Below are 55,518 nucleotides of genomic sequence, written 5' to 3' on the forward strand. Positions count from 1 at the left end.
CGCTGGTTGCTCATGGCACCTCCTAATGGGCCTCATTTTAAGGCTTGGAGGTGTCTACGAAACTAGGGGCGATTCAGCCTGAACCAGAGTTCGTACACGAAGAGGCTGCTCATCCCTCTGGTCCAGTGATGGGTAATGCCTTGCAGCCCAGCCTTGCAAGTGCCTCCCAGGTATAAATGTGTGTTGCTGAAGTGCTCGGGTAAGGGTATTCGTGCGGCCCAGGCGCACGAATACCTATGCAGCGAGCGCCTGTTGCTGGAGTCCCGTATTAACTGGCGCTGAGTGAGTCCAGCTTGAATGGGGTGCTAGGGTTCGAGTGTTCGAATCACTCCGTCCCGACCCTATTGATTTCACTGATATTCAGGGCCGGAACCATATCCGACCAGATCACATCGGCGTGGTCTGTCTGGTGGTTCTTGGTCATGTATCGCCACTCGTGGCAACACGGCTAACCACAAATATTGAGTGACCGAATCAATCGATGACCAACCAGGGGGCTGGTACTTGAAGTAGACGGCCACTGCACTGTGTTCTGCAGGAGCCCCTTAGAGCTGCTTCAGGGTTTCCTGGGTGATGGCTTCGAGTCCGGATTCGGTGATGGTTTTCCAGTCAGTATCTGTGGCCACTTTCACGTTCTCACTGACCAGCGTTTTTACGGTCTGTACAGGTGTACCAGGGGCTTTTATCTGCAACAGCGACTTGTTGCGTAGCACCTTATCGAGTACCCCCTCAGCCGAATACCATGACCAGAATTCGATGATGTTCACTTTTACTTCACTGACATCACGGGCATCGGGGCTACTTACCACCTCGTATCCGGCCTGCCGGTAGGCAGTGGCTACGGCATTACCCACCAGCTCTGAAACTGTGCGCCCTTCAGGCAGCAGCACGTCGCCGATCGCCATATTGAAGTTATTGCGCTTACGCGCGATGGCCCGCTCGGTAATCGACTTATCGTCGATCTCGTCGTACTTCAGTGAAGGTATGTCGGAGCTGGAAGGTTTGATTTGAAAAACTCGATCATCAACGGCGCTGATATAAACCTTTTTGCCATTGCTGGGGGCCGGTGTCTGAGTATCACCCGGCCGTAAAACATCCACTTCTGCCCTGTTGGTGGCGCAACCGGCTAACAGTACCAATGCCGCAACGGCCAAAATTTTTCGAACCATCATCCTTACTCCCTTTTATATTTGGCCTTCATAGGCTTGTCCAAAAGCTGGCGAAAAAGAGTGTAGAAGACAATATGCAGCTCAACCGCCTGGTTGACTTGCGCGGTTGAGAGAGCAAGCAGCACGAAAGCAATCGGCTCTGGCCCTAGTCTTTTGCTCGTAATCCCTGAACCCGCATTTCGCGGTTTTTTTGTCTTGAGGAAATGATGATCAGCAAGACCGTCGCGGTCATCTGCTGCAGTCCATTGAAGATTTTTTGACCACGCCTCGGAGCTGACCCGACTTAAAGTCGTGAACGTGCTGCGCGGGCGTATCAACTCCGGGCACCTTTCAGATGCCCTTATCTCTTCTCGAGTTGGGCCGCAATGTCTGTGGCCAGTTCGATAAAGGCACGTGCGGCTGAAGTCTGGTAGGCCCCTTTGCGCTGCATCAATACGGCGGTACGGTGCAGTCGCTGAGGGCTTAGTTCAATGGCAAACAGCCCCTGATGTGCAAGCGCGACGGTGGCCGGTAACAGGGTCGACAGTGTGGTCCTGCGCACCACTTCGATGACTGCACCGATAACATTGGCCTCCATTTTCACCCGCGGGGTAATGTTGTGCTGGCGACAGTAGCGGTCGATCTGCTCGCGAGTGGCAAACTCTTCGCTGAGCAGGATCAGTGATTCGGCACTCAGAGCGTCCAGGTCAATAGCACTCTGTCCAGCCAACGGGTGTCTTTCCCCAACCACCAGCGCGAGGGCTTCTATCAGAAGCGGCTGGGTCTCTATGTCCTGAGAGTGCCCGTCCTCGAAAGCGATACCCACGTCCAGCTCATCGGCCAGCAGAAGCTCCTCCATCTGTTCTTGAGCGATCTCACGCAGGTTCAAGGTGATATTCGGATATCGGCTGTGGAAAGCTTCGACCAGTGGTCCGACCAGATATGTGGTGAACGTCGGTGTCAATGCAACCCTGAGTGCCCCGCGACTCAAATCGCCCACGTCATGGATTGCACGTTTTCCTTCCTCCAGTTCCTGCGAAGCCCGGCGTGCATAGCGTAAATACACTTCGCCGGCGTCAGTCAGCCGCGTCGTACGTCCCGATCGGTCAAATAACTGGGCAGAAAGACTTTCCTCAAGTTGCCTGACTTGCTGTGACAGCGCGGGCTGCGAAACATGCAGCGCAGCAGCTGCTTTCGTGAAGCTGTGGTGTTGCGCCACAGCGAGAAAGTATTTGATGTGACGTGCCAGCATGCTTAGAGCCATAAGATTATCTGATGTGCGCCATCATAAATGAGACTTTTACCTTATGTCACGAGCTCCGTAATCTCTGCTCCAACGCATCGCGACCAAGAGGAGTCACCATGAAAGACATCATCGATGGTTTTCTAAAGTTTCAACTTAACGCTTTTCCGGAACGCGCCGGCCTGTTCAAGAATCTGGCTAATCAGCAAAGCCCACGGGCGCTGTTTATCTCCTGCTCTGACAGCCGATTGGTTCCGGAACTGGTTACGCAGCGAGAGCCCGGCGACCTGTTTGTCATTCGCAACGCCGGCAACATCGTGCCGCCCTACGGCCCTGAGCCTGGCGGTGTATCGGCCTCGGTCGAGTATGCCGTTGCTGCCTTGCAAGTCTCCGACATCGTTATCTGCGGGCACTCTGATTGCGGCGCAATGACTGCCATTGCCACCTGCAAGTGCCTGGATCACATGCCCGCAGTGGCAGGCTGGTTACGCTACGCCGACTCTGCTCGAGTGGTGAATGAAGCGCGCAAACATAAGGACCCACACAGCAGTGTTGAGGCGATGGTTCGAGAAAACGTGATCGCCCAGTTGGCCAATATCCGGACGCATCCATCGGTACGCCTGGCCCTCGAAGAGGGACGCGTAGCACTGCATGGCTGGGTCTATGACATCGAGAGCGGGCGTATGGATGCTTTCGACAGTAGCACCGGCAAGTTTGCGCCCCTTGTGGACAACCCGGGCGCACGTGCCGCTCCCTATCAACAGAAGCAATCTGCTTGAACTCGTTTATTACCCCAGGAGATAACACCATGATCCAGTCCCAAATCAATCCAGGTTCGCGTCTGGCCCTGACCGAAGTCATCCTGCTGGCTAAAGCCCGGAAAGACTTGTCATTTGCCCAGATCACCGATGGCACAGGGCTCAGCGAGGCGTTCGTCACTGCCGCGCTGCTCGGCCAGCATCCCTTGCCCAAAGCAGCGGCCACAGTAGTGGGTGAAAAGCTCGGCCTCGATGTTGATGGCGTGGCGCTGCTGCAAACCATCCCGATGCGCGGCAGCATCGACAACGGTATACCGACCGACCCCACTATCTACCGCTTTTACGAGATGCTGCAGGTCTACGGCACCACGCTTAAGGCGTTGGTCCATGAGAAGTTCGGTGACGGCATTATCAGTGCTATCAACTTCAAACTGGATATTAAAAAAGTCGAAGATCCAGAGGGTGGGTCGCGCGCAGTCATTACCCTGGATGGTAAATACCTGCCCACCAAGCCTTTCTGACAGTTGAGTGTCTCGGCGTCGTAATACGACGCCGAGTCATGAAGCGCTACATTGACCCTGTAAGTATTGAAGGGTATTTGCGTCACGCGATACCCCCAGGTGTTTGAACATGAAAATTTTATTGTTGGCAGGGTTCAGTAGCTTGTGCACTGTGGCTTTGGCTGGGCAGCCTCTAGCAGATAACGACATTCAGGTAGAGCAGTACAGTTATTCACAAGACCTTGATATCGCAAAAGTCATTTCGATGGGTGAAGTGCCAAATGTTTGTGAAGTGGTGCCTGCGCGTATGATGTATGAAGACTCCAAGGGGCATAGGCATATTCTCGAATACCGCGTAATGGGGAATGGTTGTTCTAACGGTTAGTGTGTGCTTCCCATCCATACCGCAAATATTTAATACGTCTTTTAATTTTTTCCTGCTGATTCTGGACACTGTTGCGTTCCTTTGCAGCTCTGTCGTGCGTGCTCATGGGCAATGTGCTGGCAGTCATGAAGCAGGCGCAGGATGACCTCCAGAGGTCGATGCTCGAGAAACGGAAGTTGTCTGAATTGAGGAGTGAGGTTTATGGATCTGATATTTCGCAATGTACGCATTGCCGATGGAAAGCCTTTAACCGACGTCGCCGTACACAATGGGAAAGTTGCCATTATTTCCCCGGGAATTACAGTGCGGGCACGGCAGGAAGTCCAGGGAAATGGAAATGTATTGATGCCGGCTTTTGTCGAGGGGCATCTGCATCTGGAAAAAGCCAATGTCATGCACCGTAAGGTCAATCGCACCGGAACCCTCAAGGAGGCGATTGCCGTTACAGCTGAGCTTAAACCGATGTTGACCCGGGAGGATATTCTCGAGCGTTCAACGCAGGTATTACGCTCACTTGTGCAGGCCGGTACTACCCATGTACGCGCACATGCCGAATTTGACCCCTCACAAGGTTTCACAGGGTTTGATGTTGTCCTGGAGCTACGCAAGAAGTTTCGCGACATGATCGACATTCAGGTAGTTGCCTTCCCACAGGAAGGCATTTTCAAACTACCGGGAATGAAGCACATGATGGTTGCGGCGATGGAAAAAGGTGCCGATGTCGTCGGCGGTATTCCCTATAACGATCGTTCACCCTTCGAACATATTGATTATGTTTTCAGCCTGGCTAAACAGTTTGGAAAAGATATAGATTTCCATCAGGATTTTGCCGATACGGCAGAGAACATGACCATTGAATACCTCGCGCGCAAGACCATCAAGGAAGGGTATGAAGGCCGCGTCTGCGTAGGTCATCTTACGAGCCTTGGAGCCGTAGCACCGGAACAGCGAGTGGGTATTATCAGCCTGATCCGTGATGCTGGAATCAGCGTAATGTGCCTGCCAGCCACCGACTTGCATCTCGGTGCTCGAGGCGACAGCCATAACGTCCGCCGCTCACTCACGCCCGTTCGTGCGTTGCGAGACGGTGGTGTAAATGTCTGTTTGGCCACGAACAATATACGCAACGCTTTTACCCCGTATGGGACAGGCGATCTGCTGAATATTGCGCAATTGGCAATGCCTGCATGCCACCTGGGTGGGGCCGATGATCAGGCCACAGTATTGGGAATGCTCACAACTAATCCCGCAAAAGCCCTGGGGCTGGATAACTATGGGCTGGAAGCCGGCAAAAATGCAGACCTGGTGCTGGTGGATACCCAGTCGGTCGCCGGGGTTATCCTCGACTTGCCGGCTCGTCTTATGGTGTTGAAGCGCGGGAAAATAGTGGCGACATCAAATTACAACCGTTCGATAGCCTTCTGATCGTCCCCGCCTGCCGGATCAGTAACGGATACCCGTGTGACACTCAGTCAATCTGTCGTCTTTTGATGATCGACGACAATCGCGTGTGGACGGGTGTAACGGCTGCGGATTTATCGCCTAGAGATTCAGGCCTCGTGCCACTATTTCAAGCGGGAAGGTCGGCAATATGTCGTCGCTTGCTCTGTTTCAGCTGGGCGAGAAGTCGTGGATGCATGCATTGCCCGCCAATGGCAAAGGCATGGCTTTTATGCGGTCATGCCTGAATCCCGATCTTGCCTGCTGAAGCTTGCATCGCGCGCTTCTCTGTCAAGGGGGCAAAATAGGGCGGCGTACCGGTTGCCTGGAAATAAAGAAAGTAGTGCCCGGTGTCGGCCAATACAATTCGGTGCAGCTCTGATAGGCGCATGCCGTTTCTAATCCAAATGCTCTCTTTCAGGATTTCGTAAGTCCGGACCCCGTGTTGTTGCATTGTGCTTTCGAAGGTTAGGTAGAGTTCTTCTCTGATACGCCGGTCGTTTTGAACACCCGCTCGCAACATAAAAAAGCTAAGCACACCCACAACTACAACCACAACCAACAAAAAAGTCCAGCTGGCGATTGCTCCCATGCTTTGCGCTCCCTGCGAGCTCACGTGGTATGAGCATCAGTGTAGACAGGGTTTGGCACTTGGCTTAGCTGCGTGTCAGGCTGCGTTATGCAGCCTCAGGTTCGGAGCAGGCAAGATTTACGCCTGCTCTGCCTCGTATCGCATCACAACGTGTCGTTGCACACCAAGGCCGCAGATCGACAGCACCACTTCATCCCCCGGTTCCAGCCATTTCGGATGTGGCTTCATTCCCATCGACACGCCAGGCGGGGTGCCGGTGATGATCACATCCCCAACATCGAGGGTCATGTAGTGACTGCAGTAGGAAATGATCTCTGCAACGCTGAAGATCATGGTCTGGGTGTTTCCTTCCTGTCGCCGTTGGCCGTTGACTTCCAGCCACATTGGCAGGCTCTGCGGATCCGGGACCTCATCACGGGTCACGAGCCAGGGACCCAGCGGCCCAAAGGAGTCGGAGCTCTTGCCTTTGTCCCATTGCGAACTCTGAAACTGGAATCCACGATCGGAAACATCATTGGCCACGCAGTAGCCCGCCACATGTTCAAGTGCCTGGGCAACCGGAACGTAACGGGCGCGCTTTCCGATGACGACCCCCAGCTCAACTTCCCAGTCCAATTGCCTTGAGTGGGGAGGTTGTACGATGGGGTCATCGGCCCCGCTGATGCAACTGACCGGTTTGAAGAACACCAACGGTTCGGACGGGATCGCAAGACCGGCCTCTTCGGCGTGGTCCAGGTAGTTCAAACCAATTGCGATGAACTTGCTGATATCGCTTATCGGTGGCAGGTAGCGAACCGGGGTCGAAATAAGCGGAAGCCGGTGTTCGTCAAGCTCACAAAGCCGGGCAAGTTCCGTATCGGACAAGCACGCGCGCGAGACGTCATCCACATGGGCTGATATGTCCCGCAGCTGTCCCGATGAATCGACCATGCCCGGATACACGCCATCATGCTTAACATAGCGAAAGAGCTTCATTGTTGTCTCCAGTTGCAGTATCAGAATATGCGCAGGAACCGAGCGCGCCAGGCACCAGGCTGGTTGCGGGATACAAACCCGCAGCCACTGTCAGTCATGCTTCATTGCACGCAAAGTGCGGGGGAGGGGCATCTCGGTTTGCATGCCACAAGGACCCAGTCGGTTCGCGGGATCAATCACGCTTTTCGGTGAACAATCGCACTACGCTTGTCATGTTCCGGTCGCCCATTCCGCGCGCTGCTGCGCGCTGGAAAACGTTATGTGCTGCGGCAATTGTGGGGGCGTTCTCTGCTGATCCTGCTTCCTCGAGCGTGTAGCCGATGTCCTTTTCAATCAACGCCACGGGGAACTGCGGGGCGAAGTTCTCCGTCATCATGCTCCCTGAAAGATAGGCCGCAACCGGTGGCCAGACGGAGGTGCCTGCCATGGCTGCCAGCACTCGCGATGCATCGGCTCCGTTTCGCTCCAATAACCCGATGACCTCTGCCAGGCCCGTCACCTGTATTCCCAGCATGGCGTTGGTGGCAAGTTTCGCCAAAGCGCCATGACCCAGGCCGCCGACGTGATGGACTGAAGAGCCCATGACGCGTAGCAGAGGCAGGCAGCGCTCCAGGACTTCTTCCTCTCCGCCTGCCAGATAGGCCAGCTGCCTCGCATCGGCCTGAGCACGGGATCCCGATACCGGCGCTTCCAGCAGCGCCACCCGGGCATGCTGCATGTGGGTGCCGAGCTCCTGGATCCAGCCCGAAGTGAGTGTCGAACTCTCGATGGCGATTGCTCCCGCTGCCATACCAGAGAGGGCGCCGATCTCGCGATCCAGCCAGACATGGCGAGACGCATCATTGTCACGCAACATTGCAATGACGAACTCCGCACCTGCGCTGGCTTCTCTTGGCGTGCGCGCGTGGAAGGCCCCTTGCTTGACAAGCGCTTCTGCTGCATCGGGGGTTCGATTCCAGACAGTGACTGTGTGACCTGCAGCAAGCAATTGTGAGGCCATGCGCGACCCCATGGCGCCGAGGCCCATGACTGTGATTCTGCTCATATGCTTTGTTCCATTTCAACGTGTAAGGGGGAGGGGCTGACAGGACTCGGTGGTTGTCAGAGGTTGCGCGACTATGAAGATTGGCGACTCACCAGGATCACCGCCAAGCCTGCAATGGCGAAGCAGGCGGACAGGTACGCAATGGGTTGCGGTCCGGCAAGATTGATCAGCAGTCCGCCCAGCAGCGAGCCCAGGCCGATGGCTGCATTGAATACAGATACATTGATGGAGGTGGCTGCGTCGGCTCCGCCTGGAATCCTGGAGGCCTCCTTGAACACCAGGGTCTGCAGCAGCACCGGAAGTGCGCCATATGCAGCGCCCCACGCAGCAAGCACAGCGAAAATGGCAGCATGACTGACCGCTGCCGCGTTCATGCATGACAAGCTTGCGGCAAGGAGTGCTGTCACCAGACCCAGGCTGGTTCTTGGTGCCCTGGACGCGAACGGGCCCACGGCGAAGTTGGTAATTACACCTGCCGCGCCATAGACCAACAGAAGCATGCTGACCTGTGCAGGGCTCTGGCCGGCAATCTGCTCAAGGTACGGAGACACGTAGGTGTAAGCCAGAAAGTTGCCGGTGACGACAAGGGCGGTGATCCCGAAAACCACAAGCAAGGGGCCACTTTTGAGCACGGCTGACATCGCCCCTCGCTTGGCAGCCTTCGAGATGCGTACCGCCGGAACTGACCATGCGATCAGCGTGAAGACGACCAGGCTGAGTATCGAGAGCGCAGCAAACACGGAGCGCCATCCATACATTTCACCGAGCATTGTGCCAGCCGGAATCCCCAGCACCGTCGCCAGCGAGACACCGCCAAAGACAATCGATGTAGCTCGTACTGCGTTTCGTGCAGAGACCATGTGCACTGCGGTGACCACCGCTGTCGACCAGAACACGCCGATTGCACCTGCGACCAGAATGCGTCCAAGGAAAACGACGAAGTAGTTTGGCGCCAGGAAGGTGATCAGATTGCCGATACAGCAGACCGCCAGCAGACCGGCCATCAGTGTCTTGCGGTTGAGCGATCCAAGCAGGCCAGTCAGAGGCGCTGCGGTCAGAGCGACCATAAATGCAAAAATTGTAACCAGATAACCTGCGGCGCCGAGCGAGACATTCAGGCCAGCGGCCATCGCTGGCAGCACCCCTACGGGCATGAGCTCGGTGCTGACAAAGGAGAAGCAACCGAGGCTCAGGGCAAGAACAGCCGCTACCGCCTGTGCCCTGGATACAGTTACCCCATGAGGGTGTGGCGTTACGGGCGCGTGGGCACTTGCCGACGTAGTATCGGCCTGATGCCTTATGACTTTCGATTGCATGGGCGTATCTCTGTGAAATTCAAAATAAAGGTCGCAAAGGTAAGGTTTTTCAAGGCCAAGCCGTGCGTGCACCCGGTGTACTGTGGTGACCGGCATGCCGACTGATGGGCCATGCGAACTTATCGTGGGGGAAACTCAATGCCTGAGAGTTGCGCACAAGCGGCCAGGTATCGCTCTTGAAGCGCGGGGTCAAACGCAGCGCTGTGAACCTGTGCCGACCGCTGGTGATAGAAGTAGTCGCCGGTTACGCGCGCTGCAGTGCCTGCAGCGAGCCACGCCTGGGTGCGGGGCGCGAGGTCAAGGTCATCCGTAGCCTCAGGGCCGCCCATCTTCGTGGCAACCCAACCTGGTTCGACGCAGTTGGACAGCACATCTGGCCAGTGACGCGCGGCGGCAAAAGCAAGCAGGACCGCGTGAAGCTTGGAGTCCGAGTAGGCCTGCATCCCGGACCAGCGTCGCGATTCCCAGGTCAGGTCGCTGAGAGAGGGATTACCCTTCAAGTGAAGCCTGGAGCTCATGTAAACCAGGCGCTTGGGTCGCTTGACCATGGCGGTCAGAATGTAGGGCGCCAGAGAGTTCACGGCAAAGACATGGGGCAGGCCATCCACTGTGGCGATGCGCTCGCGCTCCTGGAAGCCGACAGCGGCATTGTGAATGATGGCATCGAAGGGGCCCAGTTCATTGATGCTGGCAGCAAGCGCCTTGGTTTCTGCGATGCTGGAAAGGTCCCCGACGAGTGCCGTCTGCGCGCCGGGAACTTGAGCGATGGCATGGGCCGCCCGGGCGTGATTTCGGGCATGCAGCACGACCTGATGACCGTTGGCCACGAGCAGGCGTGCCGCCATTTGACCCAGGCCGTCGGAGGATCCGGTAACGAGGATGCGCGTCATTGTCATTGCTCCGGTGAATGCCACGTCGGGGGTGGCCTCAATGGGGTGTAGGGTCGGCATGGGGTAGCCGACTCAGCGTTGGAGCAATGTTGGGATTTCGGGCCTTAGAATGCGATAGCATGGAACGCATAATATTCATGCGCGGGAGTCATCAATGAGGGCATTAAGTTCCCGGTTGCTGGAAGGCGTCGACGTTATGGCGGCTGTCGTTGATGCGCGCAGCTTTGGCGGGGCTGCTGAGGTACTGGATATGTCTCAATCTGGCGTGAGCAGGGCAATAGCCCGCCTGGAGACAAGATTGGGCATCCGGGTGTTCGAACGCACGACGCGATCAGTGAGGCTGACCGACGAAGGGCGCAGTTTCTACGAAGAGGTGATGCCTCTGATCGATGCGCTTGCCGAGGCGACAGGCAGCGCCGCCAGTGATGCGCAAAAGGTTCGTGGCCGGCTGCGCGTCAACGTGGACCCGCTATTTGCGAGACTGATCCTCGGTCCCCGATTGGGCGCGTTCATGGATAGCCACCCTGAGCTCGAAATGGAGCTGCGCAGCAAGGAAGACCTGGGTGATTTGATCGCGGATGGTTTCGACATTGCGATCCGCTTCGGCCATCCTCAGCCGTCGTCGTTAGTGGCGAGAAAACTCCTCGATACGCGAGTTTTGGCCATGGCATCGCCAGCTTATCTTGAGCGTTTCGGTCATCCCAAGGACCCTATGGAACTCGAGACTTCGGACCATCGCTGCATCCTGTTCAGGGAGCCAGTCACCGGCCGTCCGTTTGCCTGGGAGTTTCATCAGCGCCGCAAGAAGTTCACAGTCAAGCCGCAGGGCATGTTGACCGTCAACGATCCGGGTACGGTCTATAGCACATGCTTGGCCGGGCTCGGTATTGCGCAGTTGTTCGAGTTGGGAATTGAAGAATATACCTCTTCCAGGCAGCTTGTTCAGCTGTTTCCCGATTGGTCGGAGCAGCGTTTTCCGCTCTATGCATACTACCCGTCGCGACATCATGTTCCCGCAAAGACTCGCGCGCTTCTTGATTTCGTCGCAGGCCTGGTTCGCTGATTGAAACGGGTTGGGCCTGCATCAGGAGTAAGCAAGCCGCTGCGTGCTACTTCAGTCTTGCAGACAAAACCCGTTTTTTAAATCACTTACACAAGTAACTACGTCTCCGAAGATCGTATTCAGATGCAAAACTACTGGCTCGATCTTGAGTGAAGAAAGTTGGAGCGATGTTTATTAATTATAGTTTGGATATTTAGGTGTAACTGTCAGGTGGTGTTCAGGTTGTCATGTTTGAGTTACAGTGTTTTCTTCCTTCGAAAAACGTATGTCCCGGTAAGTGCTGGCAATATATATTGAATTCGCCCGACTTGGGTGGGAAGGGGCAGGGGAAGTGCTGCAAGTTACTTTTCAATTGCACCCGGTTGAGGACTGGCGTGTAATTAAATGACGATATCCATGCGCGGGCCGAGGCCGTCGACGAGTAAAGAGATGTCGGCACGTATCTCGCAGCACGCTTTATGAGCGTCGACTACGGCTTTCACTTCACGACAGACAAGGCCTCTTGCTTCCTCTCTTTTTTCACAGACCGTTTCAGCTGTCAGTGTCAGCCGGCCGGAGAACGTGGTTTCAACAGTGGAGAGTTTGTTCCAGTCAGAATTTTCTATATTGGCAATCCCTTTTCTGACTTTGTCAGCTGCTTTGGCTGCAGTGTCAGTATCTCCTGTCGGAGAAATTGAATACGTGAATAGGAAGTAATATTTTGTCACTTTGCTTGTCCTTGTGAGAAGTTCGATTTACAAGTCGTGCGCCGTGCTCGACTTATAAAGACAGTAGCACTTCAGGTGGGGAGGGGAGTACTGTTCTTTAGCTTGGCTGGGTGGAATAGTGTGTGTGATTGTTTATGCTGTTTTATCGCTAACCATGTTCCGTCAATAGAATCGGTTTCCGAGACCGGTATTGAGCCAGGAACAGCCAGGCTGCGCATCAGGGGCGCTTCCGATCCGCAGTGGGTGAAGTTCATCTTGCAGGAGTTACTGCGATAAGTGCCTCACCTGCGAGCGCTCATATTCGATCTGATTTGGGAGCAAGTGTGCTCGTGATGACATCGAAAAAACATTCGATGTTCCCCCGATTTTTCTGGGTATTTTGCGGCTTTGGGTCGGTTTTAAAGCTTGATGAAACGTTTCATCAAGTCTATAAAAAGGCACAATTCCAAGAAAGGCTGTTGCCATGACCCCGCTCAAACTCTTTGTTGCCCTCACTACACTGACCGCAGCCTCCCACGCCATGGCCTGGGATTACGTTCTGCTCGACACCGACCTTGGCGCCCGGAACTGGCAGATCACCAGCCAGCAACTCGGCGTAAAAACCGATAAACCCTTCAGCATCACCTTGCGCACCTTGCACGGTGGCCGGCAGGAGGGCGTCAGCATTGTGGACATCGATAACGGTACGATGAAACTCTCGGTAGTGCCTACTCGCGGAATGAACGTCTTGCAGGCCTCGGTAGGTAATCTGCGCATGGGCTGGGATTCGCCGGTCAAGGAAGTGGTCAACCCGTCCTTTATCGAGCTTAATGGTCGTGGTGGTCTGGGCTGGCTGGAAGGTTTCAATGAGCTGGTCACCCGCTGTGGATACGAATGGGTCGGCCACCCAGGAGTCGACAACGGCGAACTGCTGACCCTGCATGGTCGGGCCGCGAACATTCCTGCAAGTAAAGTCACCCTGCATATCGATGAAAAACCGCCGTATGCCATCACCCTGCGCGGCGAACTGAAAGAGCAGGCGTTCAAAAAGGTCGATTTTTCCGTCGCTACCGAATTGGTCACCGAGCCCGGCAGCGTAGTGTTCTCCCTCAACGACACCCTAACCAACAACGGCGACTATCCAAAGGAATACCAGGCGCTCTATCACAGTAACTTCAGCACCCCGTTCCTGGAGCAGGGCGCTCGTTTCGCCGCACCGGTGAAACAGGTGTCGCCGTTCAACGACAAGGCCAAGGACGATCTGCCCGACTGGCAAACCTACCGTGCACCGACCAAGGACTACGACGAAACGGTTTACAACGTGGTGCCGTATGGCGATGCCAAGGGCGATACGTTGACCGTGTTGCATAACAAGGCCGGCAGCCTGGGCGTTTCAGTCGGCTTCAATACTCAGACACTGCCGGTGTTTTCCCTGTGGAAAAACACCGATACCCAAGGCCAGGGCTATGTTACCGGCTTGGAACCGGGGACAAGTTTTTCCTACAACCGCCGTTATCAGCGGCCACTGAATTTGGTACCAACAATTGGGCCGAAGGAACACAAGCAGTTCCACATTAGCTATAGCTTATTGGCGGATAAGGTGGCTGTTGATAAGGCTTTGAAGCGAGTGAGCGACATTCAGGGTGGGCGGGAAACTGAGGTACGGCAAACGCCATTGGTTGATCTGACCAAGGGATAGCACCGGCTAGAGCACCGTAGGCCGATATGGCGCAGCCTCGACCAAATGTTCGCGCCTTATTCCTCGGTTTGTTCAAGGTTCACCGGTGTGTACGGGATTTACATCTTCCTCGCCGCCGGTTTGCTGCTGTTGGGCGGGGGGCTGATGCTGATGGGGCAACGCGCAGGCAGAGGCCAGCGCGTTGAGGCTGTCCCCTTTTCAGGACGCTAGGCACTCGGCGCAGGTAAGGGGTAGCGAGGCATCAAGCCTGTGGCGTACAGGCATTTACGGGTTCAGGTAAGCACTCAAACGCTCTACCGCAAACCCCTCGAAACCTTTCAGCGCATCGCTGGCCATCAATTGCTCCTTGCCGTTGAACTCAACCACGGGCACGTAAAAGCAGGCATGCTGGCTGATCTGGTCGACAGGGATTTTTTGCTGGCCCACAAAGGGAAAGCCGCAGCCCATGCCCAACAGCTGCAAGCGAACCACCTTGAGTTTCTGGCCTACCACCGAGGCGTCACACATTTCCCAATCAATGTTGCGTTTTTCCAGTACATCGGCCACCGGCTTGTTACCCATTCGGATAAAACTCTCGGCCTCCATCGCGAAGTTGATCGGGTTGTCCGGGTCAGCGCAAACGCTGGTCACACGCGTCACCTCGAACTCGCCGCTACCTTCAAGTTGCGCCGGAAACTTGCTTTTCTGGCCTTCAAACCCGGGGTACGTCGTTGGGAACGGCTTGCTGGGCATGAGCTCTTTGACCGTCATACCCTTGGGCATTTCAGGGGTGGCAGCCATGACCACAGAGGGCAAAACGGCAGAGAGGAGGGCGAGGAGGGCGTTGCGTTTCAGGGCTTTGTTCAACATCTATTCCACCTTGGAAAGTCAGAAGTTACATCCTGTTGCGTAATCTGAGTCGTCCCGGCCTTGAAGGCAACCCCCGCCCAAGCGTCTCTCAGGTTGTTTGCCTGACCTCAGCCCTCTCTGGCTCAGGCACTCTGCGCAGCCGCGACGCGTAAGGCAGCAGGAACGCTACCGTGAGTGCCGCGAGGGAGAGGTTGCCGAGCCAGGCCACGGCACCCATGGGCCCATCCCAGGCTTGAATACAACAGGCCAAGCTGGCCAACAGGGCAATCCAGCCGGTGCAGCGTAATGTTCGCAGGACGACAGGGGCGGGCGTGGGTTGCCTGAGCTGTTTGTAATACCGCTCCAGCCCCAGGCACAAACCCAACATGCCGCCACAGGCCAGCAACATACCCGCGATCAAGGCAAGGTTCATCTCAATGCTGCTCCAGGGTGTTAGAGGATTTACGCGGTACTGCTTGTCTGGCCGGTTGTCCTGCCTGCCAGGCTGCCCAGGCCAGCAATGCGCCTATCACTGCGAGGGTGAGTTCCAGGTAGAGCCCGTCCCCTCGATTGACAACAATCAGATTCAGCAGGGGCAAGTTCAAACACATCAAGGCCGCGAGGCCCAACTGTTCGCGCCAGGCAGCGAGTCTGGGCCTGACGATGGCATGGCCCAGGCTGGCGAGCCACACCAGAAAGAAAACCCGCACTTCCCATTGATCACGCCCGGCCCATTGCAACGGCAGCAACCGGTTGGCCCACAGCAGTGCGATAGATGCCAGCACCAGCCCGGCCACGACCGCTACGTTGATGCGTTCGGCAGCGTGATACAGCATCGCACCGATCACCCCTTCGCTATCGTGACGACGGCGCCGTTTGACGGTAAACAGCACCACACCGGTGGCCAGCATGGCGCAACTGGCCAGGCCGCAGACAAAGTACAACCAGCGCATGGGATAACCGCCGAACTGGGCGAAGTGCAAGCCGGACATAACTTTCTGGGTCAGCAGGCTCGGTCGGCTCTGCTGCGGTTGCCGCAAGACTTTGCCCGTAACGCCGTCGAACACCATGCTGGCGCCCTTGGTCAGCTCGATACGATTACCCAGCAAGGGGCGCGCTTCAATGCGAGTATCACTGCGACCGGGATTTTTAATCGACAGTCCGGAAACCGGCCCCATGCTTCGCTCGGCTTCGGCCAGTAAAGGTCCTATGGCGGTCAGCGGTGCAGGCTGAGAGACGGGGTGAAGAGGCTCGCCACGCCCTGGCCTCTGTCCCTCACGGCGTGCACCCGCAGTGGCGATGTCTTGCTTGCCGGGTGCGTGATTGTGTTCTGCACGCTGTTCAGCAGGCGCCCCGCGTAGCGCTCCACTGGCCGCGACACGATCGCCATCGAACAGTGCGTCCATCGCCGCGGGCATGTAGGTCAGGTAAAAAATCACCAGGCCGGTGTAGGTAATCATCAGATGGAAAGGCAGTACCAGCACACCGGTGGCGTTATGCGCATCCAGCCAGGAACGTTGGCCCTTGGCCGGGCGGAAGGTGAAAAAATCCTTGAAGAATTTTTTGTGAATGACGATGCCGCTGACAAGTGCGACGAGCATGCCCATGGCGGCCAGGCCAACCACCCAGATGCCGATATTGCGCGGCAGGTCGAGGGTGAAATGGAAGCGAAAAAAGAACCCGCCACCCGCTGTCTTGCGGACGTCAAGCGGGGCGCCGCTTTCCGGGTCCAGGTTCACGCCACCGCCACGCCGTTGTTCACCGCTGGAGACGGTCAGCCCTGATGATCGCTCGGTGGGCAGGCCGATGTTCCAGGTGCTGGCGTTCGGTTGTTGCGCGTGCAGATAGTCGAGTGCGCGTTGTGCGGCTTCGCTTGGCGTGAGCGTGTGGGCCGGGATTTCCGGCCGCATCCAGCTATCAATTTCCTTATCAAACACTGCGAGGGTGCCGGTGAGGAAGATTGCAAACAGGATCCAGCCGAAAATCAGCCCGCCCCACGTGTGCAGCCAGGCAAGGGACTGGGTGATGGTTTTGCTTTTCATCCCGGTATCTCCATCCACTGCGGCCAGAAACCGATCGCCGCCAAGGGCACAGCCAGGCTTAGCCCGGCCCATGCGCGGCGGGCACTGCGGCAGGCAAATGCCCAAAGAATCGCCAGGCTGTAGACCGCAAATGACACCAGGCTGGCCGTCACCAGCGCATCGACTTTATTCATCGGCAGCAAGCGCGCAAGTGCCGCAGTGAAGGCGTAAGTGAACAGGTAGCCGCCGCACAGCGCCGCAAGGATACGCGACACTGTCGGGCCGTAATGGGGGGGTGTTTTCATCTGGCATGCTCATCAGTTCCCGGCACGATACCGGAGTATTTTTATCAAGCTGTACGCCAACGCCCAGCCTGGTCAGCGGCTGAGCGTTGGGTGGGTGATCAAGTGCGCCTGTGAGCGCCGGGATCAGAACGAGGTGCTGATCGACGCGTAGAACGCGCGCCCCGGCTCGTTGTAAGTGCTGGCCCCGGCTGTGGTGCCCGAGCCCTCGCGGTACACGCGCTTGTCGAACAGGTTGTTGATGCCGGCACCGAGCGACAGGTTCTTGTTTACCTGGTAGGTCCCGCCAATACCCCAGATATGGTAAGGGTCAAGGGTTTGCAGCTCGTTTGTGGCGATGACGGCAACATCACGTGTCGGGTTGAATACCCGCGGCTCTTGCTTGCCGTAATAGGTCCCGGTCAGGCTCAGGGTAAGTGCCTGCGTAGCCTGCCAGTCGAGCATGGTGTTTACCGTGTACTTGGGCACCACCGACAACGGGTTGCCGTCGCCGTCCTTGTTGGACTGCATATAGGTGAAGTTGGTGTTCCAGCTCAGCGTATTGCCATTCTCACCGAGCAATGGAATGCCGACGTTTCCTTCCCATCCCTTGACCACGGCATCCTTGGCGTTATCCCATTGCAGGATGGCCTCGTTGGCCAGGGTCTTGTCGACCAAATCGTTCGAAGCCACGATTTTGTTGTCGTAATCATTACGGAAGTAGGTGATCCCGGCGGTCCATCCATCCCGGGCAAAGCTGATGCCCAGCTCTTTGTTAATGCTGATCTCGGGCTCGAGGTTTTTATTGCCCAACACATAGCAACCCGTGCTGAGCAGTGTGGGTGCACACCCGTTGCCGTTACTGCGATACAGGTAGTTGGGGTTCAACTGGTACAAATTCGGCGCCTTGAAGGCGCGGGCAATACCGCCCTTCAACGTGATGTCGTCGGTCAACATGTAGGAACTGTTCAGGCTCGGGCTCCAGTTGGCGCCGAATTGATCATGATGGTCCAGGCGCAGCCCGGGCGTCAGGAACCATTTGGGGCTCAACTCGATATTGTCTTCCATGAACAAGGCCATGATCGTCGCGTCCATATAGGACGAGCGTGCACCCAGCGCCGAGTTGGGCAATGTGGTGCCGACGGCCCGGTCGAAGGTGCTCGGGTCGTCCAGTTCCTGGCGATTCCATTCCGCGCCGAGGGTCAAGGTTTGTGGCAGCAGCACTTGCAGGGGAATGTTCAGTTCGCCCTGGAGCAAGTAGCTGTCATAGGTACTGGTACTCTTGTCTGCGTTGGCGCTGATGTCACCATCGACCGCACCGGTCTGGCCTTCTTGCAATCGGTTGTTGCGGGTTTTCTCGTATTGCGCCAACACCCGTGATGTCCCGAACGCCCAGTCACCCCGATGGGTAACGGAAAAATTCTGCCGGTACATGGTGTTGGTTTCACGCCCCAGCCATTGGTTGATCGTGCTGCCGGGCGTCTGCGAGTCTGTTCCCCCGGTGCCGACATCCCCGGTGTAAATATTGCCTTGCCGGCTAAAACCGGTCTCGAAATCGAGGGTCTGCTGATCGTCCAGCGCCCAGCTCAACAACGCGTTGATGTCTTTATTGCGGACCCCTTCGCGGCCGGCAGCCAATGCAGAACCGGAGGCGGTGTCGGTGTGCGCGAGGTTGATATCGGAGTCGTCGGCGTCAGTCTTGTTCAGGTTGCCGTAGACACGAAATGCCAGCGCTTCGGTCAGCGCGCCGGAGAGGCTGAACGTGGTGCGTTTGGTCATGCCTTCGGCATCGTCCTCGGGCAGGTTGGTGTACGCCGAGAGCGAACCGCTGAGTTCCTGTGTCGGGCGCTTGGTGATGATGTTCACCACCCCCCCCATCGAGCCGGAGCCGTAGCGTGCGGCCGCCGGGCCTCGCAGCACCTCGATGCTCTCGACTTCGTCAGCCGGCACCCAGTTGCTGTCGCCACGGGTATCGCGCTCGCCGGAACGGGTGTAACGCACGGCGTTGCGTGAGGTCACGGGCTTGCCGTCGATCAGGATCAGGGTGTTCTCCGGGCCCATGCCGCGCAGGTCGATCTGGCGGTTATTGCCGCGTGTACCGCTGGCGCTGTTGCCGCTCAGGTTGACCCCCGGCATCTTGCGGATGATATCGGACAGGTCATTGACGGGCGGGCGTTTCTTGATGTCTTCGGCCGTGATGATCGATGCCCCGGGGGCTTGCTTGAGCTCTTGCGCGGCAGTGGCCACAACATGGGTATCATCGAGTTGCAAGACATTGTCTGACGCCGGCGCCGCCAGCAGTTCGGTTTCGGCCAGCGCAGCGCCGGGCGAGCAGGCCATCAAGGCGAGGACTAGATGATTGAGCTTGAATCGCGGGTACATCGACAACACTCCTGTTAGTGGATGAGCCCAATGGAGTGTCTGAGCATCCTGTCAGCAGGGGGCTCGGTTAAGCCTGAATCTCCATGGGCGGCGCTAATAGAAGTGATTCGCAAACGTGAGTAAATCTTATTTACATTTTATACATTTGCAATTTCAGATTTATGCGCAATCCACTGTCAGTGTTTTCTGCCCAGATTTCGCCGCCCTGCAATTGCACGACGCTGCGGGCAATCGACAAACCGAGGCCGAAGCCACTGCCGCCGGGGCGTGCGGCGTTGAGTCGGGTGAAGGGCTGAAAAATCTGTTCGAGTTTGTCGGGGGCGACGCCTGGTCCCTGGTCTTCGATCCACACGTACCAATAGGCGCCCTTGCTGACACCGGTGAATGTGACTGCCCCGTGTTGCGGTGAATGGCGGATGGCGTTGCGCAAGATGTTTTCCAGCGCCTGCGCCAGGCTGTTCAGGTTACCCATGACGCGACAGTCAGGGGGCAAATCACAGCGCAGACGCTCGATCGGCCAACCGCTCTCGAAGCTGGCGTCGCCACTTAACACCTCCCATAGCTGGTCCAGCTCCACCGGCTCCAGCGTCAGGGCGGGGCGCTCGGTATCCAGCCACACCAGCTCCAGCGTATCGCCGATCAATCGGTCCATGCTCTGTACCTCACGTTCGAGGCGCTGGCGCATGGCATCCATGTCCGGTTCACGTTCACCGGTCACGCGCAGTCGGCTCAACGGCGTACGCAACTCATGGGACAAGTCACGCATCAGCCGACGCTGCAGCGCCAGGGTGTTTTCCAGGCGCTCGGCCATGTGATCGAAGGTTCGCCCCAGGTCGCCCAGCTCGTCGCGCCGCCGAGCCACCTGCGGCCCTGCGCGGGCCGACAGGTTGCCCGAGCTCAATGCTGCCGCCTGGCGGCGCAGGGTCACCACGGGGGCGATCAACACACGGTAGAGCAGGAAGCCGAGCAGCAGCGCCAAGCCCGCCGGCAGTACCCATTGCAGCAGCACCTCCCACACCCGCAAGTGCTCACGCGGGTTGAAACGATGCGGCAGCTCCATGACCAGACGCGCTTTGTCGTCGCTGAAAGGCACATAGAACGTTGGCCAGCCGTTTGGCCGTCCTACGGTCCAGTGAAGCGGACGGACAAAGTCGAGCTTACGACGCTCATGTTCATCCAGAGGCTGCGAAGACAATGATTGCTGGTGCTCATCGACGACGGCGGCCCACACCCGTTCCTGTTTGCGCAAGCTGTGCAGGAACTCGTCAACGCCTTGCGTGCCGCGTTCCCGCCACGCCGTTTCGGCCTGTTGTGCATAAGCGATATGGCTCTGCTTGGCCGGTTCGGAGAGGAGGGCGGTGGCATCCTTGAGACGCTTGCTCAGGTCGGCCTGCAAACTGATCACCAGCATGCACAAAAGCGCGAGCACGCCGACCAGTTGCCACAGCAGCGAGTGCCGGTTCGGCAGCCTCATGACTGCAACGGCGCCAGCACATACCCCATGCCGCGTATGGTCTCGACGCGCCCGGCGCTGTAACCGATGGCCTGCAATTTGCGACGAACCCGACTGACATGCATGTCCAGGCTGCGGTCATGTTGTGAGTGCGCCCGATGCATGACCTGTTGGTACAGAAAGGCTTTGCTCAACACCTCGCCGGGATGCTGCATGAGGATTTCCAGTACCCGGAATTCGGTGTTGGTCAGATCGGCCCAGCGGCCGTTGCGGCAAACATCCATGGCCTGCTGATCAAGTTCCAGTTGCGAATCGCTGCGCACTTTTACCTGGGCCTCGTGCTCGTAGGCCACGCGCCTCAGAATGGCATCGATGCGTACATCCATCTCCTGCATGCTGAATGGCTTGGGCAAGTAATCGTCCGCGCCCTGGCTGAAACCGGTTATCCGGTCCTGCTCGGCACCCAGCGCCGACATCAGGATGACCGGGACACGCTGGCACTGGCGCACTTGGGCGAGCACCTCCAGGCCACTGCTGCCGGGTAACATGATGTCCATCAGGATCAAATCGAAACCCTCGGAGCGCACCAGATGCAGAATTTCGTCTGCGTCGTGACGCAACGTGACCGAAAAGCCCCGCTGGCCCAGATGGCTATCCAGGTCGGCGGCAAGCACCGGATCATCCTCAATAGCCAGAATACGGATGGGCATATGGGAAGCAGAGGCGAATTGCATGGAGGGGCAGACCTGTGAATGAGAATTATTATGCATAATTCATTCTGACAAAAAATGTTGCACATTCCTAACCAAAGCAAGATTTTCGTCATGCAGATTTACGAGCTTTAAGCTTTCGGTCGCTCTGAAGGCGTCAGTACGTATGGACATGCCCGGGCGCTCCAGCATTGAATGCAACGCCGGCAAGCAGGGCAAAGACAGGAAGACAGCAGGGCAGTTCAAGCCAGGTTAGCTCAAACAGGATGATCCTCTTCAACGTATGGGAGCGGCGCTTATTATCGATGCAGGCGGATTTTCTGCCTGGTCAGGTCGCAGCGAAAAGTGCCGCTATCACCGCGAACCGCATACAGGGTTGCTCTGTAAAACGACGATAGCCGTGAACAGTGCAAGTCGCGTAGTTTCCGGTACGCCCACGCCCAGCCGCGTTTGGATACCTTGGCCCTGTCCATGTTTTTACGCCTCCATGATTGGATCCAAAACAATAGCAAATAGCCATTAGCGGGTGATATAAGGACTTGAGTAAAAGTGTGTAAATTTTTCAGGCATCCGTCGGCAAGTCTCATGCGGCTCAAGCCAGCCGGGGCCCCTGTATGTACTTGCGTGTAGCCAGTGGAGCAGGCGCGGAACAGGCTTTTCAGTTATTGAGTCCAACCTGAGCTCCGGGTTATCCCGGGTCTGATCAACAGTTTCCTGCCTGAGCCCCTATTGTGGCCGGAGTAGCCATATCGATGATTTTGGTGGTTGAAGGCATCAGCGCCAGCGGTAAAACCACGTGGTGCACCCGGCATGGAGGGCCGCATGTGATTGCTGAGCACGGCCGTCTTGACGGTGTGCCGGAGCGTGCCAGTGATCCCGTCGCAGCCGCAGTTTTCTGGGCCGAGCGTAACGTCGATCGATGGCAGGCCGCGCTGGCCATGGAAGCCAGGGCTCAATGGGCGGTGTGCGACAGCGACCCGCTCAAGCTTCATTACCTGTGGTGCCTCTGGCAGATCGGTGAGGCCAGCACAAACGACTGGCTAACAGAACTGGACGCCACCCGTGACACTGTCGCACAGGGGCGTATCGGCTTTGCAGACGCTTACATTGTCGGGCGCATAGACCCGCAACTGGCACGGCAGCGAGCCCGTGCAGACTCCACTCGGCGCAGAAGCAATTTCGAGCTGCATGTACGGCTGCAGCAGGCGTTACTGACCTGGTACGCCGCGATCGAGCACGTGCTGCCCGGCAGTGTGCACGTGGGCTTTCCTGCAAAAATGCCCGTTGCGCAACCACGTAATGACAGGTACCCGTTGGCGGCCTTTGACCGGATGATCGCATTGCTGCCCGGTAAGTAATCAGAGCTAACGCAGCAATGCCCAGCACGCCCGCAATGCTGCTCAAGTGTGGGAGCGGGCTTGCTCGCGATGTTCTTGATGGCGCCGCATTTACTCAGCTAATACGCGTCATCGTTGACGACCATCGCGAGCAAGCCCGCTCCCACAAAGGCAGAAATCGTTTAAATGAACAACAATGCCCACCACGCCCGGTCACTTACTCGCGTGCATCAAACGCCGCAGCGTATTTCACTACCCCGACAGGCAGCTCGCCAGTAAAGGACAGGGCCTGGAAGTATTCAGGGGGAACGTCGGGCAACTCAAGGCCGGGGTGGGCTTTAAACCCGAAGCGGCCATAATAGGCAGGGTCGCCCAGCACGACGCAACCCGCTGCGCCCTGTTGCCGCAGCTGTTGCAGTGCGGCCTTCATCAATGCCGAGCCAATGCCCTTGCCCTGACGGTCAGGCCTTACACTGATCGGCCCCAGGCCATACCATCCGGTTACCCTGGACGAAATGCTGACAGGGGAAATGGCGACATGGCCGAGGATTTCGTCATGTTCTGCCGCCACCAGGGAGATGCTCAGTTGCCCGGTGCGCCGCAGTGCATTGACGATGAAATGCTCGGTGTGGCTTGAATACTTTTCGTTCCTGAACGCTGCCTCGGTCAGGCGACTGATGGCTTCGATGTCTTGCGGTCGTTCTTTGCTAATGGTCATGTGCATGTTCAACGTTTCGATGCCCATAAATACCTCGGGTGGAGTCGGCAAGTGGCTGCCAGCGCATTGTGCATGCGTTCGTTGGCCCGTGCTGAGTGTGAGCAGCTTCGCTGCCTTCGGTGGGTTTCTATGAACGGTATGGCTTTAAGTGTTCAGGGGACGTGGACGAGTCGGCGGGGCTGGTGTACCAGCCGATGGAAAAGACCATGCCGACACCGCCCGCGTCTGCGCCGCAGGCAGGTTGATTGCAGCAGCTACCGGCCGGGGTTTGTATGAACTTACGGCGAGTGGCGAAAGCGCCCTGGGCGAGCTTGGCCTTGAGCCGCAAATGGGTAGTCCAGGACCTCGACAGCCGGGCGCTTGCAGTGACGCCCAAGGGGCGTAAAGCACTGGCTGGCCAATTTGGTTTGCAGTCTGAAATCCACGATGATGCACTATCAGCCGCACAGGGCAGGGCTGTTAACGCCATTCATGGGGTGTTCTGACTTTTGTCCGTGGGAGCTTGACTGCGTCCCGGTTTTTTCCTGTCGAGGCTGCGTGGCCTGACAGAGGCCAGTTTTTTCTGAAAGGCAGGGCATTCAATATGACGGGGAGCGGGGCAGGCTGCTGCTCGCCTGAGCTCGTCGCGAATTGTACTCAAGCGCTGGATGGTGCGATCAAGTTCGTCAGCCTTTTCTGCCAGGCGCTGGTGATCAATTTCAGGCTGACCGTCCGCCTTCAGCATGGCGGCGATATCGTCCAGTGAAAACCCCGAACACTGCCCCAGCGCGATCAATGAAAGGCGCTGGAGTACATCCGCACTGAACACACGGCTCAGGCCCCGACGGCCTGTCGAGCGGATCAGCCCTTTTTCTTCGTAGTAGCGCAGGGTTGAGGGCGGCAGGCCGCAGCGCCGTGCCACTTCACCGATCTCCATTTCTTTCATGCTTGACCTCAAGTCGACTTGAACTTGCAGACTGCTCTGACCAGGCCGACAAAACAGGCTTAATGCAGAGGGTACAACATGCAAACAAGTGAGATGGTACTGCGTATTCTGTTGGTTGGCGTGGGGGCCACCTTGATCATGGACGCAGGCGCTTTAATTCGTGCACGGGTCTTTGGTATCCCGTCCCTTGACTATGGGCTCGTCGGTCGTTGGCTGGGCCTCATGCGCCAGGGGCAGTTTCAGCATACCTCGATTGTGGCTGCGCCGCGTGTCAGGCATGAGCGTCTGATCGGCTGGGTTTTTCATTACCTGACGGGCATTGTCTTCGCGTTGCTGCTGGTTGTACTCACGGGTGTGGAGTGGTTGTTCCATCCCACGCTGATGCCTGCATTGGCCGCTGGCTTGATCAGTATGGCGGCACCGTTTTTTATCTTGCAGCCCGCCTTCGGCTTCGGCATCGCTGCATCGAAGACGGCGGCTCCTTACGTGGCAAGGCGCCGAACCCTGATCACCCATGTGACGTTTGGCCTGGGGCTCTATGTCGCCGGGTGGCTGGTACTGCTGCTCTATCCGACGCCGCATGCCTGAGGCGTTGCCCCGACCCGGCAGCGATGCGCCCATGAGGTACACAGCCACCTGAGCTGCCCAATACTGGCGCATCCGCTTTGCACCAAAAACAGACCTGCCCGACCTAAGTAGAAGCATTTGGCCGTGTCTGTTTGACGATCTTTTCTCTGGTTGCGGTTTTTTCTCCCTTCGTTAATTCATGGCATAGCGCTTGCTCTGGGACATCACCGGGCGCAGACATTTCTGTGGTCGGGCGATGCCGCATGCCGGGTTGTTCGTCAGTCATTGCCTGCGTATTTCCCTTCGATGCAAAGGACTGGTCATGCAAGAGAAAGCAATGGTTGTGAGCCGACGCAAAGTACTCAACTGGATCGGCGTGACAGCAGGCGCCGCTGCGATGTATCAGGCGATGAGCTCATTGGGCTTTGCCGCAGAATCAAATTACCAGCGTGACTTCGCCTTGAGCGGCGCACCGAAAGGCACCCGCGTACTGATCCTCGGGGCCGGGCTGGCCGGCATGACCGCCGCCTACGAACTGCGCAAGGCCGGCTACCAGGTCAAGGTGCTGGAGTTCAATGCCAAACCCGGTGGGCGTTGCTGGACGTTGCGTGGCGGTGACCGCTTCACCGAGCTGGGCGGCGCTACCCAGCATTGCGAATTCGACAAGGGCCTGTACCTCAACCCCGGCCCTTGGCGCATCCCGTACCACCACCATGCGGTGCTCGACTACTGCCACAAATTCGGCGTCGCACTGGAGCCCTTTATTCAGGTCAACTACAACGCAATGGTGCATTCCACCAAGGCGTTTAATGGCAAGCCGCAGCGTTATCGTGAAGTGCAGGCGGACTTTCAGGGGCATGTGGCCGAGTTGTTGAGCAAGGCCGTCAATCAGCACGGCCTGGATCAGGCACTGACCCGGGAAGACCGCGAACGCCTGCTGGAAGTGATGCGCAAATGGGGGGCGCTCGATAGCAGCAACGCCTACAAGAAATCCCTCGAAACCAGCATGCGCCGTGGCTTTGCCGTGGACGATGGTGGTGGCCTGATGCCCGAGGCGGTGGCGTCCGAGCCGATCGACTGCAAGGCGCTGCTGGATTCGAATCTGTGGCAAAGCATCGCCAGCGGCCAGGAATATGAATTCCAGAGCAGCATTTTCCAGCCCGTAGGCGGTATGGACATGATTGCCCAGGCCTTCCAGAAGCAGGTCAATGACCTGATCCATTACAACGCCAAGGTCACGCGCATCCAGCAAAACGACAAAGGCGTGACCGTGACCTATCAAAACAGCGACGGTAGCGGCAGGGCACAACAGGAGCAGGCCGACTGGTGCGTGTGCACATTGCCGCTGTCGATCCTCGGGCAACTGCCGGTTGATGTCAGTGCACCGATGATGAGCGCGATCCGCGCCGTGCCCTACGAGTCTTCGATCAAGGTCGGACTGCAATTCAAGCGCCGTTTTTGGGAGCAGGATGAGCATATCTACGGCGGCATCAGCTACACCGATACGCCGATCAGCAAAATCAGCTACCCGAGCACCGACTACGGCAAGCAGGGCAAGGGCGTATTGCTCGGTGCCTATATCTGGGGGCCGAACGCTTATGAATTCACCGCCATGAGCCCGCAAATGCGCGTGCAGAAAGCCGTTGAGTACGGTGCCCAGGTTCACCCCCAATACCCGGCAGAGTTCGAAAACGGCATTGCCGTTGGCTGGCACCGCGTGCCCTGGACCAACGGTTGCTATGGCCTGTGGACCCCTGAAACCCGCCAGCAGCATTACAAGAACCTGTGCCAGATTGACGGTCGCATTGTCCTTGCCGGTGAGCATGCTTCCTATATCCCGGCCTGGATGGAGGGCGCGATCCTGTCCTCCCAGGATGCGATCAAGCGTCTGCATACCCATATTATTGCCAGCGCGAAAGCGGCCTGAGCCAGGAGTTAGCCATGAGAATGACTTTAACCACCGCTACCCTGGCAGGCCTGCTGGTCAGTGCCACTGCCTTTGCTGAAAATGCGCCGATGCTGTCCACCTCCGGCAAGTTCGATCAGGCCAGCGGCGAAGCTCTGTTCAATCAGGTCTGCCAGGGCTGCCATATGGCTGAAGGCCAGGGCTCCCACGGGGCGGGCGCCTACCCGGCGCTGGCTGCCAACCAGAAACTGGGGGCCAAGGTGTACCCGGTGTATATGGTGACATCAGGGCAGGGCGGTATGCCGGGTTTCAAGAAGTACATGGATGACCAGCAGATAGCCTCGGTGGTCAACTATGTACGGACTCATTTTGGCAATCACTATGCTGACTCCGTGACAGTGGAGGATGTTCAGGCGGTCACCCGACGCTGACAAGCAACCATGGACTGCGCGCTTTTTTCATGACCCTCAAGGAATACAAAAATGTCTAAAAAATTGATCCCCGCTTTTGTGTTGACCTCGGTGCTGGCCGGCCTGATGACTACCCAGGTCAACGCCGCAGAAGTGATCCGTCACAAGCTGCCCAACTCGGACTTCCCGATCTCTCTGGCCGTGGAAATTCCACCGGGTGTCACCGTGGTCAACCTCAGTGGCGTGGTGCCGCCTATTGCCGACAGCAAGGCCGATCCCAAGACCCTGGCGGCCTATGGCGACACCGAAGTGCAGACGGTCAACGTGCTGAAAAATATCGAGGCTACCCTCAAAAGCCTGGGCCTGAGCATGGGCGATGTGATCAAGATGCAGGTGTATCTGGTGGGCACGCCGGAAACCGGCAAAATGGATTTCGCCGGATTTATGAAGGGCTATACCCAGTTCTTCGGCACCAAGGCCCAGCCCAAGCTGCCAACCCGCTCGGCGTTCCAGGTAGCCGGCCTGGCCAACCCCAACTACCTGGTAGAGATCGAGGTGACGGCCGCCCGACCTTAACACCGGGCCAAGGGGCAGGCGCGAGCGCGCCTGCCTGTCAGGCTAGAAGCTGACTTCTCCAGTCAGGCGCAGCGTCCTTCCTTCTCCCCAACTCACACGTCGGGTGTTGCCGCCCGAAGCCACAAAGTAGCTGCGATCGGTCAGGTTGCTGGCGTTGAGCTGCAGTGAGGTTTCCTTGCCCAGCAGATGGCTGGTCTTCCAGGATGCAAAAGCATCCACCGTGGTGTAGTCCGGCAGCTCGAAAGAGTTGCTGATATCCCCTGCGCGCTTGCCCACATAGCGGGCCCCGGAGCCCAGGCGCAAGCGGCCGGCGAAAATATCGGCCGGTACTTCATAGGTCAGGTAAGCCCCGCCCACATGACGGGCCACGTTGAACAGGCGGTTGCCCTCGGTTTGCCGGGTGTCCTTTTTGATCCGTGCATCGGTGTAGGCGTAGTTGGCGATGACGCTCCACTGCGCGTTCAGGCGTCCGCTCATGCTCCATTCCAGACCGTTTGACTGCACTTCACCGGCAATGCGCTGGATCATATTGCCGAACGCGTCGAGCTCGCCGGTGTTCTGCTGTACGTTCTTTTTCAGGATGTCGTACACCGCCAACTGGCTGGTCCAGTCGCCGTTGTCATACTTCATGCCGACTTCGTACTGGCGGCCGGTTTCAGACTTGTAGGTGCCTTCGAACGTGGTGCCGGTTTCCATCTCATTGGGTGCGAATGACTGGCTGTAGTTGCCATACAGCGAGAGGTCGTCACGCATCTGATACACCAGCCCCAGGAAGGGCAAAAGCCTGGATTCGCCCTCATCGGTGGTTTGCTTGAAGTCCAGGCCCGCGCCAGAGTCGATCGAGTAATGCTGATAGCGCAGGCCCGGGGCCAGAATCCATTTTTCGCCCAGGTGGATAGTGTCTTTGACGTACAGCGACTGGCCCTTGATATGGCTTTTGCCGTTGGTGTTGGACGGGTTCACCTTACCCACCGGCGGCAGCAGGCCATACTGCGGGTCGGCCGGGTAGAAACCGCCGACATTGCTGCTTTGCAGGAAGTCGCCGTTGGCTTCGCGGCGGGTTTCATAGTCGACACCCGTGACCAGGTCGTGATCGATACCGAGCCAGGTCTTGTTACCAATCCAGTCCAGCGACAGGTAAGCGTTCTCCCGGTTGGCGCCCACGTTACGACGAAACCGCCGGGTCAGCTCGCCTGTTGCCGGGCGATATTCACTGGGGTCGGCCTGGTAGTCGTTGTAATGGTCATACACCCAGCCCGTGGTCAGGCGCACCCTTGAAGTGGGGTCGAGGCGGTACTCGGTGGTGGTGTTGAGCGACTGACGCTGGCCTTGGGCGCGGGTCCATTTTTCGTCCAGGCGTTTGTCGCGGCTGCCCACATGATGGCCGTTGTAGAACAGCGCGCCACGGTCCAGGGTATTGCTGTAGTCGTTGTATTCATAAGCGGCGAGAAACGACAGATCGTCAGACTCGTAGGACAGCGAAGGGGCGACCAGTTTCGACTTGTTCTGACCAAAGTTGCGCCAGTAATCCTCGTCGCGGTTTTGCCCGATCAATCGAAAGGCGAACCCGCTGTCACCCAGCGGCCCGGTGACATCGAACCAGCCATCGCCACCGCCCTGATCGCTCAGGGTGCCGCCCAGTGTGCTGTTCCATTGGTACTGCGGTTTTTTCGTGATCACGTTGATCACTCCGCCGGGTTCCTGCATGCCGTAGAGCAGTGAAGCAGGGCCCTTGAGCATCTCCACGCGCTCGGTGGTGACACGTTGAAAGTTGCGGCCGATGGGCATGCGTACACCATCGCGCAACACGCCGCCATCATCGGAATTACCGAATCCGCGCTTGATAAAACTGTCCTGGGTGCCGCCGAAGTTATTGCTGACCACCACCCCGGGCATGAACTTGATCACGTCTTCGAGGGTTTGCGGTGCTTGATCCTTGAGTTGCTGACGGGTCACTGTATCGACCACTTGCGACTGCTGCAGAAAGGGCGTTTCAGTCTTGTCAGCCGTCGAGCTGTAGCCCGCACGGTAGTCCGTATCGTCTTCGGCAGATTGCACGCCGTCGACCTGAATACTGGGCAGTTGCATGGGCGCGTTTTCACCCGCAAGCACCGTGCAACTGATCACCAGGCCGGTACATACACCCAGTGGCACAAAGCCTGCCCGTTTGAATCCATGCTTCCTTTGCAACATCCGTAACACTCCACACCAATGACGGCAGATAACTGAACGCGCTGCCGAGAACCGGGCAATAAACGGTGCGAAGTTGTTGATACTTCGCTGTTCAGTGCGTGGGTTGAAACGGCTATGACGCGCGTTTCAGACTCGGCAGCGGGGCTGAATCGTATCAGCAGCAGGAATGTTTATCATTTACTTTGGTGTTGCAGGCAGCGCACTACCACCAGTACTTGGGGTAACTGCCGCGGTGGCGTGTGTTATTCAGGCACCAGGCAACCACCACGATCACAATGGAGCCCGCCAGCACCGGGGTCAGCAGAAAAGACAGCGGCGCGCCGGTCATCAGCACCACAATCGGGTTGGCCCCTGCCGGGGCATGCAGGGTACGGGACTGTTGCATGGCAACCAGAGCCAGCCCGACGGCCAATGCGCAGGCCCACCACGAATTGCCCAGGGTATGCAAAATAATCAGTCCGACCAGGGTGGATATGACATGCCCGCCGATGATGCTGCGTGGTTGAGCCAGCGGCGAGTCGGGGACGCCAAAGGCCAATACGCAACTGGCCCCCATTGAAGCCATAAGCCATGGAGTGCCTGACAGGTTGCTCAGCCAGCCAGTAGCACCAATGGCGATGACTGCACCCATAAACGATGTCAGCGTAAAACGCAGGGAGGGTGCGGCTGGCGCACCGGATGTGAGCAGGCGACGTGCAGACATGGGAGTACTCGCGACGGGGGATGTGACAAAAGGATACCGATCGGTATCCCTGCAAGTCAACCGATCGGTATACACTGTGTTGCATTCCACAGGAGGCCAGTACCCATGAGTACGTCTGATGCAATCACCCGCGCCGCCCTGCGCCTGTTCTATCGACAGGGTTTTCACGCCACCGGGGTGGAGCAGTTGAGCCAGGAGGCAGGCGTTACCAAGAAGACGCTGTACCGGCATTTTTCCAGCAAGGACCATCTGGTCGAGGCAGCTCTGGAACTCCGCCACAACGAGTTCATGGCGAAAGTGCGAGCGGCAGTGGATGCGGTTGCGGTCTCACAGCGCCCGGCTGGCTACCTTGATTTCATAGCATCCTGGGTTCAGGAAGCGGATTTTTACGGCTGTGCCTTTATCAATGCATCCGCTGAATATGCCAGTCTGTCAGAGCAGCCGCACAGGCTGGCGCACCAGCACAAGCAGGCCCTTCAGGCCTATCTTGAGGAAATATGTGCGCAAGCGGGCTATATGAATCCGCGCGTGGCAGCCATGCAGTTACTGCTGATCGGCGAGGGCCTGATCGTGTCCTGCCAGGTCAATGGTGCGTGCCCTGAGCTGATCATGGCGGGCAAGGAGATGCTGGTTTTGCTCAGTGCTCAACGGGCTGCTGACCCGGCGCAAAGAGTTCATCCAGCAAGCTGAACACGGCGCTTTTCACTGCGCTGTTGAGCTCGGTCCATGCCAGCCCGGTCGTTGCCCGGTAGCCCTGCAGTTCCAGCGGCCTGGAGATGACATTGGCAGGTAATGCGCGGCCGGCATTGGCCGGCAGCAAACCGACCCCCAACCCGGCAGAGACCAGCGCCAGCATGGTGGTGAACTCGCCCAGCTCGGTTGCGTTTTGCAGATGCGCACCCCGGTGGGTGAGCGCCTGCATCACTTCGTCGTAAAAACCGGGGGCGTAGCGCCGGGCCAGGATAAACACCGGCAGCTGGCTCAGGTCGGTTGGGTGCAGGCTGGTGCAGGCCACCAGCGGATGGTCGCCGGGCAGGGCGACAATAAAGCTTTCCTGCAGCACTTCGCGGGTCTGGATGCCCGGGATGGTGGCCGGCAGACGCATCAGTCCGAAATCAAGCTGGCCGTTTTTCAGTGCTACGGCCTGATCCGGGCCCGGCATGTCCTTGAGTTCCAGTTCGATGCGCGGGAAGCGGGCATGCAGCGAGCGGATCAGCCTTGGCAGCAATTGGGGCAGTACCGAGGATACAAAACCAAAGCGTACCCGGCCGATTTCGCCGCGCCCGCACGCCCTGGCTACATCCGCGGCATGGGCCGACTGGTAGAGCGTGGCCCTGGCTTCGGGCAGGAAGAGAGTGCCCACTTCGGTCAATGCCACCGAGTGCCGGTTACGCTCGAACAAACGCACCCCCAGCTCTTCTTCAAGCATTTTGATCTGCATGCTCAGGGCCGGTTGCACGATGGACAGCCGTTGCGCGGCGCGGCCGAAGTGCAGCTCTTCGGCCAGGGTCACAAATGATCGCAGGTGTTTGATTTCCACAGAGCACTCCAGGCTATGCAACGACGTCATGGCGAAGCGCATGGTAATGGATCACGGGCAGTTTTAGCCAAGCACGACAATGTGCTGCTGCGCAAAAAGACGCGCACGGCGCGAGCGGACGTTGGACAATAGGTGTTTTAACTCAAGCGAGTGATCACTTATGTCGCAACACGACCTGACTTTCATCCCTGATCCTGATGCGGACTCCATCTCTTCGGATGTTGCCGGCTTTGCGGGTTTGCTGGTTTCGACGCAGATTCCAACCCGTGCGGATGGCAGCCTGGAACTGGGCGGGATTGTCGAGCAGAGCGAGTGCACATTGCAGGCGCTCAAGCTGGCGCTGGAGAAGGCGGGCAGCTCGATGGAGCGGGTGTTGCACCTGACCATTTACCTGACCGATATGGCTGATCGGGCAGCGTTCAATGAAGTGTACAAGCGATTTTTTGCCAAGCCTTGGCCGGTGCGGGCAGCTGTGGGCGTGGCCGAGCTGGCCGTTGCGGGGATGCGGGTTGAAGTGACGGCCATGGCGGCCAAGGGCTGATAACAAGGCGAAGGGGTTGAAAGCCCCTCGCCCTGACCCTCTCCCATAGGGCGAGGGTCAAACCCAGTGCACAGGCGAGTCGAGGTAAAGGTGTGTTTGCTTTTGTGCCACAAAGGGGCTGTCGAGCGTGCCCAGTGCTATGGAAATCCAGTCGGCAAATTCACCTTCGCTGCGTGACCAGAACAGGGTCGAACCGCACTGAGAGCAGAACTCGCGCAGCACTGACGGCGAAGAAGAGTAGGCCGTGATCCTGTCCGCCCCTTGGACTATCCGCAATGCGCTGCGCGCAATGCTGGCATAGGAAGCAAATGCTGCGCCATGGCCTTTGCGGCACTGTCCGCAATGGCAATGACTCACTGCTTTTGGCGTTGTGAGCAGTTCATAACGGACCGCTGCACACAGGCAGCTTCCTTGATATCGCCCTGTCATGGGTCGTCCCTGTGTTTGAGCAAATGCTGACTTTAGCACCTCGATGCAATCCGTTGGGTGTCACTGTTAGAGAGGCGGACGTCCGGATTTTGACGCCAAAAATGCCACATAAAATGGTAATTTGGCCATTGCTTTGCTATCAGGCTATGATCAAGGCGATTTTCAAATCGGACACCCTGAGCTATGGCCGTTGACCTGCAGGCGCTCTATCCCAAACTGATCCACCTGATGCTGGACACGGTGTTTGTGGTCGACAGGGACAACCGGATTGCCTTTGTCAGTGATGCCTGCCAGACCCTGCTCGGCTACCGTGCCGACGAGCTTACGGGGACCCTGATCACGGACTATATACACCCTGAAGACCTGGCGATTTCACGGGCCTCCATTGTTCGGGTCATGAATGGCCAGGCCCATGTCGATTTTCGCAACCGTTATGTGCGCAAGGATGGCGCTGTCGTGCATATCCTCTGGGCTGCCTTCTGGTCTGAGGATGTCGGTGCGCGGATCGGGGTTGCGCGGGACGTGACAGCCTTGAGGGCGGCCGAGGACGAATTGCGTTTTCTGGCCCATCACGACCCGCTGACCAAACTGACTAACCGCTCGCTGTTCAATGACCGCCTGGAATCTGCCCTGCGTGCGGCACATCGGCGCCAAGGCACCCTGGCCCTGCTGTTTGTGGATATGAATGACTTCAAGGACATCAATGATGTCTATGGGCATGCCATGGGCGATCGCGTGTTGTGCATGGCTGCGCAACGCCTGCACCGTTGTGTGCGCGAATCGGACACGGTGGCGCGCATGGGCGGTGATGAGTTCACCGTGCTGTTGACCGATATCCAGTCCGCGGACGACGTGGCCTGGAAAATCGAACAGATTACTGCGGCGATGGCCGAGCCGCTCGGGGCTGAATTCGGCGGGATCAAAATGCCGTCTTGCAGTATTGGCATGGCCTTTTACCCCGTGGACGGAGAGGATGCCGATACGTTGCTCAGCCATGCCGATGGCGACATGTACCGGATAAAAAGGCACGGTTCCAGAGCCGGGTAACAAGGGGGAGGGTACCTGCGTCAAAATGGCCTGACAAATCCCGGGCCGCGCTCTTCAACTTGTACCTGTCTGCGGCTACTATGCGCGCCCTGATTCTGCCTGGTCGATGCTTGTCTTGAGCCCTGCCTGTCACTCGCGGCCACGTCCGTGGCGTCGAGGATGCACAATCACACACCCCGGTTTTTCTGTCTCGCCCCGGCCTTTGCCGGCAGGTGCCGCTGTGCTTTTGCCCGAGCGGGTTATCCATTGATCAATGAGGTCTTGAGTCAATCATGTCTGTCCAATTGCTGGCGATGGCGCTGGCGCCGTTACTTGGGCTGTTTATCATCAGTATCGGCAACGGCATGCTTGCCTCGTTGACCACACTGCGCCTGGACACCATGGGCCAGTCGGCGACCATGGTCGGTATTGTGTCTTCCGCTTATTTTATCGGGCTGACCCTGGGCTCGATCTTCAATGACCGGCTGATCGTACGCATCGGTCATATCCGCGCCTACAGCTGCTTCGCGGCATTGATTGCCACCTCGATCCTGTTCCAGGGCATGTCATCCGAGCCCTGGACATGGTTTGTCCTGCGCCTGGTCAACGGTTGGGCCAGCGTCGGCGTATTCCTGGTGGTGGAAAGCTGGTTGTTGATGGCCGCCGACCCCAAGATTCGCGGGCGCCTGCTGGCTTTGTACATGATTGCCCTCTACGGTGCGGGGTTGCTGGGGCAGGTCAACCTGGGCGCCATTGCCCTGACCGGTGACACGGTGCCCTTTATGATCGCCGCCATATTGGCCTCGCTATCGTTGTTGCCCATTGTCATGTTGCCGCGGGCAACCCCGATTGTTGAGCGCGCAGAACCGCTGATGCCCTTGCAGTTGCTGCGTGCCACGCCCACCGGGGTGATTGGCTGTTTTGGTTCGGGTATTGCCATTGCCGCGGTGTATGCGTTGCTGCCCTTGTACCTGCAACGTATCGGCCTGGACGTGACCGAGGTCGGGCATATGATGGCCTGGGTGATTCTTGGCGCCATGCTGTTGCAGTACCCGGTCGGGCGCTGGTCGGACCATCAGGACCGGCATCTGGTATTGATCGTGCTGGGCGCTGCCTGCGCAGTGCTGTCATTGATCATCCTGATGCTGCCAGCGGGTTCGCCGTTACTGGTAGTGGCGTTTTTTCTGCTGGGGGGCGGTATCTTCGCGATTTACCCGGTGGCGGTCAGCCATGCGGCGGATCGGGCATCGTCGGGGGCGATTGTGAGCATGATCCAGGGCCTGTTGCTGATCAACTCCCTGGGCTGTGCCATCAGCCCGCTGGTGATTTCGCCGCTGATGACCCGGGTCGGTGAAGCCGGGCTATTCTGGGCCCTGGCCGCGCTGAACCTGGGCCTGGTGCTGCTGTTTGCCTGGCGTCGTGCCAAGGGCTCGGAGCCAGTGACCGCTGCACCCTTTACCGCGGCGGCACAAATGTCGGCCGTCGGGGTCGAGATGCGCGTCACCGAAGACCTGGCCCAGGCGGTGCTGGAGCATGAGCGCGAGGCCGATGGTGAGGTGTCAGACGAGTTGGCTGTTGCTACCGGCAAACCTTGAGGTCAAGGACTGCCGGTGTGGCCGTAGGGGAGGGTGTCGCGGGTGACCGATTCACGGCCCCTGGAATGCGCCCCCGCAGGGGCGCAGCGATCAATTGACCGGCATTTGCGGGCGACGTTTGACGCGACGCTTGATAAAGACGGCAATCACGATCAAGAGCAGTGCCAGCACGCTGAAGAACACCGTGTTGAACCAGGGGAAAGGCTCATCCCGGCTGTTGGTGGCTTCGATCGCGGTGATATTGGGAAATACTGAGAAGATCTTGATACGCCAGCCGTAGTAGCGGATCAGCGCCAGCTGGTTGGCATCGCGGGAGTAACCCTGGGCCTTGGCCTGGATATCGGCAGAGTCGAACTTGAAATACCAGGGGAAGGACCAGCCGGTGTCTTCGTTGCGATAAACCATGACCTCCTTGGTCACCGGGTCTTCAGTGTTGATGAAATACACATCCCGGGTCGGGCCGTCAGCCGGGTTTTCTGCGCTGATCACACCGTTGTGATCCATGCGCTTGACCTCAACCCCCGTGACCATCACCACATCGTGCTGGGGCAGAAAGTAAAACAGCCCCAGCCCCACGGCGCCGACTGCCAGCAGGATGACTCCCAGAATGATGCCTTTGAGCCATTTCATGCAAAAACCACGCACATATCAATTATTCCTGATGACTGTTGATTGAACTTGCGGCGCAGCTTATCGCAGCCTGCCCAAGGGACTACAAGGCCTGCATGCGCTGGCTACATAATTTGTAGCATTTTAGCTGTGCGTTTGCTCGCAGGCCTGCGCACCTCTCTTTGTGGCAGCGAGCCTGCTCGCGATACTGACGACAAGGTCTGTGAGGTAGATCGTGTCGATACCCTCGCGAGCAGGCTCGCTCCCACAGAAAATCAACGGCTGGCCGCTGCCCGGCTGATGCAACGCTGACGGCGTTCATCAACCCGCTGGGCAAACCAGGCGGTGGTCAGGTTGCGGGTGATTTTCGGGCTTTGCAGGGTGATGCCCGGTAATACCGCACGGGGCAGCGGCTTGCCTTGCTGGCGGTCGGCGAGGGCGAACACGTCCTGGTACAGGTCGGTTTCGTTGAAGTCCAGGCTGTCGCCTTTTTCAAGCTGACGGCGGATAGCGTTATTGCTCAGGCCCAGTTGCTTGCCCAGGGCGCGTACAGCCCGCTCGGTGGAGCCAACCGCGTAAGAGCCCGGAATAGTCAGGTCGCCATCCAGTGCCAGCGGTATGCCAGATGCACGGCTGACGGCATTCTGAAAAGCGGCATTGCGGCTGGCGTACCAGCCCGCGTTGAAGTCGGCAAAACGGTACAGCGACTGGTTGTAGTCCACCGGGTAACCGAGCAGATGGGCGATGCCGAAATACATGCCACCGCGGCGGGTGAAGACTTCCTGGCGGATCGAGTGGGCCACCGGGTAGGGATAGTCCCGTGCACGCTTTTCGGCAAAAGCGATGCTGACCTGCATTGGCCCGCCGGTATGCACCGGGTTCAAGCCGCCAAACAAGCTTTTGCCCAGTGGCACCATGCCGATGAAATCATCAAAAATGGCGCTCAACTGGCCCTCGGTGCGGGCCGCATCCAGGCGTTGGTTGTAGGTTTTACCGTCGGGCGAAGTGATGCTCAAGGCACTGCGCACTACAAATTCGGGGATATGCAGCTTGCCGGCGCGGCGGTTGATTTCGCTGCGGGCGATCTTGCCCAGGCCCGGTACCGGCGGGTCGGCCTGAAAGGTCGACTCCTGCTCGGTCACAGCCAGCACGGAACAGAGGTTTTCATCGGTGGCCGCCAGGCCCTGGGCAGTGAATGCGACCTGGATATCCGTTGCCCAGCCGGTGCGGTCTGCAACTTTGGCCGGGAGCAGTTGCACAATGCGGGCGCGGGTCTGGTCGGGAGTCCGGCTTGGCAGTGTTTGTGTGCTCTGACTGCTGCAACCTGCCAGTACCATTAGCGGAATAATCGGTAAACAACACCTGAAAAATCGATTCACCAGCATTTAACTCCCTATTAGTGCGCAACCTGCAGTCGCGCTCAATCGTCGCGTGTAAGCACTTCCAGCAGTTCGATCTCAAACCGCAGGTTGGAGTTCGGTGTGATATGCGCGCCCATGCTTCTTTCACCATAGGCCAGGTGCGCGGGTACCTGCAGTGCGCGCTTGCCGCCGACCTGCATGCCCATCAGGCCGATGTCCCAGCCCTTGATCACTCGCCCGGTGCCGATCACGCACTGGAACGGCTTGCCGCGCTGATGTGAAGAGTCGAATACCGTGCCGTCTTCGAGCCAGCCGGTGTAGTGCGTGGTAATCAGGGCACCTTTGACCACCGCTTTACCGTCGCCGGGTAACAGGTCAGTGATGTGCAGTTCGTCAGTCATGGCGATAAGGCTCAAAAAAGTAGGATGAAGGATTGTACAGGGCAGGGGGATTTCTTGATCCAAAGGCATTGTTACATTTTGTATTAATTATTTTATGTGGGAAAAGGCTCTAAAACAAAGGGATTGCGGAACTTGCAAATGAGTATTGCTGTCATTTGCGCTTTACTCTCAAATGAGAGTCCCTATCATCGCAGCCCTGGCAGTGCCGGGGAAAGCTAAACACGTAGGTCCTTTCGAGGTCGTGCGTCAGCAATTACCAGCCTTTGGCCTGCTGAGCACACTCCATTGTTAAGGGATCAACTGGACATGTCGTCTCGATTCAACCGCAGTCATCTTTCACTGGCTCTCATGGCCGCTCTGGCTTCGCCCACCCTGCTTGCCGACGCACTTGAGCGTGAGCGTGACGAAGTACCGGTAGAGGCCACCGATTTGCCGGTGGATGGCACCCGCCAGGCGTTGCAACTCGAAGAAACCCGTGTATTGGGCACTGCTGCCCAGGAGCTGAAGCAGGCACCCGGCGTGTCGATCATCACCGCCGAAGACATCAAGAAACGCCCGCCGGCCAATGACCTGTCCGACATCATTCGTCGCGAACCCGGGGTCAACCTCACCGGTAACAGTTCCAGCGGCGCCCGCGGCAATAACCGGCAGATCGACCTGCGTGGCATGGGCCCGGAAAACACCCTGATCCTCATCGACGGCAAGCCGTCTTCTTCGCGCAACGCCCAGCGCTATGGCTGGAGCGGCGACCGTGATACCCGCGGCGAAACCAACTGGGTACCGGCCGAAGAAGTCGAGCGCATCGAGATCCTGCGCGGCCCGGCAGCGGCGCGCTACGGTTCAGGGGCAATGGGCGGGGTGGTCAATATCATCACCAAGCGTCCATCGGACAAGCTAAAAGGCTCGTTGACCGCCTATTACCTGGCGCCGGAAGACGACGCCGAAGGTGTCAGCAAACGCACCAACTTCAACCTCAGCGGGCCGATCACGGATGATCTGGTGTTTCGTGTGTATGGCGGCCTGAACAAGACCGATGCTGACGATCCGGGCATCAATACCGCTGCCCAGGCCTCCCCCGACAGCGTCGTGGCGGGCCGCGAAGGCGTGCGCAACAAAGACATCAACGGCCTGCTCAGCTGGCAATTCACCCCTGAGCAGAGCCTGGACCTGGAAGCCAGTTACAGCCGCCAGGGCAATATTTTTGCCGGCGACACCATGCTCAACAGCGGGGGTGACTTCGTCAACAGCCTGACCGGCAAAGAGACCAGCGTGCTACAGCGGAGCACCTTTTCGGCTACCCACAATGGTTCGTTTGACTGGGGCTCGACTTCGGCCTCGCTGACCCACGACCTGACCCGCAACGCGCGTCTCAACGAAGGCCTGGCCGGTTATGGTGAAGGTGCACCTTCTGCCAGCGCCGGCAGTTTTGAATCGCGTCTGCGCAATACCCGCGCTACAGGTGAGGTCAATCTGCCGCTGAACATGGGCACCGCCCAGGTACTGACTCTGGGTGGTGAATACCTCTACGAGTCGCTCAATGACCCGGGCTCGTTGCGTCCGCAAAGCTGGGATCCGGGGGCTGACGGTACACCCGGCCTGCCGGGTACGGACCGTACGCAAACCAAAACCACGGCCAACAGCTATGCGTTCTACGTCGAAGACAATATCGAAGTCGGCGCCAAAACCATCGTTACCCCCGGCGTGCGCTTCGATCACCACAGCGAATTTGGCGGCAACTGGAGCCCGAGCCTCAACGCCTCGCATCAGCTCACCGATGAGTTGAGCATCAAGGGCGGTATTGCCCGGGCCTACAAGACCCCGAACCTGTACCAGTCCAACCCCAACTACCTGCTGTACAGCCGCGGTGGTGGCTGCAGCTCGGTTGAAGTGAATATCGGTGGCTGCTACCTGGTGGGTAACCCGGATCTCAAACCGGAAATCAGCGTCAACAAAGAGATCGGTCTGGCGTTCGACAAGGGCACCTGGCGCACCAGTGCCACCTATTTCCGCAACGACTACCAGAACAAGATCAATGCCAGCAACGAATCGGCATTCCGCCTGCCCAACGGCCGTCGCGTGCTGCAATGGGAAAACAGCGGCAAGGCCATCGTCCAGGGGGTGGAAGGCAACCTGTTTGTCAGCTTGCGTGAGGATCTGGACTGGAACACCAACCTGACCTACATGATCGAAAGCAAGGACAAGGAAACCGGCGACCCGCTGAGCATCATTCCCAAGTACACCGTCAACACCATGCTCGACTGGTACGCCACCGAAAAACTGTCGTTCCAGGTCAGCGGGACTTACTACGGCAAGCAGGAAGCGCCCAAGCGCAACAACCGCGCCAATGAAGCACTGGACAAGTCGGTGCAGCAGCCCGTCGATCCTTATGGTCTGGTGGGCTTGAGCAGCGGCTATGAGTTCAACAAAAACTTCAGTGTGCGGGTGGGCATCAACAACCTGTTAGACAAGCAACTGTACCGCAAGGGCAACTCGGACGAGGCGGGCGCGCAAACCTACAACGAGGCAGGCCGTGCGTACTTTGCGTCTGTGACCAGTTCGTTCTGACAACACCGCGGCCCATGCAGGCGCGACATCCGTGAAAACGGGTGTCGCGCCGTTGTCGCATCTGGCGCAGGCAAAAACCGGAGCTCGATAGAGGATTGAACACATGAAACTTGCAACGTCGGCCTGGGCGCCGATCGTGTCTCGCACACTGGCAGCACTGGTTGGTGGTTATGTCTTTACCTATGCCTTTACTGCGGCATTGGCGCGGCTGCTGCCGCTGGACAATGTAGACGCGATGATCGTCGCCAGCCTGCTGTCGTTTGTGATCTACACCTTCGCCATTTTGTGGGCATTTGCTGCCCGCCACCAGTGGTCGGCCTGGATGGGCGCGGTGCTCGCCGTGCCCCTGGCCGCCATCGGTTTTTGGCCGCAACTGCTGGAGCGACTGGGATGAAACAGACCCTGACCCAATCCATGGCCTGGCTGCACACCTGGGGTGGCCTGATCGTCGGCTGGTTGTTGTTCGTGATCTTTTTGACCGGCAGCCTGGCCGTGTTCGATCAGGAGATCGACAACTGGATGACCCCCGAGCTGCCGGCCCACCACCTGACCGATGAGCAGGCCGCGCAACGCGCACTGAGCTACTTGCAGACGCACAAGGCTGACGCAAAACAGTGGGGTATCAGCCTGCCCTATGAGCGCTCGCCGCAATTGCAGGCCTCCACCGGCGGGCGCCGTGATGGCGTGTCGGTGACCCTGGACCCGGATACCGGCGAGGTGATGCCGGTTCGCGAAACGGTAGGAGGGCGGTTTTTCTTTCTGTTCCACTTCACCCTGCACATGCCGCGCATGATCGGCATTTACCTGGTGGGTGCGCTGGCCATGGGCATGCTCGCGGCTTTGGTCAGCGGCATCGTGATCCACAAGAAGTTCTTCAAGGAATTCTTCACCTTTCGTCCCGCCAAAGGTCAGCGCTCGTGGCTTGACGCGCACAACGCCAGTGCCGTGCTGTTGCTGCCTTTTCACTTGATGATCACCTACACCGGGCTGGCGATTTTTCTGGTGATCTATATGCCTGCGGCCATGGATGCATTGTTCGATGGTGACCGCGAGGCCTTTTTCAAGGCGCAGGACAAGGCGCCGGCCAGCGTTGCCGTACAGCGCCCGGCAACCGCAGAGCCTGCACCGCTGGTGGCCCTGGGGCCGTTGCTGAGCCAGGCCCGGGCTGTCATGGGGCCGTTGGGCGGGATCAGCATCAGCAACCCCGGCATGAGCAATGCCGAAATCCAGATTCGTCCGATCCTGGGCAATCGCATTGCCCTGACCAAGGGCCAGGGCATGCGCTTTGACGGCGTCACCGGCGAGCAGTTGGCCGGCCCCACTGAAATGCGCCCAACGGTGCTGACCCATCGGGTGATTTCCGGGCTGCACTTTGCCCAGTTCGGCGGTTACCCGATGCGCTGGCTGTACTTTATTTGCGGGCTGATCAGCAGCGCCATGATCGCCAGCGGGCTGGTGCTGTTCACCGTCAAGCGGCGGCGCAAGTACGCCAGCGAAGGTCGGGTTGCCCAGGTGCTTTACCGTTTAGTCGAGGCGATCAATGTCACCGTTATGGCGGGCTTGAGCCTGGCTTGTATCAGCCTGTTGTGGGGCAACCGGCTGTTGCCGTCGGGGATGACCGAACGGGCGGATGCTGAATTGAATGTGTTCTTTGGCATGTGGGCGTTGAGCTTTGCCCATGCCTTGCTGCGCCCGCGCATGCAGGCCTGGCGCGAGCAACTCGGGTTGGCGGGAGGGTTGTGCCTGGCCTTGCCGTTGTTGAGTGTCTTCACCGTCAACCGGCCTTGGGCACTGCACAGCTGCATGGGCGTCGAGCTGACTGCTATGGCCCTGGGCGCTTTGTTGCTGTGGGCCTGCTGGAAAGTCTCGCAACCGGCGGTTGAGCGGGTGCCACGTAAAAAAACCGCCGTCATGGCCGAGGTAAATTGAGATGCTGGCTGATTATTTTGCTGCACTGGCGTTCGCTTACATCGGCATGCTTACCTTGTGCCAGGGGTTGGAGCGTCATTACAAACAGGTGTGGGGAAAGCCGCCTGCGGCCCGCTTGCGCCGTGTGCTACGGGTTGCCGGTTGGCTAAGCCTGGGGCTGAGTTTCTGGTTTTGCGGGTTGGCCTGGGGCTGGGCGATGGGGCCGGTGGGCTGGTTTGGCATGATCTCGTTGAGCGGTTTTAGCCTGCTGATGCTGTTGCCGTATCGGCCGCGACTGGCCGTGTGGCTGCCAATGGGCTTTGTGCCGGTTTGGGCGGTGATCGCAACCTTGCACTGATCGTTGTGGGAGCGGGCCTGCCCGCGATTTGGACAACGCGGTCTGCCAGGCAAACCGCAGTGATGCCATCGCGAGCAAGCCCGCTCCCACAGGTGAGAAGGTGGTTAGCGCTTGACCCACCGATTGGCCATCCAGTCCAGGCCACTGCACAACACAAAGTACACCAGCGCCACAAACAGGAAGATTTCCGTCGGGTGCACCATCACCCGGTTGCTGATCTGGGTGGCAACAAACGACAGCTCGCCGACCCCGATCACGTACGCCAGCGAGGTGTCCTTGATCAGTGAAATCCATTGGTTGAGGAAGGAGGGCAGCATCATCGGCAGGGCCTGCGGCAGAATGATCAGACGCAACACTTGCCAGCTACCCAGGCCGAGAGCCTTGCCCGCCGCCCATTGCCCGGCCGGCAGGCTGCTGATCCCGGCATACACCGAGTGGGCCAGGTACGCACCGCCGATCAACGACAGCGCACACACCACGGTGGCCAGCGCGGGTACATCGACCTTGAACAGGATGGGCAGCAGGAAGTAACTCCAGAAAATCAGCATCACCACCGGAATTGCCCGCAAAAAGCCCAGCACACCCAACAACAGCCAGCGCACCTTGCCGCGAATCATCACCAGGGCAATGCCCAGCACCAGCCCCAGCAGTGCCGAGATGATCCCCGACAACAGGCTGAGCAGCAGCGTCAGTGCTGCACCGCCCAAAGGTCCGTTGGGCCAGGCGCCGAGCATGAAATACGAAAAGTTGTCGCTGATAACCGAAAAATCCATGACTTACACCCCTCCCTGGCGATACCACTTGCTGCGTGCAATCAATTGGCCAAGTACTTCGAGCAAGGCAATGCTGGCCACATACAGCAGAGTGGCAAAACCGAAGGCCTGAAAGGTCTTGAAGGTTTCGGTCTCGACCTGACGCGAGGCGTAGGACAGCTCGGCCAAGCCAATGGCCATGGTCAGAGACGAGTTTTTCAGGGCGTTCATATACTGGCCCAGCAACGGTCCCAACGCCGTGCGCAGCGCCTGCGGGAACACGATATAGCGCCACACCTGTGCCGGCCTCAAGCCCAGCGCCAGACCTGCCGCCCGTTGTTCCACCCGCACCGAACTGACACCGGCGCGAAACTCCTCGCAAATAAAAGCGGCGGTGTAGAGCATCAGCCCCCAGAACCCGGCGAGAAACTCAAACGACGGCCAGTCAACTTCAAACAGCCCCAGTGACAGGCTGCGCGGCTGGTTGAGCCACATCACCAGCCCTTCGGGCAGCATGGCCGTGACCCCGAAGTACCAGAAAAACAGCTGCACCAGCAGTGGCGTGTTGCGAAACAGGGCCAGGTAGGCCCGTGCCGGCCACGACCACACACGCAAAGGCGAGATGCGTGCCAGGCACAGCAAAAACCCCAGCCCGGTAGCCACCAGGCAGGTCAGCAGGGAAAGGATCAGGGTGAGGACAAAACCATCGAGCAACCAGTGCAGGTATTGCGGGGCAAGCAGTTCACCGAACATAGAAACAGCGTCCATCCAGAAACGAGCAAACCCGTCCGGTTGACCGTGACGGGCTGAAGGAGACAGGAACTGTGGGAGCGAGCCTGCTCGCGAAAAGTCTTCGCGATCAGGCTCGCTCCCACAGAGGCAGTGGCTTAGCTCTTGTCGCCAATCTTGTACAGGCGGGTCAGCGGGGTCTTGGTGGTCGGGCCGAACCAGGCGTCATAAATGCCCTGGGCCTTGCCCTGGGCTTCGAGGTCGGTGAGGGTCTGGTTGACCACCTCGGTCAGGCGCGCTTCGCCTTTAGGAATACCGACACCGATCAGGTCATTGGAAATGGTGAACGGCGGCACTTCGTATTTGTCCTTGTCCGGCACATTGGCCAGCAGGCCGATCAGCTTCGGGCCGTCCTGGGTGATGGCCTGGACGTTACCGTTGCGCAGGGCAGTGAAGGCGAACGGGGTGTCATCGTAGGCCACCACTTTGGCACCGGGGAATTTCTCGCGCAGCACGCCTTCATTGACCGTGCCCTTGTCCACCCCTACGCGCCATTTGTTCAGCTCCTCGGGGGATGTGAGGGTGCCTTTCTTGACGATAAATTGCTGGCCCGAAGCAAAGTACGGAATGCTGAAATTCACCTGCTCGGCGCGCTCGGGGGTGATGGTGAAGTTGGCCAGTACCAGGTCCACCTTGTTGGCCACCAGTAGCGGTACGCGGTTGGCCGGGTTGGTTGGCTGCAACTGCAACTTCACGCCCAGCTTGTCGGCGATGGCCTTGGCGTAGTCGACGTCGAGGCCTTCGATCTGCTTGCTGTTGGCATCGACAAAACCAAAGGGCGGGTTGCTGTCGAAGGACGCCACGCGCAGCACACCGGATTTTTTGATGTCATCCAGACGATCGGCATGGGCCAGGCCAGACAGGACAGCCAGGGTCAGGGCGGTGAGGGCAGTGAATTTTTTCATTTCGTTCTCATCATGAGTTGGAAGAGTTATGACGAGAGTCTTGCAGGAAAATTAGCTTTTAAAAAAGAATATAAAATGATTTATATATTCATTTTAGGAATAACAAAAAGCATGTCTTTACCGCACGCGACTCATCGCCATCACACTGGCTAATATGATGGCTGCGCCGGCCATCACCCCCATCGACACGGTGCTGCCCAACACGACGGCCGCCATCACCATTGCCACCGGCGGGATCAAATACATGACTCCTACTACGCGACTGACCTCGGCGCGGGCCAACACAAAGGCCCAGAACAGATAGGCCAGGGCGCTGGGGAAAATCCCCAGCAGTAACACCGCCCCGTTCACCCGGGCCGGCGCATTCAAGACTGCATCCACGAGCCCCGGCACGTATACACCCAGCAGCAAGGTCCCGCTCCAGATCGTGTAGCACACCAGAGTCAAAGGGCTGTAGCGGTTGGAGTAATGTTTTTGCAAGGCGAAATAGACGCTCCAGGAAAACGCCGCGAGCAAAACCAGCAAGCCCTGGGGCCTGAACCCTGCGAGGCCTTTATCGCTGATCACCACCACCAGCGCGCCCAGAAACCCCACAGCCACCCATAACCAGCGCCAGCCGCTGACAGTTTCTTTCAAAAACACCCGTGCGATCAGGGTGCTGAACAGTGGTGCGGATTGTGCCAACACGCTGGACGCGCCGGGGCTGATCCAGCGCTGGCCGAAATTGAGCGCCACGTGATGCAGCACAATGGCGAAAAAGCCCAGCACGATCAGCCAGGGCACATCCCTGAGCCGGGGCAGGCCAATGCGCAACACCAGCGCAACAGCCGCCATAAAGACCGAGGCAATCAAAAACCGCAGCAACGCCAGATGCCCCGGAGAATAATCCTGCAGGCCGATGTTTATCCCGATCGGTGAATAGGCCCAGCACAGTACGACAGCGGCCAGGGCTGCGATTATTTGCTTCCTTGTGTGCGAACACTTCAAATGTTTATTTCCAACGTCTTAGCGTCTTCAATAGCTCGTGCTATTCCGTTCCAGTAGTTTTCTGTGATGTCGAGAAAGCGTTTGAAGCCAATGGTTAGTTCGGCCAAATCAGCTTCGTTGCTGCACTCAAGCGCTGCTGCTATTAGTGACTGAACTTTATGCTCTTTTTCAGCTTCTCCAATATGGATGTAAAAATATTCACACCACTCGTGGAATTCATCATTGTTGGAATACAAGTTTTGATAATTTCGTGCGCCCTCGTATAAACGTGTCAGCATTGAATACGCAAGCCACTCTTGGGCAAGCAGTGCTCCTAGAGCATGACTTGACGGTCGTCCTTGCTCAGCGGGTGCATACAGTGCTTCCTGCTCTGCAATAAAGAGATGTGTTGAGGGTAAGACCTCTCCCGCCTCTAACTCGTCCAAGGTGTATTTTCTTCCGGCTAGACGACTTAACAGGTCAAGTAAGTACTTTTCTAAAAGCACACTGTGTGCTTTTTTTGCATCGCCGTTGCCTAACTCAGAGTATAGGTTTTTGACGATTTCTGCTCTTGCTGAAATGTGCTTTGCATGTAAAAAAGAAAGCGCGACCATCAAGGCTGTACGACATGTCCTGGCCCAATAATTTTGCGCAAATATTTCTACCTCCCGGAGCTTCATTGGAGAGCCTAACCAGCGTTGATAGAATGCGTTGTTCAGCGCGCCATGGTCAAAGACGGAATGTGCCAATGCTTCAATAACTGCCTCTTTAGTGTCCACGCTGTCCACTCCATTATGGTTTTTATTTTTTGGGGGTAACTGTCTTGATTCAACAAAGCTATTTACAGACCTCAAATTTTGTCAGTTTATTAATTCATGACAAGTGATATATAAAGATTTCTGTAATCATCAGGAGTGAACCATGGAGCTTAGCCAGTTGCGTATGGTCAAGTCGGTGGCAGAGTGCGGCAGCATCGCGCTGGCGGCTCAGCAACTGCATTGCGTGCCGTCGAATATCACCACCCGGATCAAACAGCTGGAGAGTGAGCTGGGCACCGCGTTGTTTACCCGTGCGGGCCGGGGGTTGTGCATCAGCCCGGCGGGCCAGGTGTTTGTCGGCTATTGCGAGCAGATCCTGGCGCTGGTCGACCAGGCCCGGCGTGCCGTGCAGCCCCATGCCGTGCCTGCGGGCAAGCTGCGTATCGGCGCGATTGAGTCCTGTGCCACAGGGCGGTTGCCGCCGATGCTGGCCGAGTTCCATCAGCGCTATCCGCATGTGACCCTGGAACTGGTCACTGGGCAATGGCGGCAACTGATTGATGATGTGCAGCACCACCGGCTCGACGGCGCCGTGATTGCAGGGGGCATCGATCAGCCAAAACTTACAAAAACCCCGCTTTATCACGAGCCCCTGATAGTGATTGCCAGCCCGGCACTCGCACCGCTTACGGGTCTTGGGGATATGCATCAACACACGGTGTTCGCCTGGCCACCCGGTTGCCCGTACCGCGCCGTATTGGCGCGAGGGTTGGCGGTGCAGGGGCTTGAAGTCAACTGGGTCGATTACGCCAGTTGGGGCAGTATTATTGGTTGCGTCAGGGCGGGTGCGGGTCTGGCGTTGGTGCCTGAAGGGCTACTTGAGCATTTTGGCGTTTGCGTTCAGTTGGCACGCTACCGATTTGCCGAACTGGAGCCGGTCCCTAACCAGTTTTACTGGCACAGTGAAACCGGCCATCACAGTGCCCGGGAGGCGTTTGCCGAGTTGTTGGCCGAGCTTGTAGACCCTGCCGACACCTTGTAGCCGCTGACGAGCGGAGCGAGGCTGCGATCGGCTGCGCAGCAGTCGCAAAATCTGATACCGCGGAGTGCCAGTTGAGTCCGCTGCCCAGGTTTTACGGCCGCTGCGCAGCCGATCGCAGCCTGCGTTCCTCGTCAGCGGCTACACCGCATCGGCAAGCGCAGTTTTCCGCATCTTCAAGCTGCTGGCCTGCAGCAATTCCCGGGTATAGGGGTGTTGCGGGTTGTCGAAGATGGACTGCGCATCCCCTTGTTCCACCACCTTGCCGTCCTTGATCACGATCATGTCGTGGGCCAGGGCATGCACCACCGCCAGGTCGTGGCTGATAAACAGGTAGGTCAGGCCATGCCGGGCCTGCAGGTCGCGCAGCAGGTCGACCACCTGTTTTTGCACCGTGCGGTCCAGGGCCGAGGTGGGTTCGTCGAGCAGTATCAGCTCCGGTTCCATGACCAGCGCCCTGGCAATGGAGATGCGCTGGCGCTGCCCGCCCGAGAACTCATGGGGGTAGCGATGACGGCTTTGCGGGTCCAGGCCCACTTCCTGCAAGACCCGGATCACCGCCGCCTCGCGCTCTTGCTCAGTGCCAATGTCATGGGCCAGCAAGCCTTCGCTGATGATCTGCTGCACCGACATGCGCGGGCTCAGGCTGCCAAACGGGTCCTGGAACACCACCTGCATTTGCCGGCGCAACGGGCGCAACAGGTTCTGGCTGAGGATGTTCAGTTGTTTATTACCGAAGCGGATTTCGCCCTCTGAGTCCACCAGCCGCAAAATAGCCTGGCCAAGGGTCGATTTGCCCGAGCCGGACTCGCCGACGATGCCCAAAGTGCGGCCTTTTTTCAGTTCAAAACTGACCCCATCCACCGCCTTGATAAAGTGTCGCTCGCGGCTGAACAGCGGTTTTGGCAGGGGGAACCAGACTTTCAGGTTGTCCACTTGCAGCACGTTGTGACGGTGCTCTCCCGGTACCGGTCGGCCACTGGGCTCGGCCTCGATCAGCATGCGGCTGTAGGGGTGCTTCGGCTCGTTGAACAGGGCCTCGCAACTGGCCTGCTCGACAATCTCGCCACCGCGCATCACGCACACGCGCTGGGCAATCTTGCGCACCAGATTGAGGTCGTGGCTGATCAGCAGCAACGACATGCCCAGGCGCTGTTGCAGGTCGATCAGCAGTTCGAGGATTTTTTGCTGCACCGTCACGTCCAGCGCCGTGGTCGGCTCATCGGCGATCAGCAGTTCCGGCTCATTGGCCAGGGCCATGGCGATCATCACCCGCTGGCGCTGCCCGCCAGACAGTTGGTGCGGATAGGCATTGAGGCGCTTGGCCGGTTCGCGGATGCCCACCAGTTCCAGCAGCTCCAGGGTGCGCTGCCGCGCAGCGCGGGTTTTCAGGCCCTTGTGGGTGATAAGGATTTCACTGATCTGTTTTTGCACGGTGTGCAACGGGTTGAGCGAGGTCATCGGCTCCTGGAAGATCATCGCAATGCGGTTGCCGCGCAAGCTGCGCAACTGGGCTTCGCTGGCATGCACCAGATCGACACCGTCGTAGCGGATGCTGCCTTGGGTCTCTACAGCCTTGCCGGGCAGCAGGCGCAGGATCGAATGCGCGGTTACCGACTTGCCCGAGCCCGACTCGCCCACCAGCGCCATACACTCGCCACGGCGGATATCGAGGTTGATGCCGTGAACCACTTCTGCCCCGGCAAAGCTCACGCGCAAGTCGCGGATTTCAATCAGTGTGTTGGTCATGTCAATTCTCAGGTCCGGGGATCGAAGGCGTCGCGGCAGGCTTCGCCGATAAACACCAGTAGCGACAGGATCAGCGCCAGGGCGCAGAACGCAGTCAGGCCCAGCCAGGGTGCTTGCAGGTTGCGCTTGGCCTGGCCGATCAGTTCACCCAGCGAGGCGGTGCCTGGCGGCATGCCAAAACCAAGAAAATCCAGCGCGGTGAGCGTGGCGATCGCGCCCGTCAAAATAAACGGCAGGTAGGTCAGGGTAGAAGTCATGGCGTTGGGCAGGATATGCCGACGCATCAGCGCACCGTCGGTGAGGCCCAGTGCCCGCGCCGCCTTGACGTATTCCAGATTGCGTCCGCGCAGGAATTCAGCGCGCACCACGTCCACCAGTGCCAGCCAGCTGAACAACGCCATAATCCCCAGCAGCCACCAGAAGCTGGGCGCCACGAACCCGGACAGGATGATCAGCAGATACAGCACTGGCAATCCCGACCATACCTCTTGCAGACGCTGGCCGAGCAGGTCTACCAGGCCGCCGTAGAAGCCCTGGAAGGCCCCGGCACTGATGCCCACGACAGCGCTGATGGCGGTCAGGATCAAGGCAAACAGGATTGAAATCCGTGCACCGAAAATCACCCGTGCCAGTACGTCCCGTGCCTGATCGTCGGTGCCCAGCCAGTTAGTCGCGGAAGGCGGGCTGGGGGCTGGCTCCTTGAGGTCGTAATTGACCGTGTCGTAGCTGAACGGGATCGGCGCGAAAAGCATCCAGCCGCCCTGGTCGGCAATCAGTTTGCGTACGTAGTCGCTGCTGTAGTCGGGCTCGAACGGCAGTTCGCCACCAAAGTCGGTTTCGACGTAGCTGGAGACGATCGGGAAGTACCAATGGTCCTTGTAGTGAATGGCCAGCGGCTTGTCGTTGGCGATCAGCTCACCGCCCAGGCATAGGGTGAACAGCGCAACAAAGATCCACAGCGACCACCAGCCACGGCGGTTGGTCCTGAAGTGGGCAAGGCGGCGACGGCCCAGAGGAGAGAGGGTAAACATCAGGCAGTCCTCGCCGAAAAGTCGATACGGGGATCGAGCAGGGTGTAGCAGAGGTCGCCGATCAGTTTGATCAGCAAGCCGAACAGGGTGAACAGAAACAGCGTGCCGAACACCACTGGATAGTCCCGTGACACTGCGGCCTCGTAGCTCATGCGGCCGATACCGTCGAGGTTGAAGATGGTTTCAATCAGCAGGGAGCCAGCAAAGAACACCTCGATCAGCGCCTGGGGAATCCCGGCCACCACCAGCAGCATGGCGTTGCGCATCACATGGCCGTAGAGCACACGGCGTTCGGTCAGGCCCTTGGCCCGTGCCGTGACCACATACTGGCGGCTGATTTCGTTGAGAAAGCTGTTTTTGGTGAGGATAGTCAGGGTGGCAAAGCCGCCGATCACCAGCGCCGACACGGGCAGCACCATATGCCACAGGTAGTCGCCGATCTTGCCGAAGAAACTCAGGCTGGTGAAGTTGTCCGAGACCAGCCCTTGCACCGGAAACCAACTGACATAGCTGCCGCCGGCAAACACCACGATCAGCAAAATGGCGAATAAAAACGCCGGCATGGCGTAGCCGATGATGATCGCGGTGCTGGTCCATATATCGAAGGCGCTGCCGTTGTGGATGGCTTTGCGGATGCCCAGCGGTATCGAGATCAGGTAGGTGATCAACGTCGCCCATAATCCCAGGGAGATGGTCACAGGTAGCTTCTGCAGGATCAGGTCAGTGACTTTGGCACCGCGGAAAAAACTGCTGCCGAAATCCAGCTGCGCATAGTTTTTGAGCATCAGCCACAGACGCTCGTGCATGGGTTTGTCGAAGCCGTAATGCTTGGTGATCTCTTCGATCAGCGCTGGGTCCAGGCCACGGCTGCTGCGGCTGGCACCGCCACCGCCACCCGCCATGTCGCGGGCCCCGCCGCCTACGCTGGGGCCGCTAAAGCCCTGCAAGCGGGCGATGGCCTGCTCCACCGGGCCTCCGGGAGCGGCCTGAACAATCAGGAAGTTGACCACCAGAATGCACAGCAGGGTGGGGATGATCAGCAGTAAACGTCGACTGATGTAATGCAGCATCTCAATGACCCTCCGACGGTGTGCCGGTTGCTTTCATGGCCGCGTTGGTTTGTGCGGTTTTGCTGACTTCCCACCAGGTGTTCAGCCCTTCGTCATACTTGGGCTCCTGCGCCGGACGGCCAAAGCGGTTCTGGTACACGGTCGGGGTGCCCACCGAGTAGTAGTTGGGAATCATGTAGTAGCCCCACTGCAGGACGCGGTCGAGGGCGCGGGCGTAATGCACCATTTCGTCACGGCTGTTGGCCTGCACCAGCCCGTCGAGCAAGGTGTCCACGGCCGGGTCGCGCAGTACAAAGGAGTTGGAGGAACCCACTTGCGTGGCGCTGCGCGAGCCGTACATGTCGTACATCTCGCGGCCTGGTGAGACGATGGGGTCGCCGCTGCGCGGGAAGCCGACGACGATCATGTCGTAGTCACGGGCATTGAGCCGGTTGACGTATTGCGCCGAGTCGATCTTGCGAATGTCCATGGTGATGCCGATCTGCGCCAGGGTGCGTTTGTACGGCAGGATCATGCGATCAAAACCGCCCTGGCCATCGAGAAAGGTGAACCGCAACGGCTCGCCCTGAGCGTTGACCAGTGTATTGTTTTTTGCGCTCCAGCCCGCCTCTTTGAGCAGGGCCAGGGCTTGCAGTTGCTTATCGCGGATATAGCCGCTGCCATCGGTTTTGGGGGCCTGATACACCTGCGTGAATACCTCGTCGGGGATCTTGCCGCGCAAGGGTTCAAGGATTTGCAGTTCGCGGGCATCGGGCAGGGCAGTGGCGGCCATTTCGCTTTTCGGGAAGTAGCTCTGTTGACGCACATAAAAGCTGCGCATCATCTGCTTGTTGGTCCACTCGAAATCCCATAACAGACTCAGCGCCTGACGTACTCGGCGGTCCTGGAAGAACGGATTTTGCAGGTTGAAGGCAAAGCCCTGGGCTGCGCCGGGTTTTTCCTTGGCAAACACGCCTTTTTGCAAGCGGCCATCGGTCAGCTTGGGGCTGTCATAGCCGATGCTGAACCCGGTGGCCGAGAATTCGCGGTTGTAGTCAAAGGTTGCGGCCTTGAGCAGCTCGCGGGCCACGTCGGTATCGCCGTAAAAATTCACGGTCATGCGGTCAAAATTGTAGAGGCCCTTGCTCACGGGCAAGTCCTTGGCCCACCAGTTTTTATTGCGCTCAAAGCTGATGCTGCGGCCGGGATCGACCTGTGCCACGGAGTACGGCCCGCTGCCCAGCGGTGCCTCAAAGCCGCCGCCATTGCTGAAATCGCGGGTTTTCCACCAGTGCTCAGGCAAGATCCGCATGCTTGCCAGATCCAGCGCCAGGGTGCGGTTCTGGTTGCTCTTGAAGTTGAAACGCACTTGCAGCGGGCCTTCGATTACCACGTCCTGGACCTCGCCATAGAGCATGCGATAGCTCAGGCTGCCTTTGGTCATCAGCAGGTTGTAGGTGTAAGCCACATCCTCGGCGGTGATTGCTGTGTCGTCGGCAAAACGTGCCTTGGGGTTCAGGTAAAAGCGTACCCACAGACCGTCCGGGTCGCGCTCCATTTTTTGCGCCACCAGACCGTACACGGTGTAGGGCTCGTCCAGTGAGCGAAAGGCCAGGGGTGAATAGACCCAATCATTCACTTGTGCGACTCCGGTGCCTTGGTCGACATAGGGCGTGATGTAGTTGAACTGGCCGATTTCCATCGACGCACGGCTCAGAGAACCGCCTTTGGGCGCATCCGGGTTTACGTAGTCGAAGTGTTGGAAATCGGCCGGGTATTTAGGTGCTTCGCCATAAACGGTCATGGCCTGACTGGGCGCGGCGTTGACGCCAATGCATACGCAGGCCAGCACAGGCATCAGCAGCGTGCGCAGCAGGGGCAGGAGTAATGAAGACATGATGGGTTTTCCTTGTGCCGCGTGTTGAACCATCGAGTGCTTGGAAAAACCCCCGCCGCATGCGCGTGAACTGGCGGCGGGGTTGCGATTTCGCAGTTGCACCGGCACGTGCAGGAGTAGGCAGGTGCCGGTGATCACTCAGAAGTGGTACGTAGCGCGGGCGAAGAAAGTACGGCCCATTGGGTCGGCATAACGCGGATCGTAGCCACTTTGAAAGTTATAGGCCTGATTGGAGAACGGCGGGTTGCGGTCGAACATGTTTTTGATCCCCACATCCAGGTCTACGGTTTTGTTGAAGGTGTAACCGCCCGAAATATCCCACAGGGTGTAAGACGCTACACGGGAGTGGGTGTCCGGGTCGGCGTCGTCATAACCGCTGGTGAAGCGGTTGACCAGCGAGGCACGGTACGCGCCCAGGTTCCAGGTGCCGCTGAGCACGTGCTTCCAGCGCGACACCACGCCGGTGCCTTCAAAGGCGTCGACACGGCTGGTGTAATCACCACCGATGGTGGTCTGGTAGTCATAGCGCGACACATAAGTGCCTTGCAGGCCCAGGCCGAACTGGCCGTACGGGGTGTTCGGGAACTTGTAGTCCATCGACACGTCGACACCGCTGGTTTTTACCGCACCCAGGTTGGAGTTGCCGGTGACGATGTAATCCAGCGAGCCATCGGGGTTGCGCACATAGCGGTCAGCATAAAGCGACGGGTCGTCGAAAACCGTGGACTCCGGGAACTCGTTGATCTGGTTGGCGATATGAATCCACCAGAAGTCCAGGCCCATCGACAGGTTGCGCACGGGTTGATAGACAAAGCCCAAGGTCACGTTACGGGCCTTTTCAGGAGCCAGTTTGGTGTTGCCGCCGGTTTGATTGCGAAACTGCTGGCCGCAGTCGCGACCGGCGTTGCCGCCCGGTTGCACGACACCGCCGGTGCACAGTACCGGGTCGTTGTAGTAGCCCTGGGTGTAGGTGGTGTATTGCGCGTTGTACAGCTCATACAGTGACGGTGCGCGGAAACCTTCGCTGTAGGCGCCACGCACCACCAGTTCCTTGACTGGCTGGTAGCGGAACGAGTACTTGGGGTTGGTGGTGCTGCCAAAGTCGCTGTATTTGTCATGACGTACGGCTGCCGACAGTTCGAGGCTGTCGAGGACCGGTACGTTGAGTTCGGTGTAAGCCGCCTTGACAGTACGGTCGCCTGTGACACTGGCATTGGGGTCTACGCCCAGGCTGCTGATATCGGCTGCATATTGCTCATAGTCCTGGTGGAACTTCTCCTGGCGGAACTCGCCACCGATAGCCAGGCCTGCCGGGCCCGCACCGAACCAGTCGCCGATTTCACGGCTCATGCGTCCATCCAGGCCCGTGACCCGGCCTACGGAAGACGCGTACTGACCGTGGTAACGGTTGGCGTCAATCAGCGCCTGGCCAGCCGCGGTTTGCGGGCCGAAGGGGTTGATGATGCCATCGGCGATGCCATTGATCATGGCCGCGTCGCT

At 58.3% G+C, this 55,518-nt stretch carries 55 protein-coding genes and 1 pseudogene (1 of these 56 only partly in view); 21 read left to right on the plus strand and 35 right to left on the minus strand.

Annotated features, from left to right (window positions below; translation table 11 throughout):
- Nucleotides 1–545: 545 nt before the first annotated feature.
- The 3 genes from GHN92_RS19375 to cynR are packed head-to-tail and all read right to left on the minus strand — an operon-like array spanning nt 546 to nt 2,400.
- Complete coding sequence (locus tag GHN92_RS19375) at nt 546–1,169, minus strand: flagellar biosynthesis protein (RefSeq protein ID WP_138738350.1); 624 nt, start codon at nt 1,167–1,169, stop codon at nt 546–548.
- A 5-nt stretch (nt 1,170–1,174) separates the two neighbouring features.
- On the minus strand, nt 1,175–1,486 hold the full coding sequence (locus tag GHN92_RS19380) for a hypothetical protein (RefSeq protein WP_153380841.1): 312 nt from the start codon (nt 1,484–1,486) through the stop codon (nt 1,175–1,177).
- Nucleotides 1,487–1,509: 23 nt separating this feature from the next.
- Nucleotides 1,510–2,400: a transcriptional regulator CynR gene (gene cynR / locus GHN92_RS19385; protein WP_095020744.1), complete on the minus strand. Its 891-nt coding sequence runs from the start codon at nt 2,398–2,400 to the stop codon at nt 1,510–1,512.
- A gap of 110 nt (nt 2,401–2,510) precedes the next feature.
- On the opposite strand from cynR, the gene GHN92_RS19390 reads away from it, so the two are divergent.
- The 4 genes from GHN92_RS19390 (at nt 2,511) to GHN92_RS19405 (ending at nt 5,459) form a co-directional block, all read left to right on the plus strand.
- On the plus strand, nt 2,511–3,170 hold the full coding sequence (locus GHN92_RS19390; RefSeq protein ID WP_095002890.1) for a carbonic anhydrase: 660 nt from the start codon (nt 2,511–2,513) through the stop codon (nt 3,168–3,170).
- Nucleotides 3,171–3,199: 29 nt separating this feature from the next.
- Complete coding sequence (gene cynS / locus GHN92_RS19395) at nt 3,200–3,670, plus strand: cyanase (protein WP_095002889.1); 471 nt, start codon at nt 3,200–3,202, stop codon at nt 3,668–3,670.
- Nucleotides 3,671–3,779: 109 nt separating this feature from the next.
- Nucleotides 3,780–4,034 (plus strand): DUF2790 domain-containing protein, encoded by a 255-nt coding sequence (locus tag GHN92_RS19400; protein WP_153380843.1) that lies wholly within the window; start codon nt 3,780–3,782, stop codon nt 4,032–4,034.
- Nucleotides 4,035–4,235: 201 nt separating this feature from the next.
- Nucleotides 4,236–5,459 (plus strand): amidohydrolase family protein, encoded by a 1,224-nt coding sequence (locus tag GHN92_RS19405; protein ID WP_153380844.1) that lies wholly within the window; start codon nt 4,236–4,238, stop codon nt 5,457–5,459.
- Between the two features lie 253 nt (nt 5,460–5,712).
- Here GHN92_RS19405 and GHN92_RS19410 read toward each other — a convergent pair whose 3' ends face one another.
- From GHN92_RS19410 to GHN92_RS19430, 5 genes are all read right to left on the minus strand, one after another.
- The gene (locus GHN92_RS19410; protein WP_095002886.1) at nt 5,713–6,066 is read right to left on the minus strand and encodes a hypothetical protein; all 354 of its coding nucleotides are present in this window, start codon (nt 6,064–6,066) and stop codon (nt 5,713–5,715) included.
- Between the two features lie 117 nt (nt 6,067–6,183).
- Complete coding sequence (locus GHN92_RS19415) at nt 6,184–7,041, minus strand: fumarylacetoacetate hydrolase family protein (protein ID WP_153380846.1); 858 nt, start codon at nt 7,039–7,041, stop codon at nt 6,184–6,186.
- A gap of 172 nt (nt 7,042–7,213) precedes the next feature.
- Nucleotides 7,214–8,086 carry an NAD(P)-dependent oxidoreductase gene (locus GHN92_RS19420; RefSeq protein ID WP_153380848.1) on the minus strand — a complete coding sequence of 291 codons (873 nt, stop codon included), beginning with the start codon at nt 8,084–8,086 and terminating at the stop codon, nt 7,214–7,216.
- 71 nt (nt 8,087–8,157) lie between these two features.
- On the minus strand, nt 8,158–9,402 hold the full coding sequence (locus GHN92_RS19425) for an MFS transporter (RefSeq protein WP_095032061.1): 1,245 nt from the start codon (nt 9,400–9,402) through the stop codon (nt 8,158–8,160).
- Nucleotides 9,403–9,521: 119 nt separating this feature from the next.
- Nucleotides 9,522–10,292: an SDR family NAD(P)-dependent oxidoreductase gene (locus GHN92_RS19430; RefSeq protein WP_153380850.1), complete on the minus strand. Its 771-nt coding sequence runs from the start codon at nt 10,290–10,292 to the stop codon at nt 9,522–9,524.
- 154 nt (nt 10,293–10,446) lie between these two features.
- On the opposite strand from GHN92_RS19430, the gene GHN92_RS19435 reads away from it, so the two are divergent.
- Complete coding sequence (locus GHN92_RS19435; RefSeq protein WP_153380852.1) at nt 10,447–11,355, plus strand: LysR family transcriptional regulator; 909 nt, start codon at nt 10,447–10,449, stop codon at nt 11,353–11,355.
- Between the two features lie 380 nt (nt 11,356–11,735).
- On the opposite strand, the gene GHN92_RS19440 is transcribed toward GHN92_RS19435, so the two are convergent.
- Nucleotides 11,736–12,062 (minus strand): hypothetical protein, encoded by a 327-nt coding sequence (locus tag GHN92_RS19440; RefSeq protein WP_133145014.1) that lies wholly within the window; start codon nt 12,060–12,062, stop codon nt 11,736–11,738.
- Nucleotides 12,063–12,525: 463 nt separating this feature from the next.
- Between GHN92_RS19440 and GHN92_RS19445 the strand changes: the two genes are divergently transcribed.
- Nucleotides 12,526–13,740: an aldose 1-epimerase family protein gene (locus tag GHN92_RS19445; protein WP_153380854.1), complete on the plus strand. Its 1,215-nt coding sequence runs from the start codon at nt 12,526–12,528 to the stop codon at nt 13,738–13,740.
- A 264-nt stretch (nt 13,741–14,004) separates the two neighbouring features.
- On the opposite strand, the gene GHN92_RS19450 is transcribed toward GHN92_RS19445, so the two are convergent.
- From GHN92_RS19450 to GHN92_RS19480, 7 genes are all read right to left on the minus strand, one after another.
- Nucleotides 14,005–14,589, minus strand: coding sequence for a hypothetical protein (locus GHN92_RS19450; RefSeq protein WP_095039021.1), 585 nt, complete (start codon nt 14,587–14,589; stop codon nt 14,005–14,007).
- Nucleotides 14,590–14,677: 88 nt separating this feature from the next.
- Nucleotides 14,678–15,001, minus strand: coding sequence for a DUF3325 domain-containing protein (locus tag GHN92_RS19455; protein WP_095002877.1), 324 nt, complete (start codon nt 14,999–15,001; stop codon nt 14,678–14,680).
- Between the two features lies 1 nt (nt 15,002).
- Nucleotides 15,003–16,610 carry a PepSY domain-containing protein gene (locus GHN92_RS19460; protein ID WP_153380856.1) on the minus strand — a complete coding sequence of 536 codons (1,608 nt, stop codon included), beginning with the start codon at nt 16,608–16,610 and terminating at the stop codon, nt 15,003–15,005.
- Nucleotides 16,607–16,894: a DUF3649 domain-containing protein gene (locus tag GHN92_RS19465; protein WP_095002875.1), complete on the minus strand. Its 288-nt coding sequence runs from the start codon at nt 16,892–16,894 to the stop codon at nt 16,607–16,609. The genes GHN92_RS19460 and GHN92_RS19465 overlap by 4 nt, the downstream gene beginning before the upstream one ends.
- 123 nt (nt 16,895–17,017) lie before the next feature.
- Nucleotides 17,018–19,252, minus strand: coding sequence for a TonB-dependent siderophore receptor (locus GHN92_RS19470; RefSeq protein ID WP_095025362.1), 2,235 nt, complete (start codon nt 19,250–19,252; stop codon nt 17,018–17,020).
- 130 nt (nt 19,253–19,382) lie between these two features.
- Nucleotides 19,383–20,726, minus strand: coding sequence for a histidine kinase sensor domain-containing protein (locus GHN92_RS19475; RefSeq protein WP_153380858.1), 1,344 nt, complete (start codon nt 20,724–20,726; stop codon nt 19,383–19,385).
- The gene (locus tag GHN92_RS19480) at nt 20,723–21,439 is read right to left on the minus strand and encodes a response regulator transcription factor (protein ID WP_153380860.1); all 717 of its coding nucleotides are present in this window, start codon (nt 21,437–21,439) and stop codon (nt 20,723–20,725) included. The genes GHN92_RS19475 and GHN92_RS19480 overlap by 4 nt, the downstream gene beginning before the upstream one ends.
- Nucleotides 21,440–22,167: 728 nt before the next feature.
- Between GHN92_RS19480 and GHN92_RS19485 the strand changes: the two genes are divergently transcribed.
- Nucleotides 22,168–22,773, plus strand: coding sequence for a hypothetical protein (locus tag GHN92_RS19485; RefSeq protein WP_095023725.1), 606 nt, complete (start codon nt 22,168–22,170; stop codon nt 22,771–22,773).
- A gap of 196 nt (nt 22,774–22,969) precedes the next feature.
- Here the strand turns inward: GHN92_RS19485 and GHN92_RS19490 are convergent, their stop codons facing one another.
- Complete coding sequence (locus GHN92_RS19490; RefSeq protein WP_153380880.1) at nt 22,970–23,476, minus strand: GNAT family N-acetyltransferase; 507 nt, start codon at nt 23,474–23,476, stop codon at nt 22,970–22,972.
- Between the two features lie 98 nt (nt 23,477–23,574).
- On the opposite strand from GHN92_RS19490, the pseudogene GHN92_RS19495 reads away from it, so the two are divergent.
- Nucleotides 23,575–23,715: pseudogene (locus GHN92_RS19495) on the plus strand (GNAT family N-acetyltransferase); the annotation flags it as partial.
- 224 nt (nt 23,716–23,939) lie between these two features.
- Here the strand turns inward: GHN92_RS19495 and GHN92_RS19500 are convergent.
- Entirely contained in the window at nt 23,940–24,395 is a 456-nt protein-coding gene (locus GHN92_RS19500; protein ID WP_153380863.1) for a helix-turn-helix domain-containing protein, read from the minus strand.
- Nucleotides 24,396–24,473: 78 nt separating this feature from the next.
- Here GHN92_RS19500 and GHN92_RS19505 point away from each other — a divergent pair, with 78 nt between their 5' ends.
- From GHN92_RS19505 to GHN92_RS19520, 4 genes are all read left to right on the plus strand, one after another.
- Nucleotides 24,474–24,983, plus strand: a complete 510-nt coding sequence (locus GHN92_RS19505) for a DUF2938 domain-containing protein (RefSeq protein WP_153380865.1) — start codon at nt 24,474–24,476, stop codon at nt 24,981–24,983.
- A gap of 376 nt (nt 24,984–25,359) precedes the next feature.
- Complete coding sequence (locus tag GHN92_RS19510; RefSeq protein WP_153380882.1) at nt 25,360–26,889, plus strand: flavin monoamine oxidase family protein; 1,530 nt, start codon at nt 25,360–25,362, stop codon at nt 26,887–26,889.
- Between the two features lie 14 nt (nt 26,890–26,903).
- Nucleotides 26,904–27,299, plus strand: a complete 396-nt coding sequence (locus GHN92_RS19515; RefSeq protein WP_254925240.1) for a cytochrome c — start codon at nt 26,904–26,906, stop codon at nt 27,297–27,299.
- Nucleotides 27,300–27,350: 51 nt separating this feature from the next.
- Nucleotides 27,351–27,854, plus strand: coding sequence for a RidA family protein (locus GHN92_RS19520; RefSeq protein ID WP_095002866.1), 504 nt, complete (start codon nt 27,351–27,353; stop codon nt 27,852–27,854).
- 42 nt (nt 27,855–27,896) lie between these two features.
- Here GHN92_RS19520 and GHN92_RS19525 read toward each other — a convergent pair whose 3' ends face one another.
- Nucleotides 27,897–30,047 carry a TonB-dependent siderophore receptor gene (locus tag GHN92_RS19525; RefSeq protein WP_138738296.1) on the minus strand — a complete coding sequence of 717 codons (2,151 nt, stop codon included), beginning with the start codon at nt 30,045–30,047 and terminating at the stop codon, nt 27,897–27,899.
- 202 nt (nt 30,048–30,249) lie between these two features.
- Entirely contained in the window at nt 30,250–30,750 is a 501-nt protein-coding gene (locus GHN92_RS19530) for an HPP family protein (protein WP_095002864.1), read from the minus strand.
- 105 nt (nt 30,751–30,855) lie between these two features.
- Between GHN92_RS19530 and GHN92_RS19535 the strand changes: the two genes are divergently transcribed.
- Entirely contained in the window at nt 30,856–31,440 is a 585-nt protein-coding gene (locus GHN92_RS19535) for a TetR/AcrR family transcriptional regulator (RefSeq protein ID WP_095025370.1), read from the plus strand.
- On the opposite strand, the gene GHN92_RS19540 is transcribed toward GHN92_RS19535, so the two are convergent.
- Nucleotides 31,388–32,290, minus strand: a complete 903-nt coding sequence (locus tag GHN92_RS19540) for a LysR family transcriptional regulator (RefSeq protein ID WP_178102648.1) — start codon at nt 32,288–32,290, stop codon at nt 31,388–31,390. The genes GHN92_RS19535 and GHN92_RS19540 overlap by 53 nt on opposite strands.
- Before the next feature lie 160 nt (nt 32,291–32,450).
- Between GHN92_RS19540 and GHN92_RS19545 the strand changes: the two genes are divergently transcribed.
- Nucleotides 32,451–32,831, plus strand: coding sequence for a RidA family protein (locus GHN92_RS19545; protein WP_095002861.1), 381 nt, complete (start codon nt 32,451–32,453; stop codon nt 32,829–32,831).
- 57 nt (nt 32,832–32,888) lie between these two features.
- Here the strand turns inward: GHN92_RS19545 and GHN92_RS19550 are convergent, their stop codons facing one another.
- Complete coding sequence (locus GHN92_RS19550; protein WP_095002860.1) at nt 32,889–33,260, minus strand: GFA family protein; 372 nt, start codon at nt 33,258–33,260, stop codon at nt 32,889–32,891.
- Between the two features lie 183 nt (nt 33,261–33,443).
- Here GHN92_RS19550 and GHN92_RS19555 point away from each other — a divergent pair, with 183 nt between their 5' ends.
- Nucleotides 33,444–34,307, plus strand: a complete 864-nt coding sequence (locus GHN92_RS19555) for a sensor domain-containing diguanylate cyclase (RefSeq protein WP_095018626.1) — start codon at nt 33,444–33,446, stop codon at nt 34,305–34,307.
- A 272-nt stretch (nt 34,308–34,579) separates the two neighbouring features.
- Complete coding sequence (locus GHN92_RS19560; RefSeq protein ID WP_095002858.1) at nt 34,580–35,881, plus strand: MFS transporter; 1,302 nt, start codon at nt 34,580–34,582, stop codon at nt 35,879–35,881.
- Nucleotides 35,882–35,971: 90 nt separating this feature from the next.
- Here GHN92_RS19560 and GHN92_RS19565 read toward each other — a convergent pair whose 3' ends face one another.
- The 3 genes from GHN92_RS19565 to GHN92_RS19575 form a co-directional block, all read right to left on the minus strand.
- A complete protein-coding gene (locus GHN92_RS19565; protein WP_095002857.1) occupies nt 35,972–36,511 on the minus strand; it encodes a DUF1523 family protein in 540 nt (179 codons plus the stop codon).
- A gap of 254 nt (nt 36,512–36,765) precedes the next feature.
- Nucleotides 36,766–37,875, minus strand: a complete 1,110-nt coding sequence (locus GHN92_RS19570; protein WP_095018628.1) for a DUF1615 domain-containing protein — start codon at nt 37,873–37,875, stop codon at nt 36,766–36,768.
- A gap of 35 nt (nt 37,876–37,910) precedes the next feature.
- On the minus strand, nt 37,911–38,252 hold the full coding sequence (locus tag GHN92_RS19575) for an FKBP-type peptidyl-prolyl cis-trans isomerase (RefSeq protein WP_095002855.1): 342 nt from the start codon (nt 38,250–38,252) through the stop codon (nt 37,911–37,913).
- Between the two features lie 306 nt (nt 38,253–38,558).
- Between GHN92_RS19575 and GHN92_RS19580 the strand changes: the two genes are divergently transcribed.
- From GHN92_RS19580 to GHN92_RS19595, 4 genes are all read left to right on the plus strand, one after another.
- Entirely contained in the window at nt 38,559–40,817 is a 2,259-nt protein-coding gene (locus tag GHN92_RS19580) for a FepA family TonB-dependent siderophore receptor (RefSeq protein WP_153380869.1), read from the plus strand.
- Between the two features lie 103 nt (nt 40,818–40,920).
- Nucleotides 40,921–41,211, plus strand: a complete 291-nt coding sequence (locus GHN92_RS19585) for an iron transporter (RefSeq protein ID WP_095002853.1) — start codon at nt 40,921–40,923, stop codon at nt 41,209–41,211.
- On the plus strand, nt 41,208–42,746 hold the full coding sequence (locus GHN92_RS19590; RefSeq protein ID WP_153380871.1) for a PepSY domain-containing protein: 1,539 nt from the start codon (nt 41,208–41,210) through the stop codon (nt 42,744–42,746). The genes GHN92_RS19585 and GHN92_RS19590 overlap by 4 nt, the downstream gene beginning before the upstream one ends.
- Nucleotide 42,747: 1 nt before the next feature.
- On the plus strand, nt 42,748–43,083 hold the full coding sequence (locus GHN92_RS19595) for a DUF3325 domain-containing protein (protein ID WP_095002851.1): 336 nt from the start codon (nt 42,748–42,750) through the stop codon (nt 43,081–43,083).
- Nucleotides 43,084–43,187: 104 nt separating this feature from the next.
- Here the strand turns inward: GHN92_RS19595 and GHN92_RS19600 are convergent, their stop codons facing one another.
- The 5 genes from GHN92_RS19600 to GHN92_RS19620 form a co-directional block, all read right to left on the minus strand.
- Nucleotides 43,188–43,856, minus strand: coding sequence for an amino acid ABC transporter permease (locus GHN92_RS19600; protein ID WP_095002850.1), 669 nt, complete (start codon nt 43,854–43,856; stop codon nt 43,188–43,190).
- A 3-nt stretch (nt 43,857–43,859) separates the two neighbouring features.
- Nucleotides 43,860–44,588: an amino acid ABC transporter permease gene (locus tag GHN92_RS19605; protein ID WP_095020718.1), complete on the minus strand. Its 729-nt coding sequence runs from the start codon at nt 44,586–44,588 to the stop codon at nt 43,860–43,862.
- Nucleotides 44,589–44,722: 134 nt separating this feature from the next.
- On the minus strand, nt 44,723–45,529 hold the full coding sequence (locus GHN92_RS19610; protein ID WP_095002848.1) for an ABC transporter substrate-binding protein: 807 nt from the start codon (nt 45,527–45,529) through the stop codon (nt 44,723–44,725).
- A 117-nt stretch (nt 45,530–45,646) separates the two neighbouring features.
- Nucleotides 45,647–46,516: a DMT family transporter gene (locus GHN92_RS19615; RefSeq protein ID WP_138738305.1), complete on the minus strand. Its 870-nt coding sequence runs from the start codon at nt 46,514–46,516 to the stop codon at nt 45,647–45,649.
- Nucleotides 46,513–47,274, minus strand: a complete 762-nt coding sequence (locus GHN92_RS19620; protein WP_238705515.1) for an iron-containing redox enzyme family protein — start codon at nt 47,272–47,274, stop codon at nt 46,513–46,515. The genes GHN92_RS19615 and GHN92_RS19620 overlap by 4 nt, the downstream gene beginning before the upstream one ends.
- Before the next feature lie 142 nt (nt 47,275–47,416).
- On the opposite strand from GHN92_RS19620, the gene GHN92_RS19625 reads away from it, so the two are divergent.
- Nucleotides 47,417–48,295 (plus strand): LysR family transcriptional regulator, encoded by an 879-nt coding sequence (locus GHN92_RS19625; RefSeq protein ID WP_095032047.1) that lies wholly within the window; start codon nt 47,417–47,419, stop codon nt 48,293–48,295.
- 138 nt (nt 48,296–48,433) lie between these two features.
- Here the strand turns inward: GHN92_RS19625 and GHN92_RS19630 are convergent, their stop codons facing one another.
- From GHN92_RS19630 to GHN92_RS19650, 5 genes are all read right to left on the minus strand, one after another.
- Nucleotides 48,434–50,041, minus strand: coding sequence for an ABC transporter ATP-binding protein (locus GHN92_RS19630; RefSeq protein ID WP_153380873.1), 1,608 nt, complete (start codon nt 50,039–50,041; stop codon nt 48,434–48,436).
- Nucleotides 50,042–50,049: 8 nt separating this feature from the next.
- Nucleotides 50,050–51,072, minus strand: a complete 1,023-nt coding sequence (locus GHN92_RS19635; RefSeq protein ID WP_095026695.1) for an ABC transporter permease — start codon at nt 51,070–51,072, stop codon at nt 50,050–50,052.
- Nucleotides 51,072–52,142: a microcin C ABC transporter permease YejB gene (locus GHN92_RS19640; protein WP_153380875.1), complete on the minus strand. Its 1,071-nt coding sequence runs from the start codon at nt 52,140–52,142 to the stop codon at nt 51,072–51,074. Before GHN92_RS19640 ends, GHN92_RS19635 begins: the two co-directional genes overlap by 1 nt.
- A gap of 1 nt (nt 52,143) precedes the next feature.
- Nucleotides 52,144–53,979 (minus strand): extracellular solute-binding protein, encoded by a 1,836-nt coding sequence (locus GHN92_RS19645; protein ID WP_256666515.1) that lies wholly within the window; start codon nt 53,977–53,979, stop codon nt 52,144–52,146.
- Nucleotides 53,980–54,156: 177 nt separating this feature from the next.
- Nucleotides 54,157–55,518: the end of a TonB-dependent receptor gene (locus GHN92_RS19650; protein ID WP_095026692.1), read on the minus strand. 1,365 nt of this gene lie beyond the right edge of the window; 1,362 of the gene's 2,727 nt are visible here — the last part of the coding sequence; its start codon lies beyond the right edge, outside the window — the gene reads right to left on this strand; its stop codon occupies nt 54,157–54,159.

The sequence above is a fragment of the Pseudomonas sp. FSL R10-2964 genome (assembly GCF_009600035.1).
GTDB classification, from domain to species: domain Bacteria; phylum Pseudomonadota; class Gammaproteobacteria; order Pseudomonadales; family Pseudomonadaceae; genus Aquipseudomonas; species Aquipseudomonas bubulae.

Excerpts from the sequence above, each read along its gene's own strand:
- GHN92_RS19375 (WP_138738350.1), bottom strand. The coding sequence starts at position 1,169 with ATGGTTCGAAAAATTTTGGCCGTTGCGGCATTGGTACTGTTAGCCGGT.
- cynR (WP_095020744.1), bottom strand. The coding sequence starts at position 2,400 with ATGCTGGCACGTCACATCAAATACTTTCTCGCTGTGGCGCAACACCAC.
- GHN92_RS19390 (WP_095002890.1), top strand. The coding sequence starts at position 2,511 with ATGAAAGACATCATCGATGGTTTTCTAAAGTTTCAACTTAACGCTTTT.
- cynS (WP_095002889.1), top strand. The coding sequence starts at position 3,200 with ATGATCCAGTCCCAAATCAATCCAGGTTCGCGTCTGGCCCTGACCGAA.
- GHN92_RS19400 (WP_153380843.1), top strand. The coding sequence starts at position 3,780 with ATGAAAATTTTATTGTTGGCAGGGTTCAGTAGCTTGTGCACTGTGGCT.
- GHN92_RS19405 (WP_153380844.1), top strand. The coding sequence starts at position 4,236 with ATGGATCTGATATTTCGCAATGTACGCATTGCCGATGGAAAGCCTTTA.
- GHN92_RS19410 (WP_095002886.1), bottom strand. The coding sequence starts at position 6,066 with ATGGGAGCAATCGCCAGCTGGACTTTTTTGTTGGTTGTGGTTGTAGTT.
- GHN92_RS19415 (WP_153380846.1), bottom strand. The coding sequence starts at position 7,041 with ATGAAGCTCTTTCGCTATGTTAAGCATGATGGCGTGTATCCGGGCATG.
- GHN92_RS19420 (WP_153380848.1), bottom strand. The coding sequence starts at position 8,086 with ATGAGCAGAATCACAGTCATGGGCCTCGGCGCCATGGGGTCGCGCATG.
- GHN92_RS19425 (WP_095032061.1), bottom strand. The coding sequence starts at position 9,402 with ATGCAATCGAAAGTCATAAGGCATCAGGCCGATACTACGTCGGCAAGT.
- GHN92_RS19430 (WP_153380850.1), bottom strand. The coding sequence starts at position 10,292 with ATGACGCGCATCCTCGTTACCGGATCCTCCGACGGCCTGGGTCAAATG.
- GHN92_RS19435 (WP_153380852.1), top strand. The coding sequence starts at position 10,447 with ATGAGGGCATTAAGTTCCCGGTTGCTGGAAGGCGTCGACGTTATGGCG.
- GHN92_RS19445 (WP_153380854.1), top strand. The coding sequence starts at position 12,526 with ATGACCCCGCTCAAACTCTTTGTTGCCCTCACTACACTGACCGCAGCC.
- GHN92_RS19450 (WP_095039021.1), bottom strand. The coding sequence starts at position 14,589 with ATGTTGAACAAAGCCCTGAAACGCAACGCCCTCCTCGCCCTCCTCTCT.
- GHN92_RS19455 (WP_095002877.1), bottom strand. The coding sequence starts at position 15,001 with ATGAACCTTGCCTTGATCGCGGGTATGTTGCTGGCCTGTGGCGGCATG.
- GHN92_RS19460 (WP_153380856.1), bottom strand. The coding sequence starts at position 16,610 with ATGAAAAGCAAAACCATCACCCAGTCCCTTGCCTGGCTGCACACGTGG.
- GHN92_RS19465 (WP_095002875.1), bottom strand. The coding sequence starts at position 16,894 with ATGAAAACACCCCCCCATTACGGCCCGACAGTGTCGCGTATCCTTGCG.
- GHN92_RS19470 (WP_095025362.1), bottom strand. The coding sequence starts at position 19,252 with ATGTACCCGCGATTCAAGCTCAATCATCTAGTCCTCGCCTTGATGGCC.
- GHN92_RS19475 (WP_153380858.1), bottom strand. The coding sequence starts at position 20,726 with ATGAGGCTGCCGAACCGGCACTCGCTGCTGTGGCAACTGGTCGGCGTG.
- GHN92_RS19480 (WP_153380860.1), bottom strand. The coding sequence starts at position 21,439 with ATGCAATTCGCCTCTGCTTCCCATATGCCCATCCGTATTCTGGCTATT.
- GHN92_RS19485 (WP_095023725.1), top strand. The coding sequence starts at position 22,168 with ATGATTTTGGTGGTTGAAGGCATCAGCGCCAGCGGTAAAACCACGTGG.
- GHN92_RS19490 (WP_153380880.1), bottom strand. The coding sequence starts at position 23,476 with ATGCACATGACCATTAGCAAAGAACGACCGCAAGACATCGAAGCCATC.
- GHN92_RS19500 (WP_153380863.1), bottom strand. The coding sequence starts at position 24,395 with ATGAAAGAAATGGAGATCGGTGAAGTGGCACGGCGCTGCGGCCTGCCG.
- GHN92_RS19505 (WP_153380865.1), top strand. The coding sequence starts at position 24,474 with ATGCAAACAAGTGAGATGGTACTGCGTATTCTGTTGGTTGGCGTGGGG.
- GHN92_RS19510 (WP_153380882.1), top strand. The coding sequence starts at position 25,360 with ATGTATCAGGCGATGAGCTCATTGGGCTTTGCCGCAGAATCAAATTAC.
- GHN92_RS19515 (WP_254925240.1), top strand. The coding sequence starts at position 26,904 with ATGAGAATGACTTTAACCACCGCTACCCTGGCAGGCCTGCTGGTCAGT.
- GHN92_RS19520 (WP_095002866.1), top strand. The coding sequence starts at position 27,351 with ATGTCTAAAAAATTGATCCCCGCTTTTGTGTTGACCTCGGTGCTGGCC.
- GHN92_RS19525 (WP_138738296.1), bottom strand. The coding sequence starts at position 30,047 with ATGTTGCAAAGGAAGCATGGATTCAAACGGGCAGGCTTTGTGCCACTG.
- GHN92_RS19530 (WP_095002864.1), bottom strand. The coding sequence starts at position 30,750 with ATGTCTGCACGTCGCCTGCTCACATCCGGTGCGCCAGCCGCACCCTCC.
- GHN92_RS19535 (WP_095025370.1), top strand. The coding sequence starts at position 30,856 with ATGAGTACGTCTGATGCAATCACCCGCGCCGCCCTGCGCCTGTTCTAT.
- GHN92_RS19545 (WP_095002861.1), top strand. The coding sequence starts at position 32,451 with ATGTCGCAACACGACCTGACTTTCATCCCTGATCCTGATGCGGACTCC.
- GHN92_RS19550 (WP_095002860.1), bottom strand. The coding sequence starts at position 33,260 with ATGACAGGGCGATATCAAGGAAGCTGCCTGTGTGCAGCGGTCCGTTAT.
- GHN92_RS19555 (WP_095018626.1), top strand. The coding sequence starts at position 33,444 with ATGGCCGTTGACCTGCAGGCGCTCTATCCCAAACTGATCCACCTGATG.
- GHN92_RS19560 (WP_095002858.1), top strand. The coding sequence starts at position 34,580 with ATGTCTGTCCAATTGCTGGCGATGGCGCTGGCGCCGTTACTTGGGCTG.
- GHN92_RS19565 (WP_095002857.1), bottom strand. The coding sequence starts at position 36,511 with ATGAAATGGCTCAAAGGCATCATTCTGGGAGTCATCCTGCTGGCAGTC.
- GHN92_RS19570 (WP_095018628.1), bottom strand. The coding sequence starts at position 37,875 with ATGCTGGTGAATCGATTTTTCAGGTGTTGTTTACCGATTATTCCGCTA.
- GHN92_RS19575 (WP_095002855.1), bottom strand. The coding sequence starts at position 38,252 with ATGACTGACGAACTGCACATCACTGACCTGTTACCCGGCGACGGTAAA.
- GHN92_RS19580 (WP_153380869.1), top strand. The coding sequence starts at position 38,559 with ATGTCGTCTCGATTCAACCGCAGTCATCTTTCACTGGCTCTCATGGCC.
- GHN92_RS19585 (WP_095002853.1), top strand. The coding sequence starts at position 40,921 with ATGAAACTTGCAACGTCGGCCTGGGCGCCGATCGTGTCTCGCACACTG.
- GHN92_RS19590 (WP_153380871.1), top strand. The coding sequence starts at position 41,208 with ATGAAACAGACCCTGACCCAATCCATGGCCTGGCTGCACACCTGGGGT.
- GHN92_RS19595 (WP_095002851.1), top strand. The coding sequence starts at position 42,748 with ATGCTGGCTGATTATTTTGCTGCACTGGCGTTCGCTTACATCGGCATG.
- GHN92_RS19600 (WP_095002850.1), bottom strand. The coding sequence starts at position 43,856 with ATGGATTTTTCGGTTATCAGCGACAACTTTTCGTATTTCATGCTCGGC.
- GHN92_RS19605 (WP_095020718.1), bottom strand. The coding sequence starts at position 44,588 with ATGTTCGGTGAACTGCTTGCCCCGCAATACCTGCACTGGTTGCTCGAT.
- GHN92_RS19610 (WP_095002848.1), bottom strand. The coding sequence starts at position 45,529 with ATGAAAAAATTCACTGCCCTCACCGCCCTGACCCTGGCTGTCCTGTCT.
- GHN92_RS19625 (WP_095032047.1), top strand. The coding sequence starts at position 47,417 with ATGGAGCTTAGCCAGTTGCGTATGGTCAAGTCGGTGGCAGAGTGCGGC.
- GHN92_RS19630 (WP_153380873.1), bottom strand. The coding sequence starts at position 50,041 with ATGACCAACACACTGATTGAAATCCGCGACTTGCGCGTGAGCTTTGCC.
- GHN92_RS19635 (WP_095026695.1), bottom strand. The coding sequence starts at position 51,072 with ATGTTTACCCTCTCTCCTCTGGGCCGTCGCCGCCTTGCCCACTTCAGG.
- GHN92_RS19640 (WP_153380875.1), bottom strand. The coding sequence starts at position 52,142 with ATGCTGCATTACATCAGTCGACGTTTACTGCTGATCATCCCCACCCTG.
- GHN92_RS19645 (WP_256666515.1), bottom strand. The coding sequence starts at position 53,979 with ATGCCTGTGCTGGCCTGCGTATGCATTGGCGTCAACGCCGCGCCCAGT.